45 protein-coding genes, 3 tRNA genes and 3 rRNA genes (2 of these 51 only partly in view) are annotated in these 57,671 nt (G+C 60.2%); 38 read left to right on the top strand and 13 right to left on the bottom strand.

The window, feature by feature from the left end:
* The 5 genes from KI611_RS14095 to KI611_RS14075 form a co-directional block, all read left to right on the top strand.
* A protein-coding gene (locus KI611_RS14095; protein ID WP_226416286.1) for a circularly permuted type 2 ATP-grasp protein crosses the window boundary here: on the top strand, positions 1 to 793 show its final stretch. The gene continues 1,727 nt to the left of window position 1, outside the view; the window shows 793 of its 2,520 coding nt (coding positions 1,728-2,520); its start codon lies beyond the left edge, outside the window; the stop codon is at positions 791 to 793.
* Between the two features lie 2 nt (positions 794 to 795).
* Positions 796 to 1,752: a transglutaminase family protein gene (locus KI611_RS14090; RefSeq protein ID WP_226416285.1), complete on the top strand. Its 957-nt coding sequence runs from the start codon at positions 796 to 798 to the stop codon at positions 1,750 to 1,752.
* Complete coding sequence (locus tag KI611_RS14085) at positions 1,749 to 3,002, top strand: TIGR03862 family flavoprotein (RefSeq protein ID WP_226416284.1); 1,254 nt, start codon at positions 1,749 to 1,751, stop codon at positions 3,000 to 3,002. The genes KI611_RS14090 and KI611_RS14085 overlap by 4 nt, the downstream gene beginning before the upstream one ends.
* Positions 3,003 to 3,034: 32 nt before the next feature.
* The gene (locus KI611_RS14080) at positions 3,035 to 3,433 is read left to right on the top strand and encodes a hypothetical protein (RefSeq protein ID WP_226416283.1); all 399 of its coding nucleotides are present in this window, start codon (positions 3,035 to 3,037) and stop codon (positions 3,431 to 3,433) included.
* Between the two features lie 122 nt (positions 3,434 to 3,555).
* Complete coding sequence (locus KI611_RS14075; protein ID WP_264179985.1) at positions 3,556 to 4,425, top strand: response regulator; 870 nt, start codon at positions 3,556 to 3,558, stop codon at positions 4,423 to 4,425.
* Here KI611_RS14075 and KI611_RS14070 read toward each other — a convergent pair.
* From KI611_RS14070 to KI611_RS14050, 5 genes are all read right to left on the bottom strand, one after another.
* The gene (locus KI611_RS14070) at positions 4,415 to 9,187 is read right to left on the bottom strand and encodes a PAS domain-containing protein (protein WP_226416282.1); all 4,773 of its coding nucleotides are present in this window, start codon (positions 9,185 to 9,187) and stop codon (positions 4,415 to 4,417) included. The two genes, KI611_RS14075 and KI611_RS14070, sit on opposite strands and share 11 nt — an antisense overlap.
* Entirely contained in the window at positions 9,184 to 12,639 is a 3,456-nt protein-coding gene (locus KI611_RS14065; protein WP_226416281.1) for a PAS domain-containing hybrid sensor histidine kinase/response regulator, read from the bottom strand. Before KI611_RS14065 ends, KI611_RS14070 begins: the two co-directional genes overlap by 4 nt.
* A gap of 39 nt (positions 12,640 to 12,678) precedes the next feature.
* Positions 12,679 to 13,764 carry a two-component system response regulator gene (locus KI611_RS14060; RefSeq protein WP_226416280.1) on the bottom strand — a complete coding sequence of 362 codons (1,086 nt, stop codon included), beginning with the start codon at positions 13,762 to 13,764 and terminating at the stop codon, positions 12,679 to 12,681.
* A gap of 91 nt (positions 13,765 to 13,855) precedes the next feature.
* Positions 13,856 to 14,725, bottom strand: coding sequence for a ribosome small subunit-dependent GTPase A (gene rsgA / locus KI611_RS14055; RefSeq protein ID WP_226416279.1), 870 nt, complete (start codon positions 14,723 to 14,725; stop codon positions 13,856 to 13,858).
* Entirely contained in the window at positions 14,725 to 15,969 is a 1,245-nt protein-coding gene (locus KI611_RS14050) for a M48 family metallopeptidase (RefSeq protein WP_226416278.1), read from the bottom strand. Before KI611_RS14050 ends, rsgA begins: the two co-directional genes overlap by 1 nt.
* 56 nt (positions 15,970 to 16,025) lie before the next feature.
* On the opposite strand from KI611_RS14050, the gene orn reads away from it, so the two are divergent.
* Together orn and KI611_RS14040 are read left to right on the top strand one after the other, a co-directional pair.
* A complete protein-coding gene (gene orn, locus KI611_RS14045; protein WP_226416277.1) occupies positions 16,026 to 16,571 on the top strand; it encodes an oligoribonuclease in 546 nt (181 codons plus the stop codon).
* A gap of 31 nt (positions 16,572 to 16,602) precedes the next feature.
* Positions 16,603 to 17,889, top strand: coding sequence for an HD-GYP domain-containing protein (locus KI611_RS14040; RefSeq protein WP_226416276.1), 1,287 nt, complete (start codon positions 16,603 to 16,605; stop codon positions 17,887 to 17,889).
* Here the strand turns inward: KI611_RS14040 and KI611_RS14035 are convergent.
* From KI611_RS14035 to KI611_RS14010, 6 genes are all read right to left on the bottom strand, one after another.
* On the bottom strand, positions 17,879 to 19,501 hold the full coding sequence (locus KI611_RS14035; protein ID WP_226416275.1) for an ArnT family glycosyltransferase: 1,623 nt from the start codon (positions 19,499 to 19,501) through the stop codon (positions 17,879 to 17,881). The two genes, KI611_RS14040 and KI611_RS14035, sit on opposite strands and share 11 nt — an antisense overlap.
* A 72-nt stretch (positions 19,502 to 19,573) precedes the next feature.
* Positions 19,574 to 19,795, bottom strand: coding sequence for a 50S ribosomal protein L31 (rpmE, locus tag KI611_RS14030; protein ID WP_226416274.1), 222 nt, complete (start codon positions 19,793 to 19,795; stop codon positions 19,574 to 19,576).
* A 97-nt stretch (positions 19,796 to 19,892) separates the two neighbouring features.
* Positions 19,893 to 21,152: a transcription termination factor Rho gene (gene rho, locus KI611_RS14025; protein ID WP_226416273.1), complete on the bottom strand. Its 1,260-nt coding sequence runs from the start codon at positions 21,150 to 21,152 to the stop codon at positions 19,893 to 19,895.
* A gap of 163 nt (positions 21,153 to 21,315) precedes the next feature.
* On the bottom strand, positions 21,316 to 21,642 hold the full coding sequence (gene trxA / locus KI611_RS14020; RefSeq protein ID WP_226416272.1) for a thioredoxin TrxA: 327 nt from the start codon (positions 21,640 to 21,642) through the stop codon (positions 21,316 to 21,318).
* 102 nt (positions 21,643 to 21,744) lie between these two features.
* Positions 21,745 to 22,347, bottom strand: coding sequence for a response regulator transcription factor (locus KI611_RS14015; protein ID WP_226416271.1), 603 nt, complete (start codon positions 22,345 to 22,347; stop codon positions 21,745 to 21,747).
* Complete coding sequence (locus tag KI611_RS14010) at positions 22,344 to 24,329, bottom strand: PAS domain-containing sensor histidine kinase (RefSeq protein WP_226416270.1); 1,986 nt, start codon at positions 24,327 to 24,329, stop codon at positions 22,344 to 22,346. The genes KI611_RS14015 and KI611_RS14010 overlap by 4 nt, the downstream gene beginning before the upstream one ends.
* A 152-nt stretch (positions 24,330 to 24,481) precedes the next feature.
* On the opposite strand from KI611_RS14010, the gene KI611_RS14005 reads away from it, so the two are divergent.
* The 21 genes from KI611_RS14005 to KI611_RS13905 all read left to right on the top strand — a co-directional run bounded on the left by KI611_RS14005 (position 24,482) and on the right by KI611_RS13905 (position 45,382).
* Positions 24,482 to 25,831: a dicarboxylate/amino acid:cation symporter gene (locus KI611_RS14005; protein WP_226416269.1), complete on the top strand. Its 1,350-nt coding sequence runs from the start codon at positions 24,482 to 24,484 to the stop codon at positions 25,829 to 25,831.
* A gap of 162 nt (positions 25,832 to 25,993) precedes the next feature.
* A complete protein-coding gene (locus tag KI611_RS14000) occupies positions 25,994 to 26,998 on the top strand; it encodes a TRAP transporter substrate-binding protein (protein WP_226416268.1) in 1,005 nt (334 codons plus the stop codon).
* A gap of 64 nt (positions 26,999 to 27,062) precedes the next feature.
* Positions 27,063 to 27,839, top strand: coding sequence for a TRAP transporter small permease (locus tag KI611_RS13995; protein ID WP_226419915.1), 777 nt, complete (start codon positions 27,063 to 27,065; stop codon positions 27,837 to 27,839).
* Positions 27,836 to 29,119: a TRAP transporter large permease gene (locus KI611_RS13990; RefSeq protein ID WP_226416267.1), complete on the top strand. Its 1,284-nt coding sequence runs from the start codon at positions 27,836 to 27,838 to the stop codon at positions 29,117 to 29,119. The genes KI611_RS13995 and KI611_RS13990 overlap by 4 nt, the downstream gene beginning before the upstream one ends.
* A 109-nt stretch (positions 29,120 to 29,228) precedes the next feature.
* A complete protein-coding gene (locus KI611_RS13985) occupies positions 29,229 to 29,915 on the top strand; it encodes a hypothetical protein (protein WP_226416266.1) in 687 nt (228 codons plus the stop codon).
* Between the two features lie 72 nt (positions 29,916 to 29,987).
* Complete coding sequence (gene ndk / locus KI611_RS13980; RefSeq protein WP_226416265.1) at positions 29,988 to 30,416, top strand: nucleoside-diphosphate kinase; 429 nt, start codon at positions 29,988 to 29,990, stop codon at positions 30,414 to 30,416.
* 85 nt (positions 30,417 to 30,501) lie between these two features.
* Positions 30,502 to 31,593 (top strand): 23S rRNA (adenine(2503)-C(2))-methyltransferase RlmN, encoded by a 1,092-nt coding sequence (gene rlmN / locus KI611_RS13975; protein WP_226416264.1) that lies wholly within the window; start codon positions 30,502 to 30,504, stop codon positions 31,591 to 31,593.
* Positions 31,590 to 32,390, top strand: a complete 801-nt coding sequence (pilW, locus tag KI611_RS13970) for a type IV pilus biogenesis/stability protein PilW (protein ID WP_226416263.1) — start codon at positions 31,590 to 31,592, stop codon at positions 32,388 to 32,390. The genes rlmN and pilW overlap by 4 nt, the downstream gene beginning before the upstream one ends.
* On the top strand, positions 32,387 to 33,316 hold the full coding sequence (locus tag KI611_RS13965) for a RodZ domain-containing protein (RefSeq protein ID WP_226416262.1): 930 nt from the start codon (positions 32,387 to 32,389) through the stop codon (positions 33,314 to 33,316). The genes pilW and KI611_RS13965 overlap by 4 nt, the downstream gene beginning before the upstream one ends.
* 3 nt (positions 33,317 to 33,319) lie before the next feature.
* Positions 33,320 to 34,549, top strand: a complete 1,230-nt coding sequence (gene ispG / locus KI611_RS13960) for a flavodoxin-dependent (E)-4-hydroxy-3-methylbut-2-enyl-diphosphate synthase (protein ID WP_226416261.1) — start codon at positions 33,320 to 33,322, stop codon at positions 34,547 to 34,549.
* Positions 34,546 to 35,835, top strand: coding sequence for a histidine--tRNA ligase (gene hisS / locus KI611_RS13955; protein ID WP_226416260.1), 1,290 nt, complete (start codon positions 34,546 to 34,548; stop codon positions 35,833 to 35,835). The genes ispG and hisS overlap by 4 nt, the downstream gene beginning before the upstream one ends.
* A 4-nt stretch (positions 35,836 to 35,839) precedes the next feature.
* The gene (locus KI611_RS13950; protein WP_226416259.1) at positions 35,840 to 36,478 is read left to right on the top strand and encodes a YfgM family protein; all 639 of its coding nucleotides are present in this window, start codon (positions 35,840 to 35,842) and stop codon (positions 36,476 to 36,478) included.
* The gene (gene bamB / locus KI611_RS13945) at positions 36,478 to 37,638 is read left to right on the top strand and encodes an outer membrane protein assembly factor BamB (RefSeq protein WP_226416258.1); all 1,161 of its coding nucleotides are present in this window, start codon (positions 36,478 to 36,480) and stop codon (positions 37,636 to 37,638) included. The genes KI611_RS13950 and bamB overlap by 1 nt, the downstream gene beginning before the upstream one ends.
* Positions 37,635 to 38,966, top strand: a complete 1,332-nt coding sequence (gene der, locus KI611_RS13940) for a ribosome biogenesis GTPase Der (RefSeq protein WP_226416257.1) — start codon at positions 37,635 to 37,637, stop codon at positions 38,964 to 38,966. The genes bamB and der overlap by 4 nt, the downstream gene beginning before the upstream one ends.
* Positions 38,967 to 39,042: 76 nt before the next feature.
* Complete coding sequence (gene hfq / locus KI611_RS13935; RefSeq protein WP_226416256.1) at positions 39,043 to 39,282, top strand: RNA chaperone Hfq; 240 nt, start codon at positions 39,043 to 39,045, stop codon at positions 39,280 to 39,282.
* A 60-nt stretch (positions 39,283 to 39,342) separates the two neighbouring features.
* The gene (hflX, locus tag KI611_RS13930; protein WP_226416255.1) at positions 39,343 to 40,497 is read left to right on the top strand and encodes a GTPase HflX; all 1,155 of its coding nucleotides are present in this window, start codon (positions 39,343 to 39,345) and stop codon (positions 40,495 to 40,497) included.
* Between the two features lie 37 nt (positions 40,498 to 40,534).
* Complete coding sequence (gene hflK, locus KI611_RS13925) at positions 40,535 to 41,851, top strand: FtsH protease activity modulator HflK (protein ID WP_226416254.1); 1,317 nt, start codon at positions 40,535 to 40,537, stop codon at positions 41,849 to 41,851.
* Positions 41,851 to 42,738 (top strand): protease modulator HflC, encoded by an 888-nt coding sequence (hflC, locus tag KI611_RS13920; RefSeq protein ID WP_226416253.1) that lies wholly within the window; start codon positions 41,851 to 41,853, stop codon positions 42,736 to 42,738. The genes hflK and hflC overlap by 1 nt, the downstream gene beginning before the upstream one ends.
* A complete protein-coding gene (locus KI611_RS13915; protein ID WP_226416252.1) occupies positions 42,735 to 42,920 on the top strand; it encodes a DUF2065 domain-containing protein in 186 nt (61 codons plus the stop codon). Before hflC ends, KI611_RS13915 begins: the two co-directional genes overlap by 4 nt.
* Positions 42,917 to 44,071 carry an ATP phosphoribosyltransferase regulatory subunit gene (locus tag KI611_RS13910; RefSeq protein ID WP_226416251.1) on the top strand — a complete coding sequence of 385 codons (1,155 nt, stop codon included), beginning with the start codon at positions 42,917 to 42,919 and terminating at the stop codon, positions 44,069 to 44,071. The genes KI611_RS13915 and KI611_RS13910 overlap by 4 nt, the downstream gene beginning before the upstream one ends.
* A gap of 3 nt (positions 44,072 to 44,074) precedes the next feature.
* Positions 44,075 to 45,382 carry an adenylosuccinate synthase gene (locus KI611_RS13905; RefSeq protein WP_226416250.1) on the top strand — a complete coding sequence of 436 codons (1,308 nt, stop codon included), beginning with the start codon at positions 44,075 to 44,077 and terminating at the stop codon, positions 45,380 to 45,382.
* A gap of 50 nt (positions 45,383 to 45,432) precedes the next feature.
* Here KI611_RS13905 and KI611_RS13900 read toward each other — a convergent pair whose 3' ends face one another.
* On the bottom strand, positions 45,433 to 45,807 hold the full coding sequence (locus KI611_RS13900) for a hypothetical protein (protein WP_226416249.1): 375 nt from the start codon (positions 45,805 to 45,807) through the stop codon (positions 45,433 to 45,435).
* Between the two features lie 229 nt (positions 45,808 to 46,036).
* Positions 46,037 to 46,121, bottom strand: a tRNA-Leu gene (locus KI611_RS13895).
* 40 nt (positions 46,122 to 46,161) lie between these two features.
* On the opposite strand from KI611_RS13895, the gene rnr reads away from it, so the two are divergent.
* The 10 genes from rnr to htpG all read left to right on the top strand — a co-directional run.
* Positions 46,162 to 48,534: a ribonuclease R gene (rnr, locus tag KI611_RS13890; protein ID WP_226419914.1), complete on the top strand. Its 2,373-nt coding sequence runs from the start codon at positions 46,162 to 46,164 to the stop codon at positions 48,532 to 48,534.
* A gap of 133 nt (positions 48,535 to 48,667) precedes the next feature.
* On the top strand, positions 48,668 to 49,252 hold the full coding sequence (locus KI611_RS13885; RefSeq protein WP_226416248.1) for a bacteriohemerythrin: 585 nt from the start codon (positions 48,668 to 48,670) through the stop codon (positions 49,250 to 49,252).
* A gap of 76 nt (positions 49,253 to 49,328) precedes the next feature.
* Positions 49,329 to 50,060 (top strand): 23S rRNA (guanosine(2251)-2'-O)-methyltransferase RlmB, encoded by a 732-nt coding sequence (gene rlmB / locus KI611_RS13880; RefSeq protein ID WP_226416247.1) that lies wholly within the window; start codon positions 49,329 to 49,331, stop codon positions 50,058 to 50,060.
* A 22-nt stretch (positions 50,061 to 50,082) separates the two neighbouring features.
* Positions 50,083 to 50,955, top strand: a complete 873-nt coding sequence (locus KI611_RS13875; protein ID WP_226416246.1) for a DMT family transporter — start codon at positions 50,083 to 50,085, stop codon at positions 50,953 to 50,955.
* A 451-nt stretch (positions 50,956 to 51,406) separates the two neighbouring features.
* A 16S ribosomal RNA gene (locus tag KI611_RS13870) occupies positions 51,407 to 52,944 on the top strand.
* 64 nt (positions 52,945 to 53,008) lie between these two features.
* Positions 53,009 to 53,085: transfer RNA gene (locus KI611_RS13865), tRNA-Ile, on the top strand.
* Positions 53,086 to 53,097: 12 nt separating this feature from the next.
* Positions 53,098 to 53,173 (top strand) — tRNA-Ala (locus KI611_RS13860).
* Between the two features lie 208 nt (positions 53,174 to 53,381).
* Positions 53,382 to 56,262: ribosomal RNA gene (locus KI611_RS13855) — 23S ribosomal RNA — on the top strand.
* Positions 56,263 to 56,367: 105 nt separating this feature from the next.
* Positions 56,368 to 56,480, top strand: a 5S ribosomal RNA gene (gene rrf / locus KI611_RS13850).
* The 16S, 23S and 5S rRNA genes sit together here with 2 tRNA genes alongside, the layout of an rRNA operon.
* 159 nt (positions 56,481 to 56,639) lie before the next feature.
* Positions 56,640 to 57,671 carry the 5' portion of a molecular chaperone HtpG gene (htpG, locus tag KI611_RS13845; protein ID WP_226416245.1) on the top strand. Its footprint extends 885 nt past the window's final position, so the window shows 1,032 of its 1,917 coding nt (coding positions 1-1,032); its start codon is at positions 56,640 to 56,642; its stop codon lies off the right edge, out of view.

Genomic DNA, 57,671 nt, shown 5'->3' with positions numbered 1-57,671 from the left:
CAAGGAGGGCGGCGAACACGTCCTGCTCGAGGCGATCTATGACCCGGCCCAGCCGGGCAGCCTGGCCGGTACCATCCGCAATCTGATGTGGTCGGCGACCCATGTCCGCGAGCGTCTGTCGCTCGATCACTGGCATTCGCTGAACCGCCTGCAGCGCGAGCAGCAGGCAGCGCAGAAGAATCACCTGTCGTTGACCGAGGCGATCGCCTTTCTCGATCGCGTGCTGGGCGTTTCGTCCTCGCTGACGGGTTTCGCGATGGACAACATGACGCGCGACGACGGCTGGCGTTTCCTGATCATCGGTCGCCGTCTGGAACGGCTGTCCTTCTTCTCGCGGGCCATCGCCGCCTTCCTGCGCATGGAGTCGGCGCGCGGGCCGGGTTGTCTGGAATGGCTGCTCGAACTGGCCGATTCGATCATCACCTACCGCTCGCGCTATTCGCGCCAGCCGGAACTGTTGCCGGTCATCGACCTGCTGGTTTTCGACGACAGCAATCCGCATGGCGTGATTTCCGAGGCCAGCGTCCTCGGTCGCTATCTCGACCGGATGGCGCGCGAACTGGGCGCGACCTTCGACGGCAAGCTGCCGGAAGTGCTGGAACGCCTGCAGCAGTTCGATCTGGCCAGACTGGAACACCTCCAGTTCGCCGACTGTCATGGCTGTTCGGCCTGCGTCGACCTGGCGGCGCTGCTCGATCAATTGAACGTCGCGGCGATCCAGCTTTCCGACTGGCTCGGCCGGCGCTATTTCACCCATGTCGGCGATGTCAGCCGGCAAACGATGGCGCTCTGAGCATGCCCCCCGTCCGTTACCACGTCCTGCACGAAACCCGCTACGACTACGGCAGTCCGGTCTCGCTGTCGCAGCAGCAACTGCACCTGTCGCCGCGCATCCTGGCCTGGCAGCAGATCGAGGAGCAGCGCGTCGACATCGAGCCGGTGCCGAGCTGGCGGCGCGACGGGCAGGATGCCTTCGGCAATCCGGCAACCTGGATCGCCTTCCACGCGCCGCACCAGGCGCTGGTCATCCGCTCCAAGATGACCATCGCCATCACGCCGCACCTGCCTGCAGCGATCGAGAAGTCGCCGCCCTGGGAGGCGGTGCGCGATCATCTCGCCTACGATTCCTCGGCGCCGCGGCCGGCCGACCTCGATGCCGCGCGTTTCCTGTTCGAAAGCCCGCACGTCCGGATCAAGCATGAACTGGCCGACTACGCCGCCGACTGCTTCCCGCCCGAAACGCCGATCCTGGTCGGTACCGAGGCGCTGATGGCGAAGATTTTCCGGGAATTCAAGTTCGATCCGGAAGCGACGACGGTGTCGACGCCGGTGCTCGAAGTGCTGGAAAACAAGCGCGGCGTCTGCCAGGACTTTGCCCACCTGATGATCGCCTGCCTGCGCGCCATCGGCCTGTCGGCGCGCTATGTCAGCGGCTATCTGCTGACCCGCCCGCCACCCGGCAAACCCCGGCTGATCGGCGCCGATGCCTCGCACGCCTGGGTTTCGGTCTATGCCCCGGGAAGCGACAACGACTGGGTCGATTTCGATCCGACCAACAACCTGTTGCCCGATACCGAACACATCACGGTGGCCATCGGCCGCGATTTTTCCGACATTTCGCCGTTGCGCGGCATCATCCTTGGCGGTGGCGGCACCGAGCCGGAAGTGGCGGTAACGGTGGTGCCGCTCGACGAGGAAGAGATTCCCGCCGGGCTGCTCGCCAAGGCGCCAGCCGGCCCGGCCGAGTCATGACCCGGCGGGTCGCCATCATCGGCGGCGGGCCGGCCGGGCTGATGGCCGCCGAGCAGCTTGCCGTCGGCCAGCAAGACCTCCGGCCGGGGGCCGCCAATCGGCTCGAAATCGATGTCTTCGACGCCATGCCGTCGTTCGGCCGCAAGTTCCTGATGGCCGGCAAGGGCGGCATGAACATCACCCACAGCGAACCCCGCCCGGCCTTCGTCGCCCGCTATGGCGCGCGCGCCCCGGAAATCGCCCGCCTGCTCGACGCCTTCGGGCCGGAAGCGCTGCGCGACTGGATGCACGGGCTCGGCGTCCAATCCTTCGTCGGTAGTTCCGGCCGCGTTTTTCCGACCGAAATGAAAGCCGCGCCGCTGCTGCGCGCCTGGCTGCACCGGCTGCGCGGGCAGGGTGTGCGCTTCCATGTCCGCCAGCGCTGGCTCGGCTGGACGGCAAGCGGTGCGCTGCGGTTGGCAACGCCTGACGAGGAAGTCACGCTGGCCGCCGATGCCGTGATTCTGGCGCTCGGTGGCGGCAGCTGGGCGCGGCTCGGTTCGGATGGCGCCTGGGTGCCGCTGCTGGCCGGGCGCGGGGTCGAGATCGCGCCGCTCAAACCGGCCAATTGCGGTTTCGATGTCGCGTGGAGTGCCCATTTCCGTGAGCGCTTCGCCGGCCAGCCGGTCAAGCCGGTCGTCGCAGCGCTCGGCGAACGCCGCCAGCAGGGGGAGTTCAACATCACCGCCAGCGGCATCGAAGGCGGCCTGATTTACGCCCTGTCGGCGCCGCTGCGCGACGCCTTGGCGGACGATGGCCAGGCGGCGCTGCGTCTCGATCTGGCCCCGGGGCGCAGCCTCGAACGGCTGACCGCCGAACTGGCCCAGCCGCGCGGCCGCGATTCGCTGGCCAATCACCTGCGCCGCCGGGTCGGCATCGACGGCGTCAAGGCCGGTCTGTTGCGCGAACTGCTGCCCGTCGAAACCTTGAATGCCCCGGCCAGCCTGGCCGCGGCGATCAAGGCCTTGGCCGTGCCGGTAACGGCGCCGCGACCGCTCGACGAAGCGATCAGTACGGCCGGCGGCGTCAGCTTCGCCGGACTCGACGAGGCGCTGATGCTGAAAAATCTGCCCGGGGTCTTCTGCGCCGGCGAAATGCTCGACTGGGAGGCGCCAACCGGTGGTTACCTGCTGACTGCATGTTTCGCCAGTGGCCGGGTGGCCGGCGCCGGGGCGGCAAAATGGCTGGGCCAACAAAGCACATCTCTTTGAGCGGACTGGAAGCTGTCGTAAGTCCCTGACCCATGCCAAAAATCGTTCCCGAAATCCTTAAAGACCACATCCTTCCGTTTAATTGGGACGTCCGAAAGGTTTGGGCACTCGAGGCCGATGTTGTCCTGCTTCCATTCACTGAGTTCGCGTATTTATTGGAACTGCCGCTGTGGTCTTCGGTACCGAAGCACGGCTTGCTATTCGATATTTGCCCGATGGACGTTATCCGTGACCCAAGTGTCTCCGTTTATCAACACCAACGGCTACAGCAGATTGAACTGCAATACCCCATCGATGTGCTGCTTGCTCAAGATAAGCGCTGGATTCTTGATGGTGTGCATCGGATTACAAAGCATTTCATCCTCAACAGCCCAACTCTTGCCGTTCGGTTTCACGCTGAGTCCATCATTCCAACTATCAAATCGAGCTAGCAAATCAACGCCAAAGCACATGTTTTTGAAGCCGTTTTCCGCTAGTCTTGCAACTCGTCACGGGTACCGTGCAGGCAGGGATCAGCCAGGGGGAGGCGGCTTTGGGGAATATTTGCATATTGGTGGTCGATGATGAACCGGTCGGTCGCGAGATCCTGGCCGAGAATCTGAGCGTTGAGGGATATCAGGTGATCGAGGCCGATTCGGGGCAGGCGGCGTGGACCCTGATCGATGCGACACCGGATCGCTTTGACGCGATCCTGCTCGATCGCATGATGCCGGACATGGACGGCATCGAAATCCTCCGGCGGGTCAAGATGCGCTCGGACATGATGCATGTGCCGGTGATCATGCAGACCGCCATGACGGCCGATGCCGAGGTCCTCGAGGGGCTGCGGGCCGGGGCCTATTACTACCTGACCAAACCGTTTTCGGCCGATACGCTGCTCGCCATCGTTGCCGCGGCAACGCGCGATTTTCGCGGCCACAAGGAACTCGAAGACGAGGTCAAGCGCCAGGGGCGAACGCTTGGCTGCCTGGCCGAGGCGCGTTTCGTCTATCGGACGCCGGACGAGGCGCGCAGTCTGGCGACCTTGCTGGCCAATGCCGCCCCCGAACCGGGGCGCGTGGTGCTCGGTCTTTCCGAATTGATGCTCAATGCCATCGAGCATGGCAATCTGGCCATCGGTTACCAGCAGAAATCGGCGCTGATCGAAGCCGACCGGCTGCCCGATGAAATAGCCAGTCGTCTGGCGAGGCCGGAGTTCGCCGCGCGGCGGGCCGAAGTCGAGATCCGGCGCAGTGCCGGCGAACTGATTTTCCGTATTCGCGATCAGGGTGCCGGCTTCAACTGGCTGGGTTACCTGGAAATGAGCCCGGAGCGCGCCTTCGACACGCACGGCCGGGGTATCGCCATGTCCAGAATGATCAGTTTCGACCGCCTCGAATACCACGGTTGTGGTAACGAGGTCGAGGCGGCGATCAGCTTGTAACCGGCTGTGGCTGTAGGGCCGCGGCCTCGCGGCTGCGCTCGGCAGACTGCTCAATCAGTTGCAGCGCCGCTTCGAAATCGAAGCTCGCTACCATCCGTTCAAAAACCGGAAAATCGGCGCCAAGCGCGCTGCGCAAGCAGGCCGTCTGGAGGCGAACGAGCTCCTGGCAACTGACGTCGCCTTCATCGAGCAGGCGACGCAATTCGTCGAGCAGTTCGGCGCAAGCTTCCGGGCTGATGCTGGGCGGGCCAGGCGGTGCGGCAGCCGGTAATTCGGCCAGGTGACGACAGAGTTCGGCATAGGCCTGTGCTGTCTCCTCAATCAGCGGTTCGATGACGGCCGGCGGCTGGTTTTCCTTGATCGCGCTGTCCAGCGCCGCGGCTGATCGCTGCACCGCCACGGCACCGAGGGTGCCGGCCGCACCTTTCATCGAATGGGCCAGACGGCGGGCTTCCTCGCTTTGGCCGACGGCGAGTTGCTGGCGGATCTGTGCGAAGTCGCCAGCATGGTTGCTGGCGAACTTGGTGAGCAGGCGGCTATAACTGTTCAGTCGCCCGCGGACCGAGAGCAGGCCGAGCCGACTGTCGAGGCCCGGAATGTCGGCCAGCTGGGCGCGCAGCGCCTGGTCGTCGGGCGCTGCGGCGGCAAGCGGCGCGCCATCCCGCCGGGACGCGGCGGGCAGCCAGCGGCTCAGCGTGGCGAACAGCAATTCGGGAACGACCGGTTTGGCGACGTGGTCGTTCATCCCGGCCATCAGGCAGCGGTCGCGGTCTTCGGCGAAGACCCCGGTCGACATCGCGAGGATCGGCACGTTGGCCCAGCCGGGCAGGGCGCGAATCTGCCGGGTCGCCTCGAGGCCGTCGAGCAGTGGCATTTCGATATCCAGTAGGACCACATCGTAATGTCGACAGGCAGCCAGGCTGACCGCTTCCTTGCCGTTGTGGGCGACGTCGACGGCCAGGCCGGCGGCGCGCAGCAGGTGGTCGGTCGCGCCGTTCTGGTCGAGTGCGTTGTCCTCGGCAAGCAGGATGTGCGTGCCGGCCGGGAACCGGCTGGCCGGCGTCAGGCCGTTCTCGCCGGGGGGCGTCTGGCTGCTGTAGCGGGCCGGGGCGAGGCGGGCGGTGAACCAGAAGGTGCTGCCGACGCCGGGTGTGCTTTCGGCATTGATCTCGCCGCCCATCGCCGCGGCCAGCCGGCTGCTGATCGCCAGCCCCAGCCCGGTGCCGCCATAGCGCCGGGTAGTCGAGGTGTCGGCTTGCTCGAACGGTGCGAACAGCCGGGAGCCCACCTCGGGCGTCATGCCGATGCCGGTGTCGTGCACCGCAAAGCGGACGAGCAGGCCGTCCTGATCCTGGCGGAGCAGGTGGGCGGCGAGGCGGATGCTGCCCCGGTCGGTGAACTTGACGGCGTTGGCGAGAAAATTGTGCAGGACCTGCTGGATGCGCAATGGATCGCCGCGCAACAGGGCCGGCAGCTGCGGGTCGATCTCGTAGCTGACCGGGAGTCGCTTGGCGTCGGCCCGTTCGGCGATCTGGCCGCAGACGGTGGACAGCACGTGGCCAAGCGCAAAGTCGGTATTTTCGAGGAGCAGCTTGCCGGCCTCGATTTTCGAGAAGTCGAGAATGTCGTTGATGATCGCCAGCAGGTGCTGGGCGGCATTCGCTACCTTGTCCAGCCGTTCGTGCTGCTCCGCTGAAATCTCCGGATCGCGCAGGGCGAGATGGGTCAGACCCATGATGGCGTTCATCGGCGTGCGGATTTCGTGGCTCATGTTGGCCAGGAATGCGCTCTTTGAACGGCTGGCCAGTTCGGCATCCTCCTTCGCTTGGCTGAGCTGGACGGTGCGTTCGGCGACGATGCTTTCAAGATGCAGGCGGTGCCGTTCGAGCTCGGCGTCGGTCCGTTTTTTCTCGGTGACGTCCTGCAGGGTGCCGATGATGGCAACCGGCCGCCCTTCGGCGTCCTCGATCACCTTGGCGCGGGCCCGCAGCCAGCGCGGCGTTGGGCCGCTGATGCGAAATTCCGGTTCGTTTCGCTGCAGCGCGCCGGCGATCCCGTTGAACCAGTTTTCCAGCGCGCCGCTGCGGTCGTCCGGATGGATCAGTGCAAACAGTTGCGCGCGGCTCAGTTCCGTCGGGCTGTTCAGTCCGAGGATGCGATAGGTTTCGTCGCTGCCGGTAATGCGGTTGGTTTTCAGGTCGTGATTCCAGCTGCCGAGGCCGGCGATGCGCTGGGCTTCCTGCAGGTTGGCTTCGTTGTGGCGCAGACGCTCCTCGAGCGCCTTGCGTTCGCTGATGTCCTGGATGGTGCCGAACATCCTGGTTATCTCGCCCCGGTCATCAGTCTGCAACTCGCCGATGCTGTGTACCCAGAGCATCTGGCCGTCGCTGTGGCGGACGACGCGGTATTCGTTGTCGAAGGCCAGTTGCTGGCTGGCGATCTGTTCCTTGAGGTTGGCCGCCATGCGCATTTGGTCTTCGGGATGGATCAGGGCGAGCCAGCTCTTTCCGGTGTGCGGGTAATGCTCGTCGATGCCGAAGATCTCGTCGATCATCGGCGACCCGGTCCACCGAGCGGTCACCGGGTCGTAATCGAAATGCCCGACGCGGGCCAGCCGCTGCGCCTGGCGCAGGCTGGTTTCGCTGCGGGCGAGGGCTTGCTGCGAGCGCAACATGCTCAGGCCGAGGCCGAGTTCGCCGGCCAGATTGTCGAGCAATGCCACTTCGTCGTCGCCGAAGGCATCCGCTTCGGCCGCATACAGATTCAGCGCGCCGATGACTTTGCCCTGAACGCGCAGCGGCAGCGCGGCCGATGACTGGTAGCCAAGGGCGAGCGCCGCGCCGCGCCAGGGAGCAAAGGCCGGGTCGCGGGTGATATCGCGGGCGATGGCCGGTACGCCGGTGCGAATGGCGCGGCCGGTTGGGCCCTGACCATTCGGGGCATCGGCCCAACTGATGTCGAGCTGTTCGAGATAACCTTCGCCAAAACCCGATTCGGCGACCGGTACGATGCGTTTTGCCGCATCGTGGATGGCCTCGGCGACCCAGGCCAGGCGGTAGCCCCCGATATCGACGGCAATCATGCAGATTTCAGTCAACATGGCCGCTTCGTCGGTGTGGCGGACCAGGGTCTGGGCAACGCCGTTCATCAATTGCAGGGCGCGGTTCTGGCTGGCGATCCGCTCGCGGTTGGCCTCGCGCTCGGTGACATTGTGGGCGATGCCGAGTACCCCGAGCAGGCTGCCATCCGCGTGATAAACCGGGGTCTTCGTCGTTTCGTGCTTTTCGACATGGTCGTCGGGAAATTGCAGGCATTCTTCAATCTGGTGCGGGCCGCCCCGTTCGATGCTGACCAGATCTTCTTGGCGCAGGAAACTGGCGATCTCGGGGGCGAGCAGGTCGCGGTCGGTTTTGCCGATGACCGCGGCCGGCGGGATGCCGAACAGGCGCGCCGCCTGCGCATTGCATTCGAGGTAAACGCCCTGCGGATCCTTCAGCCAGACCATGTCGGGCAGCGTTTGCAAGACCGTGCTCAGCCGGTTGCGCTCGGACTCGATGGCGGCCCGCTCGGCGCGCCGCGCCGAAATGTCGGTCAGAATGCCGGCGGTCAGTGTCGGGCTGCCGTCCAGGGTGCGCTCGATGACACAGCCGCGATCCTCGACCCACAGCCAATGGCCGGCACTGTGCCGGAGGCGGTATTCGATCAGGTGGCTGGCCGCTTGGCTCTTGGTGATGCCCTCGATCATCGCCATGACCGCTGGCGCGTCGTCCGGATGCACGCGGGCCAGCCAATCGGCCCGGCTGCGCGGCGCATCGGCAGGGGTCCAGCCGAGCAGGGCGAGCAGGCTGTCGCTGAGCAGGTGATGGTCGCGGCCATGCTGGTATTCCCAACTGCCGGCGCCGGCCGCGGCGAGCGCCAGTTGCAGGTGGGCTTCCAGGCGCAGGCGGTCACCTTCCTGCTGGGCCTGATGCAACGCCGCCTCGAATTGATGCTGGGCGAGCTGTTCGAACAGGCGCCGTTGGCTGACGACGCCGAGAATGAAGCCGGCCTCATCGACCACGGCCATGTGGCGCAGATGTTGGCGGCTCATCGCGTCGAGCGCGGCGGTCACCGACTGGTCGAGACCGATGCCGTGCACCGGTGTGCTCATCGCGATGCTGAGCGGGATGTCGTGCGGCTGCGGATGGTCTCTGAGCAGGCGTGGAATGTCGCGTTCGGTGAGGATGCCGAGCGCCTTACCGTTTTCGGTGACGATCAGGTAGTCGGCCTTGAACTCGAGCATGCGGGCCGTCGCTTCGTCGAGTCGGGCGCTCGGTGGCAGATGCGGGATTTCCCGTTCCATGACCCCGGACAGCGTGCGCAGATGGCTGAAAATGACGGTGCCGAGCGCCAGCCGAAAATCGGTTTCGCTGACGATGCCGACCGTCGTGCCCGCGCCATCGACCACGACAAGATGCCGTATGCCGTGCGTTTCGACGAGCTGCCGGGCGCTGAGCAGATCAAGTTCGGGCGGCGCGGTGATCAGCGGCCGGGTCATCAGGGCATCGACCGGGGTGGCCGGCGACAGGCGCGCATTCATGGCGCGCAGGATGTTGCTTTCGGTGACGATGCCGATCGCTTGTCCGGCCTCGCCGACCAGCAGGCAGGAAATCCGCTGACTGGCCATCAGCCAGGCGGCTTCCTGGAAAGTGGTGCCGGCGGCGACGCAATGGACGTCGCGGGTCATGATGGCGGAGAGGGCGGTCGTCGGCAGGGCGGTCATGATGGGTCGAGTGGTGTGGCTTCGAGGAGCTTGCGCAAGGCCGCGAGCGTGCTGTGCATGTCGCTGGCGAGAGCCGCCAGGAGAGCCGGTAGGGCGGCGGCGTCGGCCGATTCGCGGAGCGCCTCGTTGAGCGCAATGGCGCTGCGATGAATGCCGGTCAGTCCCATTGTTCCGGCCGCCCCCTTGAGGGCGTGCGCCAGATGCAGGGCGTCATTGCGCCGCCCGTCGTCGAGGGCGCGGACGATGGCCTGGTCGTCGTTGGCATGCTGCTTGAGAAAAGTCCGGAGCAGCCGCCGGTAGCTGGCTGAACGGCCCCGCACGGAGCGCAGGCCGGCGTTGCAGTCGAGGCCCGGGATGGCGGCGAGAGCCCGAAGGAACTCCGGTTCCGGGTCGGGCTCCGCTATGGCGGCAGCCGCTGGCGGACTCGGTGGCGCGGCAGCGGTCGGGGCGTCGGGCAGGGGCAGGGGCAGCCACTTGATCAGCGTGGCGTAGAGATTGTAGGGATCGACCGGCTTGGCGACATGATCGTTCATGCCGGCATCGAGGCAGCGCTGACCATCCTCGCTGAAGGCATTGGCGGTCATCGCCAGGATCGGCAGGGTGCGGCCGCTGTCGCTTTGGCGGATGAGCCGGGTGGCGGCGAGGCCGTCCATGATCGGCATCTGCATATCCATCAGGATCAGGTCGTAGCGCTGTTGCGCCGCCATTTTGACCGCTTGTTCGCCGTCCTCGGCAAGGTCGGCCTGCAGCCCGACGTAACGCAGCAGGTCGAGGGCGACTTCCTGGTTGATGGTGTTGTCCTCGACCAGCAGGATCCGCGCCTGATGGTAGCGGCTGGCCAGCAGATGCTCGGCTTCGTCCGGCAGCAGCGGCAGGGCGGTCTCGGCGCTGGTCGCCGTGCCGCGCTGTAGGCGGGCCGAGAACCAGAATGTGCTGCCCTGGCCGGGCTGGCTGTTCAGGCCGCTGTCGCCGCCCATCAGCAGGGCCAGCCGGCGGGCGATGGCCAGGCCGAGGCCGGTGCCGCCAAAGCGCCGGGTCGTCGTGCTGTCCACCTGCTCGAAGGCATCGAAAATGCGTGCCTGCTGCTCGGCCGGAATGCCGATCCCGGTGTCGGTGACGGCAAAGCGGACGAGCAATTCGCCGGCATTTTCGGCAATCAGCGTGACGGTGATCGAGATGCTGCCGCGCTCGGTGAACTTGACCGCATTGGAGAGATAGTTGAGCAGGATCTGGCCGATGCGCAGCGGATCGCCGTGCAGGACCGGCGGCAGGGCCGGATCGATTTCGGTATGGAAGGCGAGGCCGTGCGAGCGCAGGCGGTCGAGGATCAGGATGCTGGTGTTGTCGAGGACCCGGCTGAGCAGGAAGTCGGTTGGTTCGAGTTCGAGCTTGCCGGCTTCGATTTTCGAAATATCGAGAATCTGGTTGATGATCGAAAGCAGGTGATGTGCGGCATCAGCCACCTTGTGCAGCCGTTCGCGTTGCTCAGGGTCGGCCGTATTGCGTTCGACCAGGTGGTTGAGGCCGATGATGGCATTCATCGGGGTGCGGATTTCGTGACTCATGTTGGCCAGGAAGACGCTTTTCGCACGACTGGCCTGTTCGGCCACTTCCTTGGCGCTGGCCAGCTGGGCGGTGCGTTCGCCGACCACTTCTTCCAGGTGGTGACGGTAGCGTTCCAGTTCGATGCTGGCTTTTTTCTGTTCGGTGATGTCCTGCCAGATGGCGCTGACCATGGTGCCGCGACTGAGGGTGATGGTAGCGGCGGCGATCCGGGCAATTTGCCGGCTGCCATCCTTGCGTCGGTGATGCTGCTCGAAAACCGCTTTGCCGTCCCGGACGATGTCGGCCAGCAGCTGCTGCAATTCGCTCGCGCTCATATCCATCTGCAGATCGGCCAGGGTGAGGCCGGCGAATTCTTCGCGCGTGTAGCCGAGATTGTTGATCACGGCATCGTTGATCTCGACGAACTGCAGATTCTTCGGGTCGATCAGGCAGATCCCGTCATTGGCCTGGGCAACGATGCTCTGATAGATCTCGGTGCGCTCGCGCAGCGCTTCTTCCGCCGCCCGCCGTTCGGAAACATCGATGATATAGACGACGATATGCGCTTCGCCGTCGACATCGATCTTGGCCGCCGACAGGCTGATCCGGCGCGGCCGGCCATCGCGGCCGGTGGCGATGCTGTCGAAGTCGATGACATAGCCGTCACGATGGAAAATGTCGAGCATCCGGGCGCGATCTTCGGCTTTCCACAGGCCGGCTTCAATGGTGGTCTTGCCGATCAGTTCGCGGCGCGTCCACTGGTACTCGCTGAGCAGGCGCTGATTGACGTCGATGATCCGGCCGTCGGCTACCCGGGTAATGCAGGCGGCCACCGGCGCGGCGCGGAAAGCCACGGCGACCCGTTCCTGGAGCTGGAATATGGCTTCTTCCGCCAGCTTGCGTTCGGAAACGTCGAGAATGAAGGCCAGCACATAGGGCTGGTCGCTCAGGCTGATGATTTCGGCCGAAATGCTGACATGGATCGGGTTGCCGTTACGCTGATGCCAGACGGTCTGGAAATCGCGCAGCCGGCCGCTTTCCTTGAGCTGGGTTTTCCAGTCATGGCGGGAGGCGGTGGACGACCAGAGATTGAAATCGAGCGCGCTGTGTCCGAGCAGTTCTTCTTTCGACCAGCCGAGCATCTCGGCATAGCGCGGATTTACGTCGAGGAAGATGCCGTCGTCTACGGTGGTCAGCGAAATGGAGGCCGGGCTGGCGTTGAACGCGACCCTGAAACGTTCCTGCAGGTCGTGCATCTTGGTGATGTCGCGGCCAATACCGAGCACGCCGATCAGCTGCCCGGTGCTGTCGTACATCGGGGCCTTGGTCGTCAGCACCCGTTCGCGGTGGCCATCGTTGGCGAAAATCAGCCACTCCTCGTTGCTGCGCGGGCCATTGGCGAGCAGTGCGGCACGGTCGTTTTCGCGAAAAAACTCGGCCAGTTCGCGGTCGACAAAATCGTAATCGGTTTGCCCGCGCAGGTTTTGCTCGCTGGCTCCGTAAAGATCCTCGAAGCGTTTGTTGCAGCGCAGGTAAACCCCGTTCGGATCCTTCAGCCAGATCAGATCGGGTATGGCATCGAGCAGGGAGCGCAACTGGAGGCGTTCCTTGGCCAGTTGATTGACGGCCTGATCGGCGGCCGCCCAGGCTTTACGCTCGGCTAACTGGCGCTGTTCGATCTTGCGGATCAGGCGGCGGAGCAGGAGGCCTAGAAGGATCGCGGTGACCGCAACGAATAGCCACCCCTTGACGATGCTGGCCATGCTCTGGGCAAGCTGCTCCGGGAAGAGGTAGGCGATCAGCGGTTCGGAAATCAGTATCCACAGCGATGCCAGCACGGCATAGGGAACAACCACCAGCATGATGCCCTGCGCCAGGTTCTTGTGCGCTGAATCGGTATTTTTCAAGCTCGAGCGCCTTCCTCGCGGTTGCCGGTCGGCCACCGCCTACTCGGCATAGGTCGCGGCAATGCGGCGGAAGGTTTCGTATTCGCCGACGAAGCAGTCGACGATATCCGGGTCGAAATGCCTGCCGCTGCCCTCGACAATGATCTGGCGGGCATTCTCGAAGGTGAAGGCGGGTTTGTAGACGCGCTTGCAGATCAGGGCGTCGAATACATCGGCGAGTGCCATCAGGCGGGCGGAGATCGGGATCAGATCGCCGGCCAGACCGGCCGGGTAGCCGCTGCCATCCCATTTTTCGTGATGGTAATGGGCGATTTCCTTGGCCAGCCGGAGAAACTCCACCGGCTTTTCGGCATCCGCTTCGGCTTGGGCGATGGCCTTGCTGCCTAATTCGGCATGGGTTTTCATGATCACCCATTCCTCGGCGGTCAGTTTGTCCGGCTTGAGCAGAATGTGGTCGGGGATGCCGACTTTGCCAATGTCGTGCAAGGGGGCCGATTTGGCCAGGGCATCGACCGTCCGGTCATCGAGGAAAGCGGCAAAACGGGGATGGGATTTCAGTGCGACAGCCAGCGTCCGAACGTATTCCTGAGTGCGCCGCAGATGGTTGCCGGTTTCCGGGTCGCGGGTTTCGGCCAGGCGGGCCAGGGCGTGGATGCTGACCTGCTGGATCAGCTGGTTTTCCGACATCCGGCGTGCGACTTCGGCTTCGAGATAGTTGTTCTGGTCGCTGAGAATGTCGCGCGCCCGTTTCAGTTCGAGCTGGGTGCGGATGCGGGCCTGGACGATGGCCGGCCGGATCGGCTTGGTGATGTAATCGACGGCGCCGCAGTCCAGTCCGTGTTCCTCATCTTCCGTGCCGTCCATGGCGGTGACGAAAATCACTGGAATATGGCGCGTTGCCGGGTCGGCGCGCAGTTCGGCGAGTACATCGTAGCCGTCCATTTCCGGCATCATCACGTCGAGCAGGATGAGATCCGGGGTCGGGGTGCTGCGCACGATCTGCAGGGCGCGCCGGCCGGAATTGGCAGCGCGGACGCGATAACTGCGTTGCAGGAGCTCGCCGAGCACGCTGAGATTTTCCGGTGTGTCATCGACGATCAGGATCGTCGCTTGATTGTCTGCCATTTTGCCTCCTGTAACACCGTCTGGGCGATGCTGTCCGGATTATCGCCGGGTGCCGGGAATATTGCTACCCGTGCCGCCCGGCCGTTTACATTCAGGCGGTGCCGCGTTGCGTGCCGATGATCCGGTGATAAACAGCGAAGCGCTTTTCGTCGATCTCCCCGGCCTTGACCGCCGCCGTCAGCGCACAGTCCGGTTCGCGATTGTGGTGGCAGTCGCGGAAGCGGCATTGGCCAAGCCAGGGGCGAAATTCGCGGAAGGCGTATTCGATTTCCTGGCGATCGAGATGGCCGAGGCCGAATTCCTGCAGGCCGGGCGAGTCGATCAACTGACTCTCGGCGTCGAGATGGTAGAGCGTGGCGTGGGTTGTCGTGTGCTTGCCGGAGTCGAGCGCCTGCGATATTTCGCGCGTCGCGGCGTTGGCTTCCGGGACCAGCGCATTGACCAGCGTCGATTTGCCCATGCCGGACTGGCCGACCAGCACGCTGGTCACGCCGGACAGTTCCGGCCGCAGGTCTTCGGCATGCTTGAGGGCGGAGAGTTCGACGATGCGGTAGCCGAGCTTGCTGAACATGGTCAGGCGCTCGCGGGCCGCCGCTACCTTGTCGGTCAGGTCGCACTTGTTGAGGACGATCAGCGCCTCGATTTCCTCGCTTTCCGCGGCCAGCAGGGCGCGGGTGATCAGGTCGTCGGAAAAGGCCGGTTCGGTGGCGACGACGATCACCAGCTGGTCGACATTGGCGGCAATTAGCTTCTGCTTGTACTCGTTCGAGCGGTAAAGCAGGCTGGTGCGCGGCTGAATGGCCTCGATGACGCCCTGGTCGCTGGAAGTGCGTTCGATGTCGACGCGGTCGCCGCAGGCGACATCGCTCTTCTTGCCGCGCGGGAAGCAGGGCAGCAAGCTGCCGTCGGCCAGTTCGACGACATACTGCCGGCCATGAGCGGCAATGACCCGGCCTTCCATCAGCGGGCCGCCATCTGCAGCCGGGCGATGCGCTGCGCCGCTGGCGGGTGGGAATCGTAGAACAGCGAATGCAGCGGATCGGGAGTCAGCGTCGAGGCATTGTCCTGATAGAGCTTGACCAGGGCGCGGGTCAGCTCGCCGGCGTCGGCGTGTTCCGCCGCGTAGGCATCGGCCTCGAATTCGTGGCGGCGCGAAAAATAGCTGTTGAGCGGGCTGAACGGGAAAGTAAAGACCGGGATGACCAGGAAAAACAGGATCAGTCCGAGCGCGGTGTTCTCGGCCGGCACCCCCAATCCGTTGTAGAACCACGGCGCGTCGATCAGCTGGCCGAGCAGCCAGAGCAGGCCGAGCGAGGCGGCAAACATGAAAACGATGCGCTTGACGATGTGCTTCTTGCGAAAGTGGCCCAGTTCATGGGCCAGCACGGCTTCGACTTCGCTCGGCGTGAGGCGGGCGAGCAGCGTATCGAAAAAGACGATGCGCTTGGTGTTGCCGAAGCCGGTGAAGTAGGCATTGCCGTGGCTCGAGCGTTTCGAGCCGTCCATCACGAAAAGGCCGGAGGAGCGAAAGCCGCAGCGTACCAGCAGGGCTTCGATGCGGGTTTTCATCTCGCCGTCGGCGAGCGGCGAGAACTTGTTGAACAGCGGCGCGATCCAGGTCGGATAAATGAACAGGATGAGCAGGTTGAAGAGACACCAGAACAGCCAGACATAGAGCCACCAGAACGTCCCCATGGCGCCCATCAGCCAGAGCACGGCGAGAATGACCGGGGCGCCGATGGCAATGCCGAGCAGGGTTTGCTTGACGAGATCGGCGAAGAACAGGCCGAGGGTCATCCGGTTGAAGCCGTGCCGGGCTTCGATGACGAACTGGCGATAGAGCGAGAGCGGCAGATCGATCAGGCCGGAGATCGCCAGCAGGCTGAAAATCATCGCCAGGCCGTAGGGCAACTCACCGAGGCGGCCCGACCAGAAGTCGTGCAGCCAGGCGAGACCGCCGCCGAGGGTCAGGGCGAGGAGCAGGCCGGCATCGATCAACGTCGAAAAAATGGCCATCCGGCTACGGTCGACGGTGTAATCGGCGGCTTTTTGATGCGCCGGCAATCCGATGCGTTCGGCGAAATCGGCTGGTACGGCCGCCCGGTGGGCGGCGACGAAGCGGATGTGACGCAGTGTCAGCCACAGGCGGGCGGTCAGCGTCAGGACGAAGATGAAGAGAAACAGGAGGGTGAAGTCGGGGGTCACGAAGGTCGATGCAAAGCTGTGAGAAAATTCGGTTTTTTACGGAATCGGGCAATTATATGGCAGGCAACGCAAACAACCTCGTCTGGCTGGATATGGAAATGACCGGTTTGAACCCGGATGGCGACCGCATTATCGAAATGGCCATGGTAGTGACCAATTCGGAGCTCGAGTTGGTTGCCGAATCGCCAGCCTGGGTCGTCCATCAGTCGGACGAAGTGCTGGCTGGCATGGACGAGTGGAACCAGAAAACCCACGGCCGTTCGGGGCTGATCGACAAGGTCAAGGCTTCGCTGCTCAGCGAGGCGGAAGTCGAGGTCGCCGCGCTCGAGTTCCTGAAGAAATATTCGTCCACCGGCCACTCGCCGATGTGCGGCAATTCGATCGGCCAGGACCGCCGCTTCATGGCGCGCTACATGCCGACGCTGGAAACTTTCTTCCACTACCGGAATCTCGATGTCAGTACGCTGAAGGAGTTGTGCAAGCGCTGGCAGCCGGAAATCTACAAGGGTTTCAAGAAAAAGGGCCGGCATACGGCGCTCGCCGATATCTACGAATCGATCGATGAGCTCAAGTATTACCGCGAACATTTCCTGAAGGGCTGAGTCAGATTGAAAGCAGCGTTCCGAGAGTCAGATGGAAAATCGTCCTAGCCATAGCGGTGCCAAGGGACCGGCGAAGATGCATGTCGATCTGCGCCAGGTGATCTACGCCTTGTCCGATGCGCTTGACCTGGTCGGCGTCGACGACGTTGCCCATGGCAAGCGGGTCGGCATCATGGCGGCGGCAACCGGTCATCAGCTCGGCTTGTCCCGCAAGCAAAGCACGGCGCTGTTCGATCTCGGCATGCTGCACGACATCGGTGTCTCGTCGACCCAGGTGCATCATCATCTGGTCGCCGAGTTCGACTGGGAGTCGTCGCAGGGGCATTGCGATGTCGGCTATCTGTTGCTGCGCGATTTTGCGCCGCTCGCTGCGTTCGCCGAGCCCATCCTCTATCATCACACGCGCTGGGACCGTCTGATCCGGACGCCGCCAGTGAGCCTCGACGTCGCCGAGCAGGCCAATCTGATCTACCTGGTCGACCGGGTCGATGCATTGGCGGCACCGTTCTATGCCGAAGGCGTGCTGATGCATGTGCCGGGCATTCGCGACAAGATCGCCGCCTGTTCCGGAACTTATTTTTCGCCGCAACTGGTCGAGGCCTTTCTCGCCGCCTCGTCGTCCGAAGCCTTCTGGCTGCAACTCGAGCCGCGCGGCATTCAGTCGGCCTTGCAGGTGATGCTCGAGCGCGGTGTCAGCAGCGGGGCGTCAACCAGTGACCTGAAGCAGTTGGCGCTGATTTTTTCCCGCATTGTCGATGCCAAAAGCCCGTTTACCGCCGAGCATTCGCTCGGTGTGGCACGTCTTGCCCGCTTCATCGCCGAACGCCTGGGGGTCGGGCCGGAGCATTGCGACAAGCTGGAAATCGCCGGGCTGCTGCACGATCTCGGCAAGCTGCGCGTGCCGGATGAAATCCTCGACAAGCCGGGGCCGCTCGACGAGCGCGAGCGGACGGTGATGAATGCCCACAGCTTCGAGACCTTCCAGATTCTTCGTCACATCCATGGCTTCGAGGAAATCACCCGGTGGGCGGCCTATCACCACGAAGAGCCGGGTGGCGGCGGTTATCCGTTCCATATCGATGCCGGGGATCTGCCGATCGAGGCGCGCATTCTGCGGGTTGCCGACATTTTTCAGGCGATGGTCCAAAACCGGCCTTACCGGGCGGGAATGGCCGCACCTGTCGCGCTGGATTTCATGAATCGACTGGTCGCCGCCGGGCGAATCGAACCGGCGATCGTCCGCATCATTGCCGGCGATATTGATCTGGCGATGGCGGCGGCCTGCCCAGCCGCCGACAGTGCGGCGCTCAGCGCCTGAACAGGCGGAATTTTTCCTTGCGTTCACCGGGGCGGTTGCCTTCCCAGACTTTGCGCCAGTTGCCGCCCGGCGCCGCCAGTTCCTGATTCGTATCGCCCCCCACCAGCAGCCAGTCGCAGGCCTTGCCGGCAGCGCTTCCGATGGTGGCAGGTTCGATTTCGACAAAATAGGACAGCGAGGCGCGCTGGGTGTCGCTCAGCCCGCGTTCGGCCAGGCAGCGATGCCCCTCCGGTAGTTCCCGGGCGATGGCCTGGGCGACCGGGCGATAGCTCTTGCCATAGTCGAACCAGGGCAGAATCAGCGTGGTGGCGAGCAGCCACAGCGTGGTAAAGCCGAGTGCCCAGTGCGTCAGGCTGCGATAGGGCGAGCGCGGGGCGGTGACGATCAGCCAGATCCACCAGGCAGTCGCGACAAGGCCGATCACGAAGTCGGAAAAGTCGAATTGGCCGACAAAGCCAGGGCGCAGTATCACGACGCGTTTGGCCAGTTTTTCCGGCCAGCCGAGCGCCATCGCCGACCAGGCGAGCCAGATCAGTCCGGCAAACAGGCTGAAGGTCATCATGGCGAACCAGTCGAAGGCATTCGCGGCCCCGCGCCGCAACGACAGTGCGCCTGGCGTGGCGAGCAGGGCCAGGGCGGGGAGCATCAACAGGGCGGGAGTTTCGCGGGGGCGGAAGGCGAGGGCCAGCATCAGCAGGGTCAGCAGCAGAAACGCCAGCGGCAACAATTGGGCCGGCGCGCCGAGGTCTTTGCGGCGCGTCCACAGCGTCCAGCCGGCCAGGGGCAGGGCGGGAAAGGCGAACCACGGCAGCATCGAGAGAAAACGACCGGCGCCGGAGAAGGAAAACGCGGTTTTCAGCGGCGCCAGTTCGGTAGCCAGCCAGCCGTGCAAGCGGGCCGGTTCGAGATTGAGCAGGAGCAGCGGCCAGGGCAGAATGAGCAAGGCCGCAATGCCGAGACCGATGGCCAGGGTGTGCAAGGCTTTCGGCCGATCAGGCGACAGCCACCAGGCGAGCGGGGCAATGGCAAGTAGCGGCAGGGTTGGCGCAATGCCGGTGCCGAGCAGGCAGCCGGCGACCGCCACGCCATAATAAATGCCAGTCAGGCGGGGGCGGCGCCCGATGGTCGCCAGCGCACCGAGTGCGCCGGCATAGGCGGCCAGCGCGATCAACATCGGCTGGGCGTCGTGGGCATGGAAGAGCAGGCCGGCGCAGCCGGCGAGCAGCAAGGGGCTGGCCGCCGCACTTTCCTGTCCGTACAGTTCGCGACCGGCGTAATACAGGCCGATCAGCGCCAGTGTCAGCCACAGGCCGCTGGCCAGTCGCATGGCTTCGTGCATCGGCAGCAGCCAGCCGAAGAGATGGCCGGTGAGCGCGGCGCTCCAGTAATACAACGGCGGTTCGTGGAACGGCCGGCCGGCCAGGTCGGGCGACAACCAGTCGCCGTAGTGAAACATCTGCCAGGCGGCGCCGATATGGATGGCGTCTTCGCCTTTCCATGGGTCGCGCCCGAACAGGCCGGCGAGCACGTAGAAGGCGAGAATGGCGGCGAGTACCCAGCCGGCCGGAGGCAGGCGGATGCCGCGACGGATCGGGGCGAGAAAATCAGGCATGCAATGAGCGGTGATGAACGGAAATAAAAAAGGCAGCCTGGAGGCTGCCTTTCGTACCGTAATTCAGAGCAATCAGGCAGCAGACTTGCCGCGCATGGCGCCGAACTTCTGGTTGAATTTTTCAACGCGACCGGCGGTATCGACGATCTTCTGCTTGCCGGTGTAGAACGGGTGGCACAGGGAGCAGACTTCAACATGAAGGGCTTTCTTCATGGTCGATTTGGTCGTGAAGGTGCTGCCGCAGGAGCAGGTTACCTGGATTTCGTTGTACTCGGGATGGATATCGGCTTTCACTTTGTGTCCTTTCGTTACGCGACCGGCGGATGTGGCCGACCTGGAAAACGCATGATTATCCTCGAATAATCACGCGCTTGCAATACGTTTTACTGGCTTAGCCGCGGCGCATGGCGTCAAAAAACTCGGCATTGCCTTTGGTCGACTTGACCTTGTCGAGCAGAAACTCCATTGCGGCCAGGTCGTCCATCGGGTAGCAGAGCTTGCGCAGCACCCACATCTTTTGCAGGACGTCGGGCTTGAGCAGCAGTTCTTCGCGGCGGGTGCCGGAGCGGTTGACGTTGATTGCCGGGTACATCCGCTTCTCGGCCATGCGGCGGTCGAGGTGGATTTCCGAGTTGCCGGTGCCCTTGAACTCTTCGTAGATCACTTCGTCCATCCGCGAGCCGGTGTCGATCAATGCCGTGGCGAGAATGGTCAGCGAACCGCCTTCCTCGATGTTGCGAGCGGCACCGAAGAAGCGTTTCGGCTTCTGCAGGGCGTTGGCGTCGACGCCGCCGGTCAGTACCTTGCCGGAGGCCGGCTGCACGGTGTTGTAGGCACGGGCCAGGCGGGTGATCGAGTCGAGCAGGATGACGACATCCTTCTTGTGTTCGACCAGGCGCTTGGCCTTCTCGATGACCATTTCGGCGACCGCGACATGGCGGCTGGCCGGCTCGTCGAATGTCGATGCCACCACCTCGCCCTTGACGGTACGGGTCATTTCGGTGACTTCTTCCGGGCGCTCGTCGATCAGCAGCACGATCAGCACGACATCCGGGTGGTTGGCCGTGATGGCATGGGCGATGTTCTGCAGCATTACCGTCTTGCCGGACTTCGGCGGCGAGACGATCAGGCCGCGCTGGCCGCAACCGACCGGCGCAATCATGTCGATGACCCGGCTGGTGATGTTCTCATCCGACTTGATGTCGCGCTCCAGACGCAGCATGCGCGTCGGGTGCAGCGGCGTCAGGTTCTCGAACATGATCTTGTTCTTGTTCGCTTCCGGCGGGAAACCGTTGATCGATTCCAGCTTGGTCAGCGCGACATAGCGTTCGCCGTCCTTCGGCGTGCGGATTTCACCTTCGATGGTGTCGCCGGTGCGCAGATTGAAGCGGCGGACCTGTGACGGGGAGACATAAATATCGTCCGTATTGGCGAGGTAGGAGGTGTCCGATGAACGGAGGAAGCCGAAGCCGTCCTGCAGCACCTCGAGGGTGCCGTCGCCGTAGATGGTCGTGCCGTTCTTGGCGATGGCCTTCAGGATGGCGTAAATCAGCTCCTGCTTGCGCATGCGGTTGGCGTTCTCGATAGCCAGTTCGGTGGCCATATCGAGCAATTTGCTGACGTGTAGTGTCTTGAGTTCGGAAAGTTGCATGTAGTCGGAGTGTGTGGCGCCTAAGAGAGGGCCGGGCGTCTGCCCGAGAGCCGGGGCGCGATAGCTTGATTGCTTTTCAGGTGGGGAAGGACGCCGGGGCGCGGAGCCTGTTGCGTCTGCCTGAAGATGCAGGACGCACCTTCAGGCCGGGAGACTACGGAGATTACAGGTTGCTGTCAATAAAAGCGGCAAGTTGCGATTTCGAAAGGGCGCCGACCTTGGTCGCTTCGACATTGCCGTTCTTGAAAATCATCAGGGTCGGGATGCCGCGAATGCCGAATTTGGCCGGTGTCGCCTGATTGTCGTCGATGTTGACCTTGGCGACTTTCAGTTTGCCGCTGTATTCGGTGGCGATTTCGTCGAGGATCGGAGCGATCATCTTGCAGGGGCCGCACCACTCCGCCCAGTAGTCGACGAGCACGGGCTGCTGCGATTGCAGCACTTCGGCTTCGAATGTGTCGTCGGTGACGTAATGGATATGCTCGCTCATGGTTGCCTCGTGGGAATGGGTGTTACGAATGGGGGGGATTTGCCGCAAGGGCGGGTGCAGTTTTGTCGTGATGCTAGCGAAAAAAAATGGCTTAGGGAAGCATCAGCGTCCAGGTTTTAATAAATTCGCCAGCTCCACTGCGGTTTTTATCTGCATCTTGTCGAACAGGTTGGCGCGATGTACCTCGACGGTGCGCATGCTGATATTCAGTTCATCGGCAATCACCTTGTTGAACTTGCCGGCGAGCACCAGTTCCATGATTTGTCGTTCGCGGGTGGTCAGGCTGGAGAGGCGGCTATTGACCGAGTCGACCGTGGCGTTTTCGGCGCGCTGCCGGGTATCGAGCTCCATCGCTTCGGCGATCCGCGTCGCCAGCTCGTTATCGTTGAGCGGCTTTTCGAAGAAGTCGAAAGCGCCTTTCTTGAGGGTACCGACGGCCAGCGGCACATCGCCGTGACCGGTCAGGAATATCACCGGCAGGATCGAGCCGCGTTCGCGCAGCTGATCGAAGCAGTCCAGCCCGCTCATCCCCGACATCCGCATGTCGAGCACGACGCAGCCGCTCATCGCCGGGCTCCAGGCGGCCAGGAAGCATTCGGCCGAAGCATAGGTGGCGCAGGGCAAACCGCGCGACTTGAGGAGCCAGGCGAGGGCATCGCGGATGGCATCGTCGTCATCGACCAGGTGGGCTTGTGGCGCGCTCATGCAGCTTCCAATGGCAGGGTGAAGGCGAATATCGTACCGCTTCCCGTTGGTGAATGGGTATTGTCCTCGGCCCACAGGCGACCGCGGTGGAATTCGATGATCGAGCGGCAGATCGACAGGCCGACGCCCATCCCTTCCGGCTTGGTGGTGAAAAAGGCGGTGAACAGTTTGTCGCGGATTTCCGGAGCAATGCCGCAGCCCTGGTCGCTGACACTGATGCGCAGCTCGCTGTCGGTGGTTTCGGTGGCGATATGCAGCACCCGATCGGCTTCCGGCGTCGCGGCCATCGCTTCCATGCCGTTGCGGATGAGGTTGAGCAGTACCTGCTCGAGCATCAGGCGATCGGCCGGAATCGGCGGCAGTCCGGGAATCGTGCATTCGATGCGGATACGCCGCTTGCGGGCGTCGGGTTCGACGAAGCCGAGGCAATCTTCGATCACTTCGCCAAGAGCGCATGGCGCGCGCTTGGGTTCGCTCTTGCGCACGAAATCATGGACGCGGCGGATGATCTTGCCGGCCCGTTGGGCCTGGACGCCGATTTTCTCGAGGGCCGGGCGAATCTCCCGGACGTCGCAGGCCGGCCGGTCGAGCAGGTTCAGGCAGCCGGTGTTGTAGCTGGCAATCGCCGCCAGTGGCTGGTTCAGCTCATGGGCCAAGGTCGAGGCCATTTCACCCATGGTGACCAGGCGCGAGGTGAATTGCAGTTGCTCATGTTGCATCCGGGCGAACTCCTCGGCTCGGTTGCGCTCGGTGACATCGAGGATCGATGCCATCCAGCCGGTGTGCTGGCCTTTGCCGTCGATCAGCTTGGCTTCGTAGACCAGGGCATCGAAGCGCTCGCCATTCTTGCGCATGAAGGTGATTTCAAAGCCGTCGGGCGGCGCATTGCCGGCCATCACCCGCTGATGCTGGGCAAAGGTTTCTTCTATCTGCTCCGGCACCCAGTAGGGCATGGGTGGCGACGTGCCGACTATTTCTTCACGGGAGAAGCCGGTGATCTTGCAGAAGGCCGGATTGACGTAAATGACCTTGCCGTTCAGGTCGCGGGCCCGCATGCCGACCGTCAGCGAATCCTCCATCGCGGTTCGGAAGGCGTGTTCGGCGCTCAGTGCCTCTTCGGCCTGCGAGCGTTTTTTCATCAGGTCGCGGACGATCCACAGGCTCCAGAAAACGCCGGCGGCGAGGGCGAATATCGCCAGGGTCAGCCCGCGCTGCAGCGAGTTGTCGGCATTTTGATAGTTGCTGATCCGCAGCTTCATGCCAAAGCCCGGCGGGTCGAACGGGATTTCGTAACTCTGGCTGCCCTTGCTGTCGATGTTGGTCTTGGTTGCGTACTGGATGTCGTTGTCGTCGATGATCTCGACCTTGTATTTCTCGGTAAACCACCAGGGCACCAGGTTGCCGAGCAGAGCATCGAGCGGATAAACAACGACCAGCATGCCCTTGAGTTGGCCTTCGTCGAAAATCGGATTCATCAATTCGACAACGGCGCGGTTGCCTTCGAGGAAAAAAGGCTCGCTGTAGTAGCGTTTGCCGAGCCGGCTGGCCAGCTCGAAGGCTTTGGCGGCAACCGGCGGGCCGAAGGCGGCGATTTCCTGATCGGGCAGCGTGGTGGTCGGCAAGGCGTCGATCACGCTGCCTTGGGCATCGAACCACAGCAGTTGCGATATTTCCGGATTGTTTTTCAGTTGATGGCCGGCGCGCAGGCGAAAAAGCTTTTTCGCCCCCGCCTGGCCGGTCAGATCGGCCGCCAGTTGTTGCAGTTGTTCCTCGTTGCTGTTCAGGTGGAAGCGCAGGCTTTGTTCCAGCCAGAGCACGTCCTTGATCAGCGCCGCCCGTTCTTCTTCCATCTCGTTGCGATGGAGCAGCCAGAGCAGGGAGAGGATGGCCGTCAGCAGTAGAACGATGCCCAGCTTGGGCAGGGCGAGCAGCCAGCGCAGGCGGCGGGCACTGCTTGGCGGGGTGGGGGCGATGTTGCGCATGGCGGAAATGGTACACCACGTTTTTTACCGACCGGCCATTGCGGCTTTCCACAATTCGGATAACCACAATGGTGCGCGAGCGGAGCAGTCACGATACTGCCGCCTGTTTTTTGAACCTTTCCGAATGTAGCTGTTACTGGAGTGTGTCGTTCATGGCCAAGCGAGCAGTATTCAAGAGTCTTTATTTTCAGGTAATCGTCGCCATCGTCATCGGTGTCGCCCTTGGCCATTTCTACCCGGAATCCGGGGCCGCGATGAAGCCGCTGGGCGATGGCTTCATCAAGCTGATCAAGATGATCATCGCGCCGATCATTTTCTGCACCATCGTCGTCGGCATCGCCGGCATGGAGGACATGAAGAAGGTCGGCAAGACCGGCGGGCTGGCGGTGCTTTATTTCGAAGTGGTCAGTTCGGTGGCGCTGCTGATCGGTCTGATCGTCGTCAATGTCTGGGCGCCGGGTGTCGGCATGAACGTCGATCCGGCAACGCTCGATACCAAGGGCATCGCCAAATATGCCGAGCCGGGCAAGATGCAGTCGACCGTCGATTTTCTGATGAACATCATCCCGACCAGCGTGGTCGATGCCTTTGCCAAGGGCGACATGCTGCAGGTGCTGTTCTTCTCGATTCTCTTCGGCTATGCGATGCATGCCTTCGGCGAGCGCGGCAAGCCGGTATTCGATCTGATTGAAAAGCTGTCGCATGTGCTGTTCGGTATCGTCGGCGTGATCATGAAAGTCGCCCCGATCGGCGCTTTCGGTGCAATGGCCTACACCATCGGCAAGCACGGCGTCGGCAGCCTGACCCAGTTGGCCAGCCTGATGGGCGCCTTTTATCTGACCTGTCTGATCTTCATCTTCGGCGTTCTCGGAAGCATTGCCGCCTTCCACGGCTTTTCCATCTGGAAGTTGATCAAGTACATCAAGGAAGAGCTTTTCCTGGTTCTCGGCACTTCGTCGTCGGAATCGGCCTTGCCGCGCCTGATGGCCAAGATGGAAAACGCCGGCGCCCAGAAATCGGTCGTTGGCCTGGTCGTGCCGACCGGCTACTCCTTCAATCTCGATGGCACTTCCATTTACCTGACGATGGCTGCGGTCTTCATCGCCCAGGCAACCAATACGCCGATGGATCTTTCGCAGCAGGTCACTCTGCTGGTCATTTTGTTGCTCACCTCGAAAGGCGCGGCGGGCGTCACCGGTAGTGGCTTCATTGTTCTCGCCGCCACCTTGTCGGCCGTCGGTACCGTGCCGGTCGCCGGTCTGGCGCTGATTCTCGGTATCGATCGCTTCATGTCGGAAGCGCGGGCGCTGACCAATTTCATCGGCAACAGCGTTGCCACGCTGGTCGTCGCCAAGTGGTGCAATGCGCTGGATACCGAGCGGATGACCGCGGTCCTCAATAACGAAACGCCGGATGAGGCGGATTTTCCGGAACTGGTGCTCGACGATGCGCCGGATATCGAGATTCCGCATAGCCCTAGACCGATTGTCGAGCATCACTGATCGACCTTGCTCATGTTAAAAAGGAAACCGCCGGCCCGTCCGGCGGTTTTTTTTGGCGGGTTCGATTGTGGATATCCACAATACGCAGCGGTTACGCCTTTCGTAATAATTTCACTCAGTCGCAACTCAAGAATTGTGCGACCTAACCTTTGGAGGAGAAAAATGAAAATTTCCAAGCTGCTGATCGGCCTGTTGGCCGGTGCCCTGTCGCTGGCTGTCTATGCCCAGCAACCCATTGTGATCAAGTTTAGCCACGTCGTGGCGGCAGACACCCCGAAAGGCAAGGCGGCGGAAATGTTCGCCAAGAAGGCGGCCGAACTGACCAAGGGCAAAGTCAAGGTCGAGGTCTACGCCAATTCGACGCTGTACAAGGATAAGGAAGAAATGGAAGCGCTGCAGTTGGGCGCCGTCCAGATGCTGGCCCCGTCGCTGGCCAAGTTCGGCCCGCTCGGCGTCAAGGAGTTCGAGGTCTTCGATCTACCGTTCATCTTTGCCAATTACGACGACCTGCGCAAAGTCACCAACGGCGCGGTCGGGAAAAATCTGCTGGCCAAGCTGGAACCCAAGGGTATTCGTGGTCTGGCTTACTGGGACAACGGCTTCAAGTCCTTCTCTCTGAATTCGCCGATCAAGTCGCCGGCTGATCTGAAGGGCAAGAAGCTGCGCATCCAGTCCTCCAAGGTGCTTGAAGAGGAGGTCCGTGCCCTCGGCGGTTTGCCCCAGGTGATGGCTTTCTCCGAGGTATATCAGGCGCTGCAGACCGGCGTGGTCGATGGCACCGAGAACCCGATTTCCAATCTCTATACGCAGAAGATGCATGAAGTGCAAAAGCATCTGACCCTGACCGAACATGGCTACCTCGGCTATGCCGTGATCGTGAACAAGAAGTTCTGGGACGGTCTGCCGGCCGATGTCCGGGCGCAACTGAACGATGCGATGGAGCAGGCTACCCGCTATGCCAACCAGATTGCCAAGATCGAGAACGACAATGCGCTCGAGGCGGTGAAGAAAAGCGGCAAGACGACCATCTACGTGCCGACCAAGGAAGAGCGCCTGGCTTTCAAGAAGGCGCTGGTGCCGGTGCATCAGAAGATGGAAAGCCGGGTTGGCAAGGAGGTCATCCAGGCGGTGTACAAGGATATCGGATTCAAGCCGGATAGCCTGTAAGTCGTCGTAGTAACAAGAACCCGGGGGCTGCGGCCCCCGGGTTGCACTGGGGGAACCCGTTATGATCAACAAAGCGTTGAATCACCTTGAAGAGCTGCTGGTCACTTTCCTGATGGGCGCGGCCACGCTGATTATCTTCGTCTCCGTCATGCACCGTTATCTGGCCGGGCAGAATATTCCCGTCTTGCAGGACTGGTTGCTGACGCTCAATTTTGGCTGGGCGCAAGAGCTCTGCATCATCATGTTTGTCTGGATGGCCAAGTTCGGCGCCGCCTACGGCGTGCGTACCGGCATTCACGTCGGGGTCGATGTCCTGATCAACCGGCTCAACGAGGGCATGCGCGGCAAGTTCATCGTCTTCGGTCTGCTCGCCGGCGCGACGTTCACCGGCGTTGTCGCCGCGCTGGGGGCCAATTTCGTCTGGGAAAACGGCGCCCACTATGCCATCTTCCAGTTTCTCGGCATTGATACCGGCGACAACTACGAAGGCCCGACGACGCCTGACCTCGAGTGGCCGACCTGGATTGTATACAGCGCCATCCCGCTCGGTTCCTCGCTGATGTCTTTCCGTTTCCTGCAGGTCACCTGGAGCTTTCTGAAAACCGGCGAGTTGCCGCATCACGATCACGGTCATGTCGATGGTCTGGAAGAAGAAATTCCGCCGGTCGATTTCGACCCTTATGGCATGGATGACAACCTGCATATGCACGATCTGACGCACACGATGACCGGCGAGCGCCGAACCGGTAACGAGCGCCGCCATGCCGCCGACGGAAAGATCGATAGCGAACGGCGTCAGGCCGAGCGTCGTGCCAAGAACGAGAATGGAGACCAGCAATGAACGCCCTGGTGATTTTTAGTTTGCTGGCCGTCCTGATGCTGACCGGCATGCCGATCTCGATTTCGCTCGGCCTGACCGTGTTGACCTTCCTGTTCACGATGACCCAGGTACCGCTCGAATCGGTGGCGCTCAAGCTATTCACCGGCATCGAGAAGTTCGAAATCATGGCCATCCCGTTCTTCATTCTGGCCGGCAACTTTTTAACGCACGGCGGGGTGGCGAAGCGGATGATCAATTTCGCCACCTCGATGGTCGGCCACTGGTACGGCGGCCTCGGTCTGGCCGGCGTGCTGGCCTGCGCGCTGTTCGCGGCGGTCTCCGGTTCCAGTCCGGCGACGGTCGTGGCGATCGGCTCGATCCTGCTGCCGGCGATGGTCAAAGCCGGATTTCCGAACAAGTTCGGGGCCGGGGTGATCGCTACCTCGGGGGCGCTCGGCATCCTGATTCCGCCGTCCATCGTCATGGTGATGTACTCGGTGGCGACCAATACCTCGGTCGGCGCCTTGTTCATGGCCGGCGTCCTGCCCGGTCTGGCCCTGGCCGGCGTGCTCGGCGGCGTCACCTGGTATCGCGCCAAGAAGTTCAACTACCCGCGGCAACCGAAGGCGACCTGGGGCGAGCGCTGGAAAGCCTTTCGGGCGTCGGTCTGGGGCTTGCTGCTGATTGTCGTGGTGATGGGTGGAATCTACACCGGCATCTTCACGCCGACCGAAGCGGCCGCAATGTCGGCAGTCTATGCCTTCATTTGTGCGGTATTCATCTATAAGGACCTGGGTCTGAAAGATGTGCCGAAGGTGTTGCTCAATTCGGCCAACATGTCGGCGATGCTGCTCTACATCATCACCAATGCCGTGCTGTTCTCCTTCATCATGACCAACGAGAACATTCCGCAGGCGCTGGCCGACTGGATGCTGGGCAACGGCCTTGGCGTCATCACCTTCCTGTTGGCGGTGAATGTCATCCTGTTGCTGGCCGGCAATTTCATGGAGCCGTCGTCCATCGTGCTGATCTTCGCGCCGATCCTGTTCCCGGTTGCCGTGGCCCTCGGCATCCATCCGGTGCACTTCGGCATTCTGATGGTGGTGAACATGGAGGTCGGCATGTGTCATCCGCCGGTCGGTCTCAACCTGTACGTCGCCTCCGGTATTACCAAGATGGGCATCACCGAACTGACCGTCGCGGTCTGGCCGTGGCTGCTCTCGATGCTCGGCTTCTTGATCGTCGTCACCTACTGGCCGGGCCTGTCGCTCTGGCTGCCACGCACCTTGGGCATGCTGTAATCTGATCTGTCGGTGCAAAGCCGCGCCCCGCATTGTCCGGGCGCGGCTTTTTTATTTGGGGAGCGGCGTCTATGGCACAATCGGGACCCGTTTTTCGAATCAGCATTCCATGAAATTTGCTCTTGCCCTGCTTGCCGTCATCGTCGTTGCGCTAATCGTGCCGTTCTTCATTCCGCTTGGCAGTCAGCCCGAGGGCGTCGATCCGAACAACAACCTGCCGTGGCAAGTCGAATCCGACAACCAGGGCGGTAGCACGGTGTTTGGTCTGAAGCCGGGCGTCAGTACGCTGGGCGACGTGCGCCAGAAACTGGGCGCGGACATGGAAGTGGCGATCATTGCCGAGCCTGAAGAGTTGGGTTCGCTGGAGGGCTACTACGCGCAGGTGCCGCTCGGTTTTGTGCTGGCCAAAGTGATTGTTACGGTCGATGCTTCAAAAGACGCGATTTCTGCCATGCGCGAGCGGGCGCTGAAGGCCAAGCACATGGAGAGCACGACGCGGCGAATCACCTTGCATCCGGATGATCTGGCAGCGGCTGAAAATATGCCGGTGCGGGCGATCAGCGTGATTCCGACGGTCAATCTCGACGAAGCGACGGTAATCCAGCGCTTTGGTCAACCGGACGAGCGGCTGGTGCTTTCCGAAAAGCGGGTGCATCTGCTCTATCCAAAAAAAGGCCTGGATGTGTTGGTCGATGGTGGTGGCAAGGAGTTGCTGCAGTACGTTGCGCCACGGGATTTTGCGTTGCTGCGCGAGCCGCTGCAGGCGACCAGGGACGACAAAGCCGCTGGTCAGTGAGGCAGGCGTAGGCGCCGCTATTCTGCTAAAATCGCCCGTTTTTCAACTGACTAGCTTTTGCGGAGCAATTAAATGGCTATCGAACGCACTCTCTCCATCATCAAACCCGACGCTGTTGCCAAGAACGTTATCGGCAAGATCTACTCCCGTTTCGAATCGAACGGCCTGAAGATCGTTGCTTCCAAGATGGCCTGGCTGTCCCCGCAGGAAGCCGGTCAGTTCTACAGCGTGCACAAGGAACGTCCTTTCTTCAAGGATCTGGTTTCCTTCATGATCTCCGGCCCGGTGATGATCCAGGTGCTGGAAGGCGAAAGCGCCATCGCCAAGAACCGCGAACTGATGGGCGCCACCAATCCGAAGGAAGCTGCCGCCGGCACCATTCGCGCCGACTTCGCCGAATCGATCGACGCCAATGCCGTGCACGGTTCTGACGCCCCGGAAACCGCCGCTGTTGAAATCGGTTTCTTCTTTCCGGGCATGAACGTTTACGCCGGTCGTTGATTCACGCTCCCGTCGTCCCCGTGCAAGCGGGGATCCAGTCGTTTCTGGATTCCCGCCGGTGCGGGAATGACGGACTGGGATGCTGATGCAAAATCTTCTTGATCTTGATGGTGAAGGCCTGACTGCCTGGTTTGCCGGGGAGGGTGAAAAACCTTTCCGGGCACGGCAGGTGCTGCGCTGGATCCATCGTTCCGGCGTGGCTGATTTCGATGCCATGACCGACATTGCCAAGAGCCTCCGCGAAAAGCTCAAGGTGAAGGCGGTTGTCGCACCGCCAGTGGTTGTCTCCGACAAGCTGTCGGATGACGGCACGCGCAAGTTTCTGATCGACGTCGGCAATGGCAATGCCGTGGAAGCGGTATTCATTCCCGAAGGCGAGCGCGGCACGCTGTGCGTTTCGACGCAAGCCGGCTGTGCGCTCGATTGCGCCTTTTGTTCGACCGGCAAGCAGGGCTTCAACCGCAACCTGACAGTGGCCGAGATCATCGGCCAGGTGTGGTTAGCCAATAACGCCCTGGGGGCGGTGCATGGCGACGAGCGGGTTATTTCCAACGTCGTGCTGATGGGCATGGGCGAACCGCTCGCCAATTTTGAAAATTCCGTCGCTGCGCTCAAGTTGATGCTCGACGACAACGCCTATGGTCTGTCCCGCCGCCGCGTCACGGTGTCCACTTCCGGTCTGGTGCCGGTGATGGATCGCCTGCGCGATGAATGCCCGGTCGCCCTGGCGGTTTCGCTGCATGCGCCGAATGACCGACTGCGCGACGAGCTGGTGCCGATCAACCAGAAATATCCGCTCAAGGAATTGATGGCGGCCTGCCGGCGCTATCTGGAAAAAGCGCCGCGTGATTTCATAACGTTTGAATATGTGATGCTCGACGGCATCAACGACAGTGACGCCCACGCCCGCGAACTGCTGGCGCTGGTCAAGACGGTGCCGTGCAAATTCAACCTGATTCCTTTCAACCCCTTTCCCGGTTCGCCGTTCCGCCGCTCACCGGCCGAACGGGTGCGCCGTTTCGCCGATATTTTGATGGGGGCAGGCATCGTCACCACGACGCGCAAGACGCGGGGCGACGATATCGACGCGGCTTGCGGCCAGTTGGCCGGACAGGTCCAGGACAAGACCAAACGTACTGCCGGGCGGGTGATTCCGATCAAGGAGGCAAGGCCATGAGAGTCTTTTCGCTGAAACAGCGGGTTGCTGGGGTAGCCCTGAGCCTGCTCTGTATTTTTGCCGCCGAGGCGCAATACAAATTCGATCCGGTACCGGCCGACCGCAACATGGCGGCCAACGATCCGCGTAACCGGGCCAGGATCCATACCGAACTCGGCGCGATGTATTACCAGAGCGGCAACATGTCGGTTGCCCTTGATGAACTGCGCATCGCGCTGTCCGCCGATTCGAATTACTTTCAGGCCTACAGTATCCGCGGTCTGGTTTTTACCTCGCTGAAAGAGTACGGCAAGGCCGAGGATGACTTTCGGCAGGCCCTCAACATTGCGCCGAACGATCCGGAAGTGAATAACAACTACGGCTGGTATCTTTGCGAGACAGGCAAGGAACGCCAATCGATCGCCTATTTTCTGAATGCCCTGAAAAGCCCGCTTTACGAGACGCCCGATCGTGCCTACAGCAATGCCGGCACTTGCGCCCTGAAGGCGGGTGATCTCGAAGGCGCCCAACGCTATTTGTTGCAGGCCCTGCAGTTGTCGCGTGATGGCGGTCTGACGCCGCGCTTCCAGTTGGCCAAGCTGTTTTACCAGCGTGGCAATCTCGAGGAGTCGCGGATCTACCTGCAGGACGTGCTCAAAGTGATGGAGCCGCCGAGCCCCGAAGCACTCTGGCTGGGCGTCAGGCTCGAGCGCAAGCTCGGCAACCGGGCGGCCGAAGGGGGTTACGCCTCGCAACTGCGCGGGCGTTTCCCGAATTCGCCCGAATATCAGGAATTCCTCAAGGGTAATTTTGAATGAGTGAGCAGATCAACGCCGACGAAATTACTGCCGAAGCGGCAGTATTGGTTATTGAGCCCGTGGTCGGAGAGCAACTGCGTGCAGCGCGCACAGCGCGTGGGTTGGCGGTTCTCGATATCGCCCAGGCACTGAAGCTGGGGGCACGGCAAGTCGAGGCACTGGAGAATGGAGATTGGGCGTCACTGCCCGGGGCAACGTTCGTTCGCGGCTTCGTGCGCAATTATGCTCGCCTGCTCCAGCTTGATCCGGCGCCACTGATGGCGCAACTCGACAGTGTTCTCGAAAAACCGGTGAACAGTCTGTCAGTTCCCGAAGCCCGGCCTGCTTCGATGCCGCATACCGGCGGGGCCGCCTCGCGCCGCGACCGGGCGGTCGTCATGGCTGGCGCCGGTCTGGTCGTCCTGGCCGGACTGATCTATTTCCTGATTCCCAACGATCTGTCGGCTTTGCGTGAAAGCACCCAGAGCCTGCTTGACTCGCTGGCTCGCAAGGAAGAGCCGGCACCCGCCCCGGCCGACCCGGCGGCCGCGCCTGCCGAGCCGGTTTTCCCGCCGGGGGCGACGCCGCAGGAGATCATAAATCCGCAAGCGGTAACCCCGGCTGAAGTGACGCCTGCATCGGAGCGCACCGAAGCGAAGCCCGTCGCACCGGCACCAGGGGCCGAGACGACACCGGCGCCCGCCAGCACTGCGCCGCAAATGCGCTTCGTCTTCGACAAGGAGTCGTGGCTGGAAGTGCGCGATCGCGACAACAAGTTGGTTTTCTCGCAGCGCGTGGCTGCCGGTTCGGAACAAAGCCTTTCCGGCCAGGGGCCGTTTTCGCTGGTGGTTGGTTATGCGCCCGGCGTGCGTGTTTTCTGGCATGGTCAAGCCGTCGACCTGACGCCGCACATGCGCGGCGACGTCGCCCGTTTCGTTCTGGAGTAAATCGTGAGCGCTGTATCCAAACGCCTGACGCGCCTCGGCAAGATTGGTCATGTGGCCATTGGCGGTAGTGCGCCGGTGGTCGTTCAGTCGATGACCAATACCGATACGGCCGACTATCTCGGCACGGCACTGCAAACTGCCGAACTGGCGCGGGCCGGTTCCGAGCTGGTGCGCATCACGGTCAATACGCCGGAGGCCGCCGCTGCCGTACCGAAAATCCGCGAACATCTCGACCGGATGAATTGCAACGTGCCGTTGATCGGTGATTTTCACTACAACGGCCACCGCCTGCTGACCGAGCATCCGGCTTGTGCCGAGGCGCTCGCCAAGTACCGGATCAATCCGGGCAATGTCGGTTTCGGCAAGAAGAAGGACGAGCAGTTCGCCCAGATGGTCGAACTGGCCTGTCGTTACGACAAGCCGGTGCGCATCGGCGTGAACTGGGGCAGCCTCGACCAGGAACTGCTCGCCCGGATCATGGATGAGAACAGCCGCCAGGCCGTGCCGCTCGACGCCACCGAAATCATGCGCCATGCGATGGTGACGTCGGCCCTTGAGTCGGCAGCGAGAGCCGAGGAAGTTGGCCTGGCTGGCGACAAGATCATCCTGTCCTGCAAGGTGTCGAGCGTGCAGGATCTGATCGCCATCTACCGCGAGCTTTCCCGGCGCGCCGATTACGCATTGCACCTCGGGCTGACCGAAGCCGGCATGGGGTCGAAGGGCATCGTTGCCTCGACGGCGGCGCTTTCCGTGCTGCTGCAGGAAGGCATCGGCGACACCATCCGTGTCTCCCTGACGCCGGAACCCGGCGGTTCGCGGTCGCAGGAAGTGATCGTCGCCCAGGAAATCCTGCAGACCATGGGCCTGCGTGCTTTTACACCGATGGTCGCGGCCTGTCCCGGCTGTGGCCGGACGACCAGTACCCTGTTCCAGGAACTGGCCGGCGAAGTGCAGGATTTCGTCCGCGCCAAAATGCCGGAATGGAAGCTGCATTACGACGGTGCCGAGAACATGACGCTGGCCGTCATGGGCTGCATCGTCAACGGGCCGGGCGAATCGAAGCATGCCAACATCGGCATCTCGTTGCCGGGTACCGGTGAAGCCCCTTCCGCGCCGGTCTATGAAGACGGCGAAAAGACGGTCACCCTGAAAGGCGACAACATCGCCAACGAGTTCAAACAGATCATCGAGCGCTATGTTCAGCGCACCTACAACAAGAAACTGAAGTCATGAGTCAAACCTTGCAAGCCGTCCGCGGGATGAACGACATCCTGCCCGACGAAGCCGAATTCTGGGAACTGTTCGAGGACACCATCCGCTCCTGGCTGAAGAGCTACGGCTATCGCCCGATCCGCATGCCGATTGTCGAACCGACGCCGCTCTTCAAGCGCGCCATCGGCGAAGTGACCGACATCGTCGAGAAGGAAATGTATTCCTTCATCGACAGCCTGAACGGTGAACCGCTGACCCTGCGTCCGGAAGGGACGGCCGGTTGTGTGCGTGCCGTCATTCAGCACAACTTGATCGCCCGCCAGCCGCAGCGCCTGTATTACATAGGCCAGATGTTCCGCCATGAGCGGCCGCAGAAGGGGCGTTACCGCCAGTTTCATCAGGTTGGCGTCGAAGCGCTCGGCTATGAAGGGCCGGACATCGATGCCGAAATGATCCTGATGGGCGCCCGCCTGTGGGCCGACCTCGGGCTGGACGGCATTGCCCTCCAGCTCAACAGTCTCGGCCAGCCGGAGGAGCGCGCCTTGCACCGGGCCGCGTTGATCGCCTACTTCGAGGAAAACGCCGAGTTGCTTGATGAAGACGGCAAGCGCCGTCTGCATACCAATCCGCTGCGCATTCTCGATACCAAGAACCCGGCGATGCAGGATCTGTGCGCCGCCGCGCCAAAGCTGATCGACTACCTCGGGGCCGAGTCGCTGGCCCATTTTGAAGGCGTGCAACGTGTGTTGCGCGATGCCGGCATTCCTTTTACGATCAACCCGCGACTGGTTCGTGGCCTCGATTACTACAACCTGACGGTGTTCGAGTGGGTCACTGACCGTCTCGGTGCGCAGGGTACGGTTTGTGCCGGTGGCCGTTACGATGGCCTGGTCGGGCAACTGGGGGGCAAGGCGGCGGCGGCCTGTGGTTTTGCGATGGGTATCGAGCGCCTGATTGCCTTGATCAAGGATGCCGGTGGTGAGCCGGCTGCCCCGGCGCCCGATGTCTATCTGGTCCATCAGGGCGATGAAGCTTCCCGTCTGGCTTTCCGCGTTGCCGAAGGGCTGCGCGACCAGGGAGTCAATGTGTTGCTGCATTGCGGCGGGGGCAGCTTCAAATCGCAGATGAAAAAGGCTGATGGTAGCGGTGCGGCATTCGCCGTGATCATCGGCGATGACGAAGCGGCAACCGGCGAAGCGCAACTCAAGTCGTTGCGCGAAGAGGGCGTGGCACAGCAAAAGCTGAAAATTGATGATCTGGCTGACGCCATCATCGGACAATTGATCGATTCGGACGAAGAGGAATAAGCACGTGGCGCATTACGACCTCGAAGAGCAGGAACAGATAGCGACGCTGAAAACCTGGTGGAAGATGTACGGCAACCTCGTTTCCGGGGTGATTACCGTCTTTTGCCTGGTAGTGATCGGCTGGCAGGGCTGGAACTGGTATCAGCGCAGCCAGTCGGGACAGGCTTCGGCCATTTACAACGTGCTCGAACAGGCCGTGGCGGCCGGCGATGCCCAGAAGGTCAAGGGCGCCGCCGGTGAGCTCGCCGAAAAGTTCGGGCGGACCACCTATGCTTCGCTCGGGGCCTTGCTGGCTGCCAAGCAGTCTTTCGACGCCGGCGACCTGAAGACCGCCAAGGCCCAGCTGGGCTGGGTCGCAGAACATGGCAAGGACGAAATCAAGGATCTCGCCAGATTGCGCCTGGCCGCTGTACAGCTTGATGAAAAGGCGTACGACGAAGCGCTCAAGCAGTTGGAGGCGTCACATGCGCCGACCTTCGATGCCCGTTTCCTCGAGTTGAAGGGCGACGTGCTGACGGCCCAGGGAAAAAAGCCGGAAGCCCGCGCTGCCTACAAGGCTGCGCTGGACAAGGCGGAAAACAAGCCGGGGGCCGGCCAGCAACTGCTCCAGCAAAAGCTCGACAGCCTGGGTGAGGCCGCCTGATGCCGCGCCGCCTGGTCTTGCTTCTCGCTGCAGCCGGTTTGATGCTGAATGGCTGTGCGACCATTACCGACGGTATCAGCTCGCTCAATCCGTTTGCCAGTTCCGGTCCGAAAATGCAGCCGCTCAAGCCGTTCGTCGCAACGGCCGAAGTACGCACCGCGTGGTCGGCCAGTGCCGGCAAGGCCGGTGACTACAGCTTCGCGCCGGCGGTGGTCGGCAATGCCGTTTATGTCGCTGGCCGGGATGGTGCGGTCAGCAAGCTGGATGGCGGCAAAGCCGTCTGGAAGATCAATGCCGGTCAGCCATTGTCGGCCGGTGTGGGCGCCAATGCTCGGCTGGTTGTCGTCGGTACGCCGCGGGGCGATGTCCTGGCCTTCTCGGCCGAGGACGGCAAGCCGCTCTGGCAGGCCAAGGCTTCCAGCGAAGTGCTGGCCGCCCCGACCGTCAGCGATGACGGTGTCGCGGTCAAGAGCGGCGACAACCGCGTCTTCCTGTTCGATGTGGCCGACGGAACGCGCAAGTGGGTTTATCAGCGGTCGACGCCGACGTTGTCGATTCGCAGTGCCGGATCGCCGGTCTTTGCCGATCGCTTTGTCTTTGTCGGTTTCCCCGGTGGAAAATTGGTCGCCTTGTCCTTGCAGAACGGAGCACCGGTCTGGGAGGGCGCCGTGGCGCTGCCCAAGGGCGCGACCGAACTGGATCGGGTGGCCGACATCGTTGCTTCGCCGGTTGTCGATGGCCGTCAGATCTGCGCCGTCGCCTTCCAGGGCCGCGTTGCCTGTTTCGACATGGGGCAGGGCGGGGCGATGATCTGGTCGCGCGAACTCTCCTCGGCCGCCGGATTGGCGCTCGACGGGCGTTATCTCTTCGTTACCGACGACAAGGGCGCCGTCCATGCCCTCGACCGTTTGTCCGGCAGCAGCCTGTGGAAACAGGACAAGTTGCTCAATCGCCGGCTTTCCGGCCCGGCCGTACGCCGTGGTCTGGTTGCCGTGGCCGACGCCGAAGGCATTGTCCATTTTCTATCCCGTGAAGACGGCAGTTTTGCTGCCCGTCAGAAGACCGACGGCACATCTGTCCGTACGCCGGTTCAATTGCTCGGTTCAAGCTTTCTGGTGCAAACCGCTGGCGGCAACGTGAGCGCAATCGAGGCTCAATGAAACCTACGTTAGTTCTGGTAGGCCGACCGAATGTCGGCAAATCCACTCTTTTCAACCGCCTGACCAAGTCGCGCGACGCCATCGTTGCCGATATGCCCGGGCTTACCCGCGACCGTCATTACGGCCACGGGAAACTCGGGCGCAAGCCTTATCTGGTGGTCGATACCGGCGGTTTCGAGCCAATGATCAAGGAAGGCATCCTGCACGAAATGGCGCGCCAGACCGAGCAGGCGATCGTCGAAGCCGATGCCGTCATTTTCGTGGTCGATGGCCGCGCCGGCCTGACGCCGCACGACAAGGAAATTGCCAACAAGCTGCGGCGGATCGGGCGGCCGGTCTTTGTCGCCGTCAACAAGGCGGAAGGCATGAATCACGGGATGGTCGAAGCTGAGTTCCATGAGCTCGGCCTGGGCGAACCCAACGCAATTTCGTCGGCCCATGGCGAAGGCGTGCGCGGCCTTGTCGATCTGGCTTTGGATGCGTTTCCCGAGCCCGATGAGGAGGAGGCAAAGTCCGACTCGGTGCGCGTCGCGATTGTCGGTCGTCCGAACGTCGGCAAATCGACGCTGATCAATACCTTACTTGGCGAAGAGCGGGTCATCGCCTTCGATGCACCGGGTACGACGCGTGATTCGATCGAAATCGATTTCGAGCGGGGCGGCCGCAAGTACGTGCTGGTCGACACCGCCGGCATGCGCAAGCGTGGCAAGGTTTTCGAATCTATTGAAAAGTTTTCGGTGGTCAAGACGCTGCAATCGATCGAGGATGCCAACGTCGTCATTCTGATGGTCGATGCTCAGGCTGACGTTTCCGAGCAGGATGCGCATATTGCCGATTTCATCGTGCAGTCCGGCCGCGCGCTGGTCGTCGCGGTAAATAAATGGGATGGCCTCGATGCCTATACCCGGGAACAGACGCGCCTGACCCTCGAGCGCAAGCTGAAATTCCTCGATTTTGCCAAATTCCATTTCATTTCGGCGCGCGACAATATCGGTCTGGAGTCGCTGTTTCGTTCGGTCGACGGTGCTTTCGCCGCTGCCATGACCAAAATGTCGACGCCCCGACTGGCCCGTGTGCTGGCTGATGCGGTGGCCAAGCAGGCGCCGTCGAAGCATGGTCTTTTCCGGCCGAAACCACGTTATGCCCACCAAGGTGGCTCGAATCCGCCGATCATCGTCGTTCATGGCAATGCGGTCGATAAAATCACCGATAGCTATCGCCGTTACCTTGAACATACCTTCCGCGAGGCATTCAAACTTCAAGGAACGCCATTGCGCATCCAGTTTGTCAGCGCGAAGAATCCGTTTGCCGACAAAGACAAGAAATAAACCCTAAATGCTTTGGCAACCCGAGGTATTTTGGGTACATTAGGCAACTCATAACAACACACATGGAGTCCACACCATGAGCAACAAAGGGCAACTCTTACAAGACCCCTTCCTCAACGCTCTCCGTCGGGAGCATGTTCCCGTTTCGATTTACCTGGTCAACGGGATCAAATTGCAGGGCCAGGTCGAATCCTTCGATCAGTACGTTGTACTGCTCAAGAATACGGTAACCCAAATGGTGTACAAGCACGCCATCTCGACGGTAGTGCCAGCTCGCCCGGTCAATCTCCAGCAAGAACAGGCGGCGGAACAATAAGCTCCCGCTCCAAGGCCCGTCCAGTTGGCGGGCCGTTGCTTCTCCCTCCCAGAATTCCTCATGACTGAACGACCAGCCGCCGTCGAGCGCGCGGTGATCGTTCAACTCGACTTCGGTCAGCCCGATCTCGAAGATCAGCTGGAAGAGGTACGTCTGCTTGCCGAGTCGGCGGGCGGCGTGGTCGTTGGCGAAGTTTTTGGCCGGCGGCAAAGTCCCGATCCGAAGACCTTTGCCGGCAAGGGGAAGGTCCAGGAGATTGCCGCTATGCTGGCTGCCGGCGCGTCCGATCTGGTGATTTTCAACCACGAACTGTCGCCGGCCCAGGAACGGAATCTTGAGCGCGAGCTCAAATGTCGAGTGATTGACCGCACCAGCCTGATTCTCGATATCTTTGCCCAGCGCGCAGCCAGTGCGGAAGGCAAGTTGCAGGTCGAGCTGGCGCAGCTTGAGCATTTGTCGACCCGTCTGGTTCGGGGCTGGACACACTTGGAGCGGCAGCGCGGCGGTATCGGAATGCGCGGTCCGGGTGAAACCCAGCTCGAAACCGACCGCCGATTGCTCGGCAACCGGGTCAGGCTGCTCAAGGAGCGTCTGGTAAAGCTGTCGCGGCAGCGTGGTGTTCAGCGCAAGGCGCGGCGGCGAGGCGATACGCTGAATGTTTCGCTGGTCGGTTATACCAATGCCGGCAAGTCAACGTTGTTCAATGCGCTGACTCATGCCGGTGTTTTTGCGGCCGACCAGCTTTTTGCGACCCTGGATACCACTTCGCGCAAATTATGGATTGAGGGGGCCGGCAATATCGTGATTTCCGACACCGTCGGGTTCATTCGCGACTTGCCTCACTCGCTGGTCGATGCCTTTCATGCCACGCTGGAGGCCGCCATCGATGCCGATGTGTTGCTACATGTCGTGGATAGCGCCAGCCATGCTCGCGATGAGCAAGTATTTGAAGTGAACAAGGTGCTTGAAGAGATTGGCGCCAGCCAGTTGCGCCAGGTCGTCGTCTGGAACAAGATCGATCTGACCGAGGCGGCGCCGGGAGTCGAGCGGGACGAATATGGTAATATCGCGCGCGTTCGTGTCAGTGCGCGCTCAGGAGACGGTCTCGATATGCTGCGCGAATCGCTGGCCGAGTATGCCCGGGCAAAGGCAGTGGCCCGTCAGAAGGCTCTCGCCGATGCCGAGCGTGAAGCTCAACACGACTACACTAAGTGAATTCCCAACACCAATGATTCCTACACTAGGTATTCTCATGTCGATCAATGACCCGCAGTGGGGCAACCGTGGCAGTAATGACGGTGACAAGCCCGGTGGTGGCGGACCTCGCCGACCCAACGACGGACCGCCCGACCTCGAAGAGTTGTGGCGCGATTTCAACCGCAAGCTGACCGGCATGTTTGGCAAGAAGGGCGGTGGCGGCGGCAATGGCGGTGGTGACGGCCCGCGCATCCCGAACATCGACTTCAATCCGAAGTTTCTCGGTGGCGGCCTGGGTCTGATCGCCGGTTTGGTCGCGGTAGTCTGGCTGGCTTCCGGGTTTTATATTGTCGATGCCTCGCAGCGCGGTATCGTGCTGCAGTTTGGCAGCTACAAGGAATCAACCGAACCTGGTCTGCGCTGGCGTTTTCCTTACCCCTTCCAGTCGCATGAACTGGTCAATCTGTCCGGGGTGCGTACCCTGGAAATCGGCTATCGCGGCACCGAACGCAACAAGGTGCTGAAAGAGGCGCTGATGCTGACCGATGATGAAAACATCGTGAATATCCAGTTCGCCGTGCAATACATCCTGAAGGATCCGGTTGAGTATCTTTTCAACAACCGCCATACGGATGATGCGGTGATGGGCGCGGCTGAATCGGCGGTGCGTGAAATCGTCGGCAAGAGCGAGATGAACTTTGTCCTTTATGAAGGGCGCGAGCAGATAGCGACTCAGGCCGCCAAGCTGATGCAGGATATTCTCGATCGTTACAAGAGCGGGATTCTGGTCTCCAAGGTGACGATGCAGAATGCCCAGCCTCCCGAGCAGGTGCAGTCGGCTTTCGATGATGCCGTCAAGGCCGGGCAGGATCGTGAGCGGCAGAAAAATGAAGGCCAAGCCTACGCCAACGATGTAATACCCAAGGCCAAGGGTACGGCTGCTCGCCTGATGGAAGAGGCTAACGGCCACAAGCAGCGGGTGATCTCGACGGCGGAAGGTGATGCCTCACGCTTCAAGCAGGTTCAGGTCGAGTATGCCAAGGCGCCGGAAGTAACCCGTCAGCGTATGTATCTGGAAACCATGCAACAGGTTTATGGCAATACTAGCAAGGTGCTGGTTGATGCCAAGGGGCAGGGCAATCTGCTTTATTTGCCGCTCGATAAGCTGATGCAGTCGGCTGCCGGCATGACGGCGGCGCAGATTGGCCCGGTCGAGGCCCAGGCGGCTCAGTCTGTTGGCAAACCAGCCGCGCAGTTGCCGTCGGAAGCGCCGCCGCAGCTTGAGCGGGCGCCGCAAGTCGGCGGTGGTTCGTATTCGTCTTCGAGTTCGCGCGATGCTTCGTTGCGCTCACGTGATCGGGAGGGACGTTGATGAGTCCGCGTATCAATGTTTTGGGCGGCATCATCGCCGCCGTGCTGGTGGTCTTGGCGATGTCGATCTTTACCGTCGATCAACGCCAGTACGCGCTGGTTTTTCAACTGGGCGAAGTCAAGAAGGTAATCGCCGAGCCGGGTCTGAATTTCAAGATTCCGATGATCCAGAATGTGCGTTATTTCGAAAAGCGCATCATCACGCTCGACAACAACGAGCCGGAGCGTTTCATTACCTCCGAGAAAAAGAACGTTCTGGTTGATTCCTATATCAAGTGGCGAATCGTTGATCCCCGTCTCTACTATATTTCGGTGAGTGGCGACGAAACGCGGGCCAAGACGCGGCTGAACCAGACGGTGAATGCCGGGCTGCGTGAAGAGTTCGGCAAACGCACTGTGCACGATGTGGTGTCTGGCGAGCGTGACAAGATCATGGAGCAGATGCGCGAAAAAGCCGACAGTGATGCCCGCAAGATCGGTGTCCAGATTGTCGATGTCCGCCTGAAACGCGTCGAGCTGCCGACCGAAGTCAGCGAGGCGGTTTACCGCCGGATGGAAGCGGAACGCAAGCGCGTCGCCAACGAGCTGCGTTCGGAAGGCTCCGCCGAGGCCGAGAAGATTCGGGCCGATGCCGATCGCCAGCGCGAAATCATCATTGCCGATGCCTATCGCGATGCGCAAAAAATCAAAGGTGAGGGCGATGCCAAGGCTTCGGCGATTTACGCCGGCGCTTTTGGTCAGAGTCCCGAGTTTTACTCCTTCTATCGCAGCCTTGAAGCGTATCGTGGCAGCTTCAAGAACAAGACTGACATTCTGGTCGTTGATCCGAGTTCCGATTTCTTCCGCTACATGAAGAGCGTCGGTCGTAGCAACGACAAGGGCAAATGACATCGACCATCCTGCTTGCCTTCGCGCTGATGTTGGTGCTCGAAGGCATCATGCCCTTTATTGCGCCGGCGGCCTGGCGTGAAACCTTTCGCCGCCTCATTCAATTTTCGGACGGGCAGATTCGCTTTGTTGGTCTGACCTCGATGCTGATCGGCCTCGTCCTTCTGATGCTTTTTTCATGAACTGGTTGTTACCTGAATACATTGCCGATGCGCTGCCGGCCGAGGCCGCACGTATCGAGCGTCTGCGCCGCACAGTCCTGGATCATTTCCAGGTGCGCGGTTTCGAATTCGTCATGCCGCCGATGCTGGAATACCTGGAATCGTTGCTGACCGGGGCGGGGCAGGATCTGCAACTGCGCACCTTCAAGCTGGTCGACCAGCTCTCCGGGCGAACGATGGGCGTGCGCGCCGACATCACCCCGCAAGCGGCCCGCATCGATGCACACCTGCTGAACCACCAGGGCGTGACCCGTCTGAGTTATTGCGGCAGCGTGCTGCATACCCTGCCGGCCAGCGTTTCGGCTGGTCGCGAGCCGGTGCAGATCGGTGCCGAACTCTACGGGTATGCCGGCATTGAAGCCGATCTCGATATCATCCGGCTGATGGCGGGGGCTTTCGAGGCGGTCAAACTGCCGATCAGTCGTATCGATCTCGGTCATGTCGGTATTTTCCGCGCTCTCGCCGAAGCCGCTGCTTTGCCGCAGGAGGCCGAAGATCTCGTTCTCAGTCTGTTGCAGGCCAAGGATGTGCCGGGGCTGAGCGAAGCCTGTGCCGAGGTCGTTTCGCCGTATCGCGAAGCGCTGCTCGCCTTGCCACTGCTCTATGGTGGCGTCGAGGTGCTGGCGCGTGCCGCCGCCGAATTGCCCGCGCTGCCGGCTATCGTCGCGGCGCTCGACGGCTTGCGCCACATTTTCGCGGCGGCGCCGGAACTGCCGTTCTCGGTTGATCTGTCCGATTTGCGTGGTTACCACTATCACAACGGTGTGGTTTTTGCCGCCTATTGTCCTGGCTACCCGGCTGCGATTGCCCTGGGTGGGCGCTATGACGGTGCCGGGAAAACCTTCGGCCGAGCTCGGCCGGCCACCGGATTTTCGATGGATTTACGCGAAGTCGCCCGTCTGGTGGCGCCAAGTCGGCAGCCGGGGGCGATTCTTGCCTCCTATGCCGGTCACGACAAACTGCTTGCCGCCCATATCGCAGCGCTGCGCGCTCAGGGCGAGGTTGTCGTCGAATTACTGCCGGGCGAGACCGCCTGCGAAGGCCCGGTCTGTGACCGCAAGCTGGCCCTGGTTGGTGGGCAATGGATTATTGAAGCAATACAAGAGGATTAAGAAATGGCCAAGAATGTCATCGTGGTGGGCACCCAATGGGGCGACGAAGGGAAGGGAAAAATCGTCGACTGGCTGACCGATCATGCTCGGGGGGTGGTGCGTTTTCAGGGCGGTCACAACGCCGGTCATACGCTGGTGGTCGGCGAGCAGGTGTACAAGCTGAATCTGGTGCCGTCGGGCATTGTGCGTGATGGTGTGGACTGCTATATCGGCAATGGCGTGGTGCTGGATATTCATCACCTGTTGTCCGAGATTGCCGAGCTGGAAAAAGGCGGCATCGACGTCCGCTCCCGTCTGAAGATCAGCCCGGGCTGTCCGATCATCCTGCCTTACCATTCCGCTATCGACAAGGCCCGCGAAGGCGCTAAGTGCGAAGGCCAGAAAATTGGTACGACCGGCAAGGGTATCGGCCCGACCTACGAAGACAAGGTCTCCCGTCGCGGTTTGCGCGTTTATGACCTGTTCCATCCCGAGCGTTTCGCCGAAAAGCTGAAGGAAGTGCTGGAGTATCACAACTTCGTTCTGACCCAGTATTTCAAGGCGCCGGCAGTCGACTATCAGATGGTGCTTGATCAGGCGATGGCCGATGCCGAGCATATCCGGCCGATGGTCACCGACGTGTCGGCTGCGCTTTACGCCGCCAACAAGGCAGGCCAGAACCTGTTGTTCGAAGGCGCGCAAGGTACGCTGCTCGATATCGACCACGGCACTTATCCGTTTGTCACCTCTTCGAACTGCGTGGCCGGCCAGGCATCGGCTGGTTCCGGTATCGGCCCCGGCATGCTGCATTACGTGTTGGGCATTACCAAGGCTTACTGTACCCGCGTCGGCGGCGGTCCGTTCCCGAGCGAACTGGACATCGAAACCGAAGGCGTGCCGGGCTATCAGATGTCGCAGGTCGGTCGTGAGTTCGGCACGGTTACCGGTCGCAAACGCCGTTGCGGCTGGTTTGATGCTGCCGCGCTACGTCGTTCGGGTCGGATCAACGGTCTGACCGGTCTTTGCATCACCAAGCTCGATGTGCTGGACGGTTTGAAGGAACTGAATATCTGTACCGGCTACAAGCTGGATGGCCAGGTGATTGATTTGCTGCCGATCGGGGCCGATGAGGTTGCCCGTTGCGAGCCGATCTACGAAACCATGCCGGGCTGGAGCGGCACGACTTTCGGTGTCAAGCGCTGGGAAGACTTGCCGGCCAATGCGCAGGCCTACCTGGATCGTCTCGAAGTGTTGTGCGAAGTGCCGATTGCCATTGTGTCGACCGGCCCCGAGCGCGACGAAACGATCCTGAAGGAACATCCGTTCAATTAAGTTGGGCGGGATTGTTCTGGTCAACGGGCCTAAATGGCCCGTTTTCCTTTTCAGCGGGGCGGCATTACCGCCTGCCAGCCTTCCGGGCAGTTGCGAACGTAGGGGTAATACTGGCCGGACGAGTCGCAGTAGTACCAGTTTTCCGAGGGGGGCGGCGGTATCGGGCGTGGCGGGGCAATATAGACCGGGGCAGCGTTGGCCTGACTGTAAGCCGCTGCTCCGATGGCGAGACCGGTAATGGCGAGAATCGCGGCGGGCCCGATCCAGTCGGCGCGACGACGATCACCGTAGTCATGGTTTTGATAATGGCGGTATTCATATCCGCCCGGCCGATGGTTTCCGTGACGTCCCCAGTCCGCCCGGGCGATTCCGCTGGTGCCCAGACTCAAGCTGATGGCCAGGCAGAGGGCAGTTGTCTTCTTCATTATTTGGCTCGTAATCGTTGTTTTGATAAGCCGAATAACGCGCCGTCCCGGCCGCCGATTACCGGTGCCGTGTACGCAAGTGTGAGTAATTGTTACTGGAGGACGCGGAGGTGTGTGCTGTGAGACAATGCTGGCCAGTTGAAACGAGCCGCGCGTCGGCCGGTTGTAGAGAAACCGAGGTAGAAATGAAAAAAGGCCTTGTTTGTACAAGGCCTTCTATCAAAATCGCTGGTGCCCAGGAAGGGACTCGAACCCCCACGGAGTTACCCGCTAGTACCTGAAACTAGTGCGTCTACCAATTCCGCCACCTGGGCACAGGTGCGAAGAGCCGCCATTATAGAGAGAGAAAAAGAGATGTCAATAAAAAAAATGTCGAAAGTTCGTCGAGCTGATCCCTTCTTTGACCGTGAATCGGTCCGTTATGAGTATCCGCTGCCATCCCGCGAATACATTTCGCAAGTGCTGACGGATCAGGGCCGCCCGCTTGGCTTTGCCGAGTTGACTGAATTGCTGGATATTGCCGAGAGTGAGCGGGAAATGTTCCAGCGCCGGCTCGGTGCGATGGAGCGCGAGGGGCAATTGCTGCGCAACCGCAAGGGCTCCTACATTCTTCCTGAGCGCGCCAGTCTGATAGCGGGCAAAATACAGGGGCATCCGGATGGCTTTGGCTTCCTGATTCCCGATGACGGCAGCCCCGATATATTCCTTGTTCAACACCAAATGGGGAAAGTCCTGCACGGCGATCGCGCTTTGGTTCGCATCACCGGTGTGGACCGCAAGGGACGACCGGAAGGCAGCATCGTCGAGGTTACCGAACGGGCAAATACGCGGGTTGTCGGGCGGGTTTTTGTCGAACACGGCCTGGTCTTCGTAGTTCCGGAAAACCGTCGTATTGCTCAGGATATCCTGGTGCCGCCGGAGAAGAAGGCGAAGATCAAGCCGGAGGCCGGGCAGGTAGTGATGGTCGATATCATCGAGCAGCCGAGCAAGTTTTCCAAGCCGATCGGCCGCATCACCGAGGTGCTCGGCACCTATGCCGATCCCGGCATGGAAATCGAAATCGCACTGCGCAAGCATGACTTGCCCTTTGAATTCTCAAAAAAAGCGCTGGAAGAAAACAAGGAACTGCCGGACAAGGTAAAGAAGGCGGATCTGGTTGGCCGGGAAGATTTGCGCGATCTGCCGTTGGTGACCATCGATGGCGAAACCGCCCGCGATTTCGACGATGCCGTTTATTGCGCGAAGAAGGGGCGCGGCTGGCGATTGGTTGTGGCCATCGCCGACGTGTCGCATTACGTCAAGCCGGGCATGGCCCTTGATAAGGAGGCGCTGGAGCGCGGCAACTCGGTCTATTTTCCGCGTCGGGTCATCCCGATGTTGCCGGAAAAGTTGTCGAACGGCATCTGCTCGCTGAATCCGGATGTCGAACGGATGGCCATGGTTTGTGACATGGATATCAGTGCTGCGGGCAAAATTGGCGCCTACCGTTTTTATCCGGCCGTCTTTCGCTCGCACGCCCGACTCACCTATAACCAGGTCTGGTCCTGGCTTTCCGGCGAAGCGACGCCGGAAAGCGATACGCACAAGGCGCTACAGCCGGATCTGAAGAACCTGTACAAACTGTTCCAGGCCCTGCACAAGGCGCGCGTGGTGCGCGGTGCGATCGATTTTGAAACCACCGAAACGCAAATGCTGTTCAACGATCAGGGCAAAATCGAGAACATCGTCCCGGTTTTTCGCAACGATGCCCATCGGGTCATCGAAGAATGCATGCTAGCCGCAAATGTTTGTGCTTCCGATTTTCTGGCCGCGCACAAGCAAACCTGTCTGTACCGCGTGCATGCCGCGCCGTCCGACGAGAAGCTGCAGAATCTGCGTGCCTTCCTCGGTGAATTCGGCATGGACTTGGGCGGTGGCGATGATCCAGGTGCCAAGGATTACGCGGTGCTGCTTGAAAAAATCAAATTGCGTCCGGATTTCCTGTTGTTGCAGACCGTGATGCTGCGTTCGCTCAAGCAGGCCATGTACAGTCCGGACAATATCGGTCACTTCGGTCTGGCCTATGAGCATTACACTCACTTCACCTCGCCAATTCGTCGCTATCCCGATCTTCTGGTTCATCGTGCGATCAAGGCGGTGCTGGCCAAGGAAACCTACACACCAGTCGGTACTTGGGAAGATATCGGCTTGCAATGTTCGGCTACCGAACGCCGCGCCGACGAGGCAACGCGCGATGTCGAAAACTGGCTGAAATGCTTCTTCATGAAGGAGCGCATTGGTGAAGTTTTTGACGGCACCATTTCGGCGGTCACAGGCTTTGGCATCTTTGTTGCCCTCGATGCGATTTATGTCGAAGGTCTGGTTCACGTTTCCGAGTTGGGCGAAGACTACTTCCAGTTCGACAACGTCAAGCATCAGATGCTGGGCGAGCGGACCGGGCAGAGCTATCGACTGGGTGACCGGGTCAGGGTCAAACTGGTACGGGCCGATCTGGAGAGTAACAAGATCGATTTCGTGCTAGTCAGGGATGATAAGTCGGCCGGGCAGCGGAAATTGGCGGGGCGCAGCCCGGCCAAGCAAATTGCCAAGGGGGCTGTCAGAGCGCCGGTCAAGTCGTCGGCCGTCGCTGTCAAGGCGGTAGCCAGAAAGGCGCCGGCCAAAGCTGCTAAACGTTCGCCTAAACTTTCTGCCAAGCCAGTGGCGAAGAAGTCAGCCAAAAAAAGTTGATCTGCATCTTTGGTAATGAGGCGGCCGGGTCGGCTGCCTCATTACGCTAATCAGATTTGAGCTCGGTGCTTCCAAACCAAAATCTTTGCGTTCGCGCTAAAATATGCGGCTTGGTTGATGGGGTGGAGCGAAAATGCCTGGTGAAGTGACGCAGTCGACGGAGGTGGTGGCCGCTCAGCAAGCTGTTGCCGCTGCGCCTCAAGAAGCCCTCTCCTGGGTGAAGGGGGGCGAATTGCCGCCCGAACTGGTTACCGGGCACAAAAGCATTGATGCCGAGCATCGCATGCTGTTGTCTTGTATTACCAGTTTGCGCAAGGTTTGTATCGATTACGCGAATATTCATGATTGCGGCAATTGCGATCAGGCTCGTCGGGGCTTTTGCGAAAATGAACTGGTAGCCATGCTGGGTGATCTGTTCGCCTTTATCCTCGATCACTTCAAAACCGAGGAAGAGATCATGCGCCATTCCTTGTTCCAGATAATCGACCGCGATGTCTGCGAGGCGCACATGGAGGACCATGCGGCAATTTCCGGAAAGGTTTTGGAAATTGTCGCGTCCCTCGATCCGATGAATACTGTTAGCCGGATTCGGGATCTTGATATCCTGTTGTCCCGTTGGATCGTTCATCACATCGGCCTGCATGATGTTCTGCTGGCGCGTTGGGTTGAGCGCGAGGGGGCTGCTCCCGGTCAAGCCAATAAGTTGCCTGTCTGGTAGCTGGCCTTTGGTTGATGGTTTCTGGGCTGGCGACTCGGCGCGGTAAAATCCAGGTTCCTATTTTTCGAAAGCAGCCATGTCTTCCCGCCTGATTTACGGCTTTCACGCCGTGACCGCCAAGCTCCGCCATGATCCAGAAGCGGTCAAGGAGATAATTGTTGATGTCTCCCGCCAAGATGCTCGGGCTCGCGATCTGCTCAAGCATGCCGAGTTGCAGGGCGTCAAAATTGTCGGCAGCGACGGCAAGCGGCTCGATGGCATGGCGCCGGGGGCAAAACATCAGGGCGTCATCGCTCGGGTCGAGGGCGGCCGCAAGGTCGCACATCTTGACGACGTGCTCGATACGCTGGAAGAGCTGGCCTTTCTACTTGTACTCGATGGCATTACCGACCCGCGCAACCTCGGTGCCTGTCTGCGGGTCGCCGATGCTGCCGGTGTTCATGCAGTCATTGCTCCGAAGGACAGGGCGGTCGGTTTAACTGACGTAGCGATGAAGACGGCCAGCGGGGCGGCTGAGACGGTTCCTTATGTAATGGTCACCAATCTGGCGCGCACCCTGCGTGAGTTGAAAGAGCGGGATATCTGGGTGATCGGCACGGCTGGCGAGGCGACCAGCGATCTCTATGCTGCGGAATGGCCAGTCGCCACCGCCTGGGTGCTGGGGGCTGAAGGCGAGGGGATGCGCCGCCTGACCCGCGAAACTTGCAACCAATTGGTCAATATCCCGATGTATGGCACGGTGGAAAGCCTGAATGTTTCGGTTGCAGCCGGCGTCTGCCTATATGAAGCCCGGCGCCGCCGCCCCTGATTCTCGTTAGCGCTCTTCTGAAATGACCCACCGTCGTGCTGTGGGACTCATGGTGCTGGTTGCTCTCTTGTGGAGTATTGCTGGAGTGGTCACCCGTCATCTCGATACGGCGCATGCCTTCGAAGTGACATTCTGGCGCAGCGCCTTCAATGCTCTAGCGCTTCTTGTGGTGCTCGGTTGTATGCGCGGGTCGCTTCTTTGGCGGGGTTTGTTGCGGGGCGGATGGGCGGTATGGATTTCCGGGCTGTGCTGGGGCGTGATGTATACCGCCTTTATGCTTGCCCTGACGCTGACTTCAGTGGCCAATGTACTGATCACAATGGCGATCAGTCCGCTCCTGACGGCGCTGTTTTCCCGGTTTTTCCTTGGCCATCGCCTGCCAATGCGTACCTGGTTGGCAATTGTTGTCGCTGGCATCGGGATTGCTTGGATGTTCGCTGCCCAGGGCGAGGCGGGGGCTTCACTGCTAGGTTCCCTGATTGCCGGTGCTGTGCCGCTGGCTGGTGCGGTGAATCTGACCGTGCTGCAACGAGTTGGCAAAGATGCGGTGCTGGCTGAGGATATGTTGCCGGCGGTACTGATCGGTGCTGTGCTTTCGGCGCTGGCAACATTGCCAGTGGCGTGGCCGATGCAGGCCTCCGATCATGATATGGGTCTGCTTGCTTTGCTTGGTGTGGTGCAATTGGCCATTCCTTGTTTGTTGATGGTGCGCCTGACTCGTGAGTTACCGGCCCCCGAAGTATCCCTGCTTGCCTTGCTTGAAGTCGTTTTCGGTGTCACCTGGGCTTGGGTTGGTGTGGGTGAAACGCCTGCGAGTAGTGTTTTGCTCGGCGGAGGGTTGGTTCTTGCTGCGCTGGTGGTTAATGAACTGCTGGTCCTGCGCCGTGTTTCATAACCCCCTCTTGTCGGCGGCGGGGCTTCATATTGGTTAAGTGGTTGCGATCGAAATCTACACGTCGTTGAGGTGTTTTTCTTCTGAATTGAAGTAATTTGGTTGATTGAGTTGACCTTCGGTTTGAGATCTATATAATGCGCAGCTCTTCTGCAGCGGCGGGTGTTTTCGGCGGTTGGAGAAGAGGAAGCAGAAAGAAGAAGTTGAGCTGAAAAGCTTGACGGGAGTAGAGAAGAGGTTCATAATTCGGCCTCTCTGCTGCAGACGAAGCGAAAGCGACGGCGCAGTGCGGGAAGTGATCTTTAACAATTTGGACAATCGATAGGTGTGGGTGCCTTGATGCGAAAGCGGCGCAAGTCGCAAAAAGTATTAAAGGCAATCACACGGATGGAGAGATCCATCGAGGTAGAAGTCAAATTCTACCGTCAGTGAATTGTGAGTAATTAGTTGGATTGAACTGAAGAGTTTGATCCTGGCTCAGATTGAACGCTGGCGGCATGCCTTACACATGCAAGTCGAACGGCAGCACGGGAGCAATCCTGGTGGCGAGTGGCGAACGGGTGAGTAATGTATCGGAACGTACCTTTCAGTGGGGGATAACGTAGCGAAAGTTACGCTAATACCGCATATTCTCTGAGGAGGAAAGCAGGGGACCTTCGGGCCTTGCGCTGTTAGAGCGGCCGATATCAGATTAGCTAGTTGGTGGGGTAAAAGCTCACCAAGGCGACGATCTGTAGCGGGTCTGAGAGGATGATCCGCCACACTGGAACTGAGACACGGTCCAGACTCCTACGGGAGGCAGCAGTGGGGAATTTTGGACAATGGGCGCAAGCCTGATCCAGCCATGCCGCGTGAGTGAAGAAGGCCTTCGGGTTGTAAAGCTCTTTCGGCCGGGAAGAAATCGCATTGGTTAATACCTGGTGTGGATGACGGTACCGGAATAAGAAGCACCGGCTAACTACGTGCCAGCAGCCGCGGTAATACGTAGGGTGCGAGCGTTAATCGGAATTACTGGGCGTAAAGCGTGCGCAGGCGGTTTTGTAAGACAGGCGTGAAATCCCCGGGCTCAACCTGGGAACTGCGCTTGTGACTGCAAGGCTAGAGTACGGCAGAGGGGGGTGGAATTCCACGTGTAGCAGTGAAATGCGTAGAGATGTGGAGGAACACCAATGGCGAAGGCAGCCCCCTGGGTCGATACTGACGCTCATGCACGAAAGCGTGGGTAGCAAACAGGATTAGATACCCTGGTAGTCCACGCCCTAAACGATGTCAACTAGGTGTTGGGAGGGTAAAACCTTTTAGTACCGGAGCTAACGCGTGAAGTTGACCGCCTGGGGAGTACGGCCGCAAGGTTAAAACTCAAAGGAATTGACGGGGACCCGCACAAGCGGTGGATGATGTGGATTAATTCGATGCAACGCGAAAAACCTTACCTACCCTTGACATGTCAGGAAGTCTTGAGAGATTGAGATGTGCCCGAAAGGGAACCTGAACACAGGTGCTGCATGGCTGTCGTCAGCTCGTGTCGTGAGATGTTGGGTTAAGTCCCGCAACGAGCGCAACCCTTGTCGTTAATTGCCATCATTTAGTTGGGCACTTTAGCGAGACTGCCGGTGACAAACCGGAGGAAGGTGGGGATGACGTCAAGTCCTCATGGCCCTTATGGGTAGGGCTTCACACGTCATACAATGGTCGGTACAAAGGGTCGCCAACCCGCGAGGGGGAGCCAATCCCAGAAAGCCGATCGTAGTCCGGATTGCAGGCTGCAACTCGCCTGCATGAAGTCGGAATCGCTAGTAATCGTGGATCAGCATGTCACGGTGAATACGTTCCCGGGTCTTGTACACACCGCCCGTCACACCATGGGAGCGGGTTCCGCCAGAAGTAGGTAGCCTAACCGCAAGGAGGGCGCTTACCACGGCGGGGTTCGTGACTGGGGTGAAGTCGTAACAAGGTAGCCGTAGGGGAACCTGCGGCTGGATCACCTCCTTTCTAGAGAAAAGCATCAGTGGCACCCACAACCTATCGATTGTTCAAACGTAGCGCAAACAGACGAGGGTCTGTAGCTCAGTCGGTTAGAGCACCGTCTTGATAAGGCGGGGGTCGTTGGTTCGATTCCAACCAGACCCACCAACGTCTTAAAACGGGGGATTAGCTCAGCTGGGAGAGCACCTGCTTTGCAAGCAGGGGGTCAACGGTTCGATCCCGTTATCCTCCACCAGAAACTAAAGATAAACAGGGTTGTTTATCTTTAGCTTTTGAGGAATCAAATGCTGCGCTCTTTAACAAAACGGAAGAAGGTTGTGTCACTTGGGCTGATGAGGCCTGGGTGATGCGTTGTGATTGCATCGATCTTTGTATGGAGTATGAAGATCGCACAAATATGAGTTTGCCTGTAGCCGCTCTCTGACGAGAGCACAAGGTTATAGGATCAAGCGACTAAGTGCATGTGGTGGATGCCTAGGCGATCACAGGCGATGAAGGACGTGCAAGCCTGCGAAAAGCGGGGGGGAGCTGGCAATGAAGCTTTGATCCCCCGATATCCGAATGGGGAAACCCACTCAGCAATGAGTATCTTTATCTGAATACATAGGATATTGAGGCGAACCCGGTGAACTGAAACATCTAAGTAGCCGGAGGAAAATAAATCAACCGAGATTCCCCAAGTAGTGGCGAGCGAACGGGGAGCAGCCTGCTAGTGATAGCGGAATCGTTAATGGAGCGGAATGGAAAGTCCGGCCGTAGTGGGTGATAGCCCCGTACATGAAAACGAATCCGTGGTACTAAGTTAGCGAAAAGTAGGGCGGGGCACGTGAAACCTTGTCTGAACATGGGGGGACCATCCTCCAAGGCTAAATACTCGTGATCGACCGATAGTGAACTAGTACCGTGAGGGAAAGGCGAAAAGAACCCCGGGAGGGGAGTGAAATAGATCCTGAAACCGCATGCATACAAACAGTGGGAGCGGACTTGTTCCGTGACTGCGTACCTTTTGTATAATGGGTCAGCGACTTACGTTGTGTTGCGAGCTTAACCGAATAGGGGAGGCGTAGCGAAAGCGAGTCTGATAAGGGCGTTTAGTAGCACGGCGTAGACCCGAAACCGGATGATCTATCCATGGCCAGGATGAAGGTGCCGTAACAGGTACTGGAGGTCCGAACCCACTAATGTTGAAAAATTAGGGGATGAGCTGTGGATAGGGGTGAAAGGCTAAACAAATCCGGAAATAGCTGGTTCTCCCCGAAAACTATTTAGGTAGTGCCTCAGGTATCACTTGCGGGGGTAAAGCACTGTTATGGCTAGGGGGTCATCGCGACTTACCAAACCATGGCAAACTCTGAATACCGCAAAGTGCAAGCCTGGGAGACAGACAGTGGGTGCTAACGTCCATTGTCAAGAGGGAAACAACCCAGACCGCCAGCTAAGGTCCCCAAGACACAGTTAAGTGGGAAACGAAGTGGGAAGGCATAGACAGCTAGGAAGTTGGCTTAGAAGCAGCCATCCTTTAAAGAAAGCGTAATAGCTCACTAGTCGAGTCGTCCTGCGCGGAAGATGTAACGGGGCTCAAACTGTGCACCGAAGCTGCGGATATCGAAAGATATGGTAGGGGAGCGTTCTGTAGGTCTGTGAAGGTGTCTTGTAAAGGATGCTGGAGATATCAGAAGTGCGAATGCTGACATGAGTAGCGATAAAGGGAGTGAAAAGCTCCCTCGCCGAAAGCCCAAGGTTTCCTACGCAACGTTCATCGGCGTAGGGTGAGTCGGCCCCTAAGGCGAGGCAGAAATGCGTAGTCGATGGGAAACAGGTCAATATTCCTGTACCGATTCTAGATGCGATGTGGGGACGGAGAAGGTTAGGTCAGCCATCTGTTGGAATAGGTGGTTTAAGCGTGTAGGCGTGCCCCTTAGGCAAATCCGGGGGGCTAAGCTGAGGCGTGACGACGAGGCACTACGGTGCTGAAGTGATTGATACCAAGCTTCCAGGAAAAGCCACTAAGCTTCAGTCTAGAATTGACCGTACCGCAAACCGACACAGGTGGGCAGGATGAAAATTCTAAGGCGCTTGAGAGAACTCAGGAGAAGGAACTCGGCAAATTAACACCGTAACTTCGGGAGAAGGTGTGCCCCGGTAGGTTGTAGAGCCTCGCGCTCGAAGGCCGATGGGGTTGCAGTGAAATGGTGGCTGCGACTGTTTAATAAAAACACAGCACTCTGCAAACACGAAAGTGGACGTATAGGGTGTGACGCCTGCCCGGTGCCGGAAGGTTAATTGATGGGGTGCAAGCTCTTGATCGAAGCCCCGGTAAACGGCGGCCGTAACTATAACGGTCCTAAGGTAGCGAAATTCCTTGTCGGGTAAGTTCCGACCTGCACGAATGGCGTAACGATGGCCACACTGTCTCCTCCTGAGACTCAGCGAAGTTGAAATGTTTGTGAAGATGCAATCTCCCCGCGGCAAGACGGAAAGACCCCATGAACCTTTACTGTAGCTTTGCATTGGACTTTGAATCGGTCTGTGTAGGATAGGTGGGAGGCTGTGAAACCGGGACGCTAGTTTCGGTGGAGCCAACCTTGAAATACCACCCTGATTTATTTGAGGTTCTAACCTTGATCCGTGAATCCGGATCGGGGACCGTGCATGGTGGGCAGTTTGACTGGGGCGGTCTCCTCCCAAAAGGTAACGGAGGAGTACGAAGGTACGCTTAGGGCGGTCGGACATCGCCCATAAAGTGCAATGGCAAAAGCGTGCTTGACTGCGAGACCCACAAGTCGAGCAGGTGCGAAAGCAGGTCATAGTGATCCGGTGGTTCTGTATGGAAGGGCCATCGCTCAACGGATAAAAGGTACTCTGGGGATAACAGGCTGATACCGCCCAAGAGTTCATATCGACGGCGGTGTTTGGCACCTCGATGTCGGCTCATCTCATCCTGGGGCTGTAGCCGGTCCCAAGGGTATGGCTGTTCGCCATTTAAAGAGGTACGTGAGCTGGGTTTAAAACGTCGTGAGACAGTTTGGTCCCTATCTGCCGTGGGCGCTGGAAATTTGAAGGGGGCTGCTCCTAGTACGAGAGGACCGGAGTGGACGAACCTCTGGTGTACCGGTTATGACGCCAGTCGTATCGCCGGGTAGCTATGTTCGGAAGAGATAAACGCTGAAAGCATCTAAGCGTGAAACTCGCCTTAAGATAAGATTTCCCGGAGTCTTGAACTCCCTAAAGGGTCGTCGAAGACCACGACGTTGATAGGTCAGGTGTGGAAGCGCAGTAATGCGTTAAGCTAACTGATACTAATTGCCCGTGCGGCTTGATCCTATAACCTTGTAAGACACTGCAGCAACTCATAGCAGTCACAACAACAACCTTCCTCCCCGTTTTGCGTTTGCCGCGCTTCAATACGCGACAAACACACAAGTTACGCTTGGCGGCAATAGCCCTCTGGACCCACCCCTTCCCTTCCCGAACAGGACCGTGAAACAGATGAGCGCCGATGATAGTGAGCTTCCGCTCGCGAAAGTAGGTCACCGCCAGGCTCCCATTCAAAACCCCGTTAGCAACAGCTAACGGGGTTTTTGTCGTCTACTACATCTAAACATCCACTTGAGAAATTCAAACTGCTGATCTCTTGAAATTCGAGCGAAAGGCCCCATCTCCCGATTCACGTTCTTAATGTTTTATTGGGAGTTTCAAGCATGTCAGAGTCCGCAAGCGCGAGCACCAATCGCGAAACCCTGGGGTTCCAGGCTGAAGTCAAACAACTGCTGCAATTGATGATCCACTCCTTGTACAGCAACAAGGAGATTTTTTTGCGCGAGCTTGTTTCCAATGCTTCCGATGCCTGTGACAAGCTGCGCTTCGAAGCACTGAACAACGGTGCACTATACGGCGATGATAGCGATCTGAAGATCCGCGTTTCCTTCGACAAGGAAGCCCGCACCATCACCATTTCCGATAACGGTATCGGCCTGTCGCGGGATGAGGCGGTCGAGCACCTCGGGACCATTGCCAAGTCCGGCACCAAGGAATTCTTCTCCGCGCTGACTGGCGACCAGGCCAAGGATGCGCATCTGATCGGGCAGTTCGGTGTCGGTTTCTATTCCTCCTTCATCATTGCCGACAAGGTCACCGTGGTTTCCCGGCGCGCAGGCGTCGAAGCCAACCAGGCCGTCTGCTGGGAATCCGGTGGCGAGGGTGATTACACCGTCGAGATGGTTGAAAAGGCAACGCGCGGTACCGACGTGACGCTGCACCTGCGCGAAGGCGAGGACGAATTCCTCGGCGGCTGGAAACTGAAGTCGATCATTCGCAAGTACTCCGATCACATCACGCTGCCGATCGTGATGAAGAAAGAGGAGTGGAATCAGGAGAAGGGCGAGCAGCTCATTACTGACGAAGACGAAACGGTCAACCAGGCTAATGCGCTGTGGGTTCGTGGCAAGTCCGATATCACCGACGAGCAGTACAAAGAGTTCTACAAGCACGTCGCCCACGATTTTGAAGATCCGCTGGCCTGGACCCATGCCCGCGTCGAAGGCAAGCAGGAATACACCCAGCTGCTCTACATCCCGGCCCGTGCCCCGTTCGACCTGTGGGACCGCAATGCTCGCCACGGCATCAAACTCTATGTGCGTCGCGTCTTCATCATGGACGATGCCGAACAGTTGATGCCGCTCTATATGCGCTTCGTGCGCGGAGTGGTCGATTCTGCCGACCTGCCGCTCAAT

Source organism: Dechloromonas denitrificans (assembly GCF_020510685.1).
Taxonomy (GTDB): domain Bacteria; phylum Pseudomonadota; class Gammaproteobacteria; order Burkholderiales; family Rhodocyclaceae; genus Azonexus; species Azonexus denitrificans_A.
Note: the sequence above shows the minus strand (reverse complement) of the source record. Positions and strands in the feature narration are given on the sequence as shown.

Bases quoted from the DNA above. Each gene is read 5' to 3' on its own strand.
- KI611_RS14090 (WP_226416285.1), top strand. From the start codon at position 796: ATGCCCCCCGTCCGTTACCACGTCCTGCACGAAACCCGCTACGACTAC.
- KI611_RS14085 (WP_226416284.1), top strand. From the start codon at position 1,749: ATGACCCGGCGGGTCGCCATCATCGGCGGCGGGCCGGCCGGGCTGATG.
- KI611_RS14080 (WP_226416283.1), top strand. From the start codon at position 3,035: ATGCCAAAAATCGTTCCCGAAATCCTTAAAGACCACATCCTTCCGTTT.
- KI611_RS14070 (WP_226416282.1), bottom strand. From the start codon at position 9,187: ATGACCGCCCTGCCGACGACCGCCCTCTCCGCCATCATGACCCGCGAC.
- KI611_RS14060 (WP_226416280.1), bottom strand. From the start codon at position 13,764: ATGGCAGACAATCAAGCGACGATCCTGATCGTCGATGACACACCGGAA.
- rsgA (WP_226416279.1), bottom strand. From the start codon at position 14,725: ATGGAAGGCCGGGTCATTGCCGCTCATGGCCGGCAGTATGTCGTCGAA.
- orn (WP_226416277.1), top strand. From the start codon at position 16,026: ATGGCAGGCAACGCAAACAACCTCGTCTGGCTGGATATGGAAATGACC.
- KI611_RS14040 (WP_226416276.1), top strand. From the start codon at position 16,603: ATGGAAAATCGTCCTAGCCATAGCGGTGCCAAGGGACCGGCGAAGATG.
- KI611_RS14035 (WP_226416275.1), bottom strand. From the start codon at position 19,501: ATGCCTGATTTTCTCGCCCCGATCCGTCGCGGCATCCGCCTGCCTCCG.
- rho (WP_226416273.1), bottom strand. From the start codon at position 21,152: ATGCAACTTTCCGAACTCAAGACACTACACGTCAGCAAATTGCTCGAT.
- trxA (WP_226416272.1), bottom strand. From the start codon at position 21,642: ATGAGCGAGCATATCCATTACGTCACCGACGACACATTCGAAGCCGAA.
- KI611_RS14015 (WP_226416271.1), bottom strand. From the start codon at position 22,347: ATGAGCGCGCCACAAGCCCACCTGGTCGATGACGACGATGCCATCCGC.
- KI611_RS14010 (WP_226416270.1), bottom strand. From the start codon at position 24,329: ATGCGCAACATCGCCCCCACCCCGCCAAGCAGTGCCCGCCGCCTGCGC.
- KI611_RS14005 (WP_226416269.1), top strand. From the start codon at position 24,482: ATGGCCAAGCGAGCAGTATTCAAGAGTCTTTATTTTCAGGTAATCGTC.
- KI611_RS14000 (WP_226416268.1), top strand. From the start codon at position 25,994: ATGAAAATTTCCAAGCTGCTGATCGGCCTGTTGGCCGGTGCCCTGTCG.
- KI611_RS13990 (WP_226416267.1), top strand. From the start codon at position 27,836: ATGAACGCCCTGGTGATTTTTAGTTTGCTGGCCGTCCTGATGCTGACC.
- KI611_RS13985 (WP_226416266.1), top strand. From the start codon at position 29,229: ATGAAATTTGCTCTTGCCCTGCTTGCCGTCATCGTCGTTGCGCTAATC.
- ndk (WP_226416265.1), top strand. From the start codon at position 29,988: ATGGCTATCGAACGCACTCTCTCCATCATCAAACCCGACGCTGTTGCC.
- rlmN (WP_226416264.1), top strand. From the start codon at position 30,502: ATGCAAAATCTTCTTGATCTTGATGGTGAAGGCCTGACTGCCTGGTTT.
- pilW (WP_226416263.1), top strand. From the start codon at position 31,590: ATGAGAGTCTTTTCGCTGAAACAGCGGGTTGCTGGGGTAGCCCTGAGC.
- KI611_RS13965 (WP_226416262.1), top strand. From the start codon at position 32,387: ATGAGTGAGCAGATCAACGCCGACGAAATTACTGCCGAAGCGGCAGTA.
- hisS (WP_226416260.1), top strand. From the start codon at position 34,546: ATGAGTCAAACCTTGCAAGCCGTCCGCGGGATGAACGACATCCTGCCC.
- bamB (WP_226416258.1), top strand. From the start codon at position 36,478: ATGCCGCGCCGCCTGGTCTTGCTTCTCGCTGCAGCCGGTTTGATGCTG.
- der (WP_226416257.1), top strand. From the start codon at position 37,635: ATGAAACCTACGTTAGTTCTGGTAGGCCGACCGAATGTCGGCAAATCC.
- hfq (WP_226416256.1), top strand. From the start codon at position 39,043: ATGAGCAACAAAGGGCAACTCTTACAAGACCCCTTCCTCAACGCTCTC.
- hflX (WP_226416255.1), top strand. From the start codon at position 39,343: ATGACTGAACGACCAGCCGCCGTCGAGCGCGCGGTGATCGTTCAACTC.
- hflK (WP_226416254.1), top strand. From the start codon at position 40,535: ATGTCGATCAATGACCCGCAGTGGGGCAACCGTGGCAGTAATGACGGT.
- hflC (WP_226416253.1), top strand. From the start codon at position 41,851: ATGAGTCCGCGTATCAATGTTTTGGGCGGCATCATCGCCGCCGTGCTG.
- KI611_RS13915 (WP_226416252.1), top strand. From the start codon at position 42,735: ATGACATCGACCATCCTGCTTGCCTTCGCGCTGATGTTGGTGCTCGAA.
- KI611_RS13910 (WP_226416251.1), top strand. From the start codon at position 42,917: ATGAACTGGTTGTTACCTGAATACATTGCCGATGCGCTGCCGGCCGAG.
- KI611_RS13905 (WP_226416250.1), top strand. From the start codon at position 44,075: ATGGCCAAGAATGTCATCGTGGTGGGCACCCAATGGGGCGACGAAGGG.
- KI611_RS13900 (WP_226416249.1), bottom strand. From the start codon at position 45,807: ATGAAGAAGACAACTGCCCTCTGCCTGGCCATCAGCTTGAGTCTGGGC.
- rnr (WP_226419914.1), top strand. From the start codon at position 46,162: ATGTCAATAAAAAAAATGTCGAAAGTTCGTCGAGCTGATCCCTTCTTT.
- KI611_RS13885 (WP_226416248.1), top strand. From the start codon at position 48,668: ATGCCTGGTGAAGTGACGCAGTCGACGGAGGTGGTGGCCGCTCAGCAA.
- rlmB (WP_226416247.1), top strand. From the start codon at position 49,329: ATGTCTTCCCGCCTGATTTACGGCTTTCACGCCGTGACCGCCAAGCTC.
- KI611_RS13875 (WP_226416246.1), top strand. From the start codon at position 50,083: ATGACCCACCGTCGTGCTGTGGGACTCATGGTGCTGGTTGCTCTCTTG.